Annotated in this window: 34 protein-coding genes (1 of these 34 cut by a window edge); 22 read left to right on the plus strand and 12 right to left on the minus strand. The window is 42.4% G+C overall.

Annotated elements, in window-relative coordinates; genetic code table 11:
- The 4 genes from D0T57_RS03910 to D0T57_RS03920 all read left to right on the plus strand — a co-directional run.
- Nucleotides 1-469 carry the final stretch of a glycoside hydrolase family 20 protein gene (locus tag D0T57_RS03910; protein WP_163271083.1) on the plus strand. It extends 1,814 nt beyond the left edge of the window, so the window shows 469 of its 2,283 coding nt (coding positions 1,815-2,283); its start codon lies off the left edge, out of view; the stop codon is at nt 467-469.
- 13 nt (nt 470-482) lie between these two features.
- Nucleotides 483-2,288 carry a glycoside hydrolase family 9 protein gene (locus D0T57_RS03915; RefSeq protein WP_255490481.1) on the plus strand — a complete coding sequence of 602 codons (1,806 nt, stop codon included), beginning with the start codon at nt 483-485 and terminating at the stop codon, nt 2,286-2,288.
- 65 nt (nt 2,289-2,353) lie between these two features.
- On the plus strand, nt 2,354-2,968 hold the full coding sequence (locus tag D0T57_RS15785; protein WP_368666899.1) for a polysaccharide deacetylase family protein: 615 nt from the start codon (nt 2,354-2,356) through the stop codon (nt 2,966-2,968).
- 462 nt (nt 2,969-3,430) lie between these two features.
- Nucleotides 3,431-4,618, plus strand: coding sequence for a DUF5009 domain-containing protein (locus D0T57_RS03920; RefSeq protein WP_163271085.1), 1,188 nt, complete (start codon nt 3,431-3,433; stop codon nt 4,616-4,618).
- Nucleotides 4,619-4,701: 83 nt separating this feature from the next.
- On the opposite strand, the gene D0T57_RS03925 is transcribed toward D0T57_RS03920, so the two are convergent.
- The 3 genes from D0T57_RS03925 to D0T57_RS03935 all read right to left on the minus strand — a co-directional run bounded on the left by D0T57_RS03925 (nt 4,702) and on the right by D0T57_RS03935 (nt 10,435).
- Entirely contained in the window at nt 4,702-5,886 is a 1,185-nt protein-coding gene (locus tag D0T57_RS03925) for an acyltransferase family protein (protein WP_163271087.1), read from the minus strand.
- Between the two features lie 431 nt (nt 5,887-6,317).
- On the minus strand, nt 6,318-6,488 hold the full coding sequence (locus D0T57_RS03930) for a hypothetical protein (RefSeq protein WP_163271089.1): 171 nt from the start codon (nt 6,486-6,488) through the stop codon (nt 6,318-6,320).
- Nucleotides 6,489-6,511: 23 nt separating this feature from the next.
- Nucleotides 6,512-10,435, minus strand: a complete 3,924-nt coding sequence (locus D0T57_RS03935) for a M6 family metalloprotease domain-containing protein (protein WP_163271091.1) — start codon at nt 10,433-10,435, stop codon at nt 6,512-6,514.
- A gap of 293 nt (nt 10,436-10,728) precedes the next feature.
- Here D0T57_RS03935 and D0T57_RS03940 point away from each other — a divergent pair, with 293 nt between their 5' ends.
- The 15 genes from D0T57_RS03940 (at nt 10,729) to D0T57_RS04010 (ending at nt 40,839) form a co-directional block, all read left to right on the plus strand.
- A complete protein-coding gene (locus D0T57_RS03940; RefSeq protein WP_163271093.1) occupies nt 10,729-12,825 on the plus strand; it encodes a TonB-dependent receptor in 2,097 nt (698 codons plus the stop codon).
- A 135-nt stretch (nt 12,826-12,960) separates the two neighbouring features.
- Nucleotides 12,961-14,205: an MFS transporter gene (locus tag D0T57_RS03945; RefSeq protein WP_163271095.1), complete on the plus strand. Its 1,245-nt coding sequence runs from the start codon at nt 12,961-12,963 to the stop codon at nt 14,203-14,205.
- Complete coding sequence (gene hemN, locus D0T57_RS03950; protein WP_163271096.1) at nt 14,183-15,550, plus strand: oxygen-independent coproporphyrinogen III oxidase; 1,368 nt, start codon at nt 14,183-14,185, stop codon at nt 15,548-15,550. The genes D0T57_RS03945 and hemN overlap by 23 nt, the downstream gene beginning before the upstream one ends.
- A gap of 144 nt (nt 15,551-15,694) precedes the next feature.
- The gene (gene metG, locus D0T57_RS03955) at nt 15,695-17,737 is read left to right on the plus strand and encodes a methionine--tRNA ligase (RefSeq protein WP_163271098.1); all 2,043 of its coding nucleotides are present in this window, start codon (nt 15,695-15,697) and stop codon (nt 17,735-17,737) included.
- 83 nt (nt 17,738-17,820) lie between these two features.
- Nucleotides 17,821-19,401, plus strand: a complete 1,581-nt coding sequence (locus tag D0T57_RS03960) for a glycosyltransferase family 39 protein (RefSeq protein WP_163271100.1) — start codon at nt 17,821-17,823, stop codon at nt 19,399-19,401.
- A gap of 191 nt (nt 19,402-19,592) precedes the next feature.
- Nucleotides 19,593-20,354 (plus strand): N-acetyltransferase, encoded by a 762-nt coding sequence (locus D0T57_RS03965; RefSeq protein ID WP_163271102.1) that lies wholly within the window; start codon nt 19,593-19,595, stop codon nt 20,352-20,354.
- A gap of 179 nt (nt 20,355-20,533) precedes the next feature.
- Complete coding sequence (locus tag D0T57_RS03970) at nt 20,534-22,747, plus strand: glycoside hydrolase family 97 protein (protein ID WP_163271104.1); 2,214 nt, start codon at nt 20,534-20,536, stop codon at nt 22,745-22,747.
- A gap of 1,054 nt (nt 22,748-23,801) precedes the next feature.
- Complete coding sequence (locus tag D0T57_RS03975) at nt 23,802-26,453, plus strand: tail fiber domain-containing protein (RefSeq protein WP_163271106.1); 2,652 nt, start codon at nt 23,802-23,804, stop codon at nt 26,451-26,453.
- 250 nt (nt 26,454-26,703) lie between these two features.
- A complete protein-coding gene (locus D0T57_RS03980; protein ID WP_163271108.1) occupies nt 26,704-30,684 on the plus strand; it encodes a hybrid sensor histidine kinase/response regulator transcription factor in 3,981 nt (1,326 codons plus the stop codon).
- Nucleotides 30,685-30,868: 184 nt separating this feature from the next.
- Nucleotides 30,869-32,221 carry an IPT/TIG domain-containing protein gene (locus D0T57_RS03985; protein ID WP_163271110.1) on the plus strand — a complete coding sequence of 451 codons (1,353 nt, stop codon included), beginning with the start codon at nt 30,869-30,871 and terminating at the stop codon, nt 32,219-32,221.
- 3 nt (nt 32,222-32,224) lie between these two features.
- The gene (locus D0T57_RS03990) at nt 32,225-33,211 is read left to right on the plus strand and encodes a glycoside hydrolase family 43 protein (protein ID WP_163271112.1); all 987 of its coding nucleotides are present in this window, start codon (nt 32,225-32,227) and stop codon (nt 33,209-33,211) included.
- A 25-nt stretch (nt 33,212-33,236) separates the two neighbouring features.
- Nucleotides 33,237-36,233 (plus strand): TonB-dependent receptor, encoded by a 2,997-nt coding sequence (locus D0T57_RS03995; RefSeq protein WP_163271114.1) that lies wholly within the window; start codon nt 33,237-33,239, stop codon nt 36,231-36,233.
- Between the two features lie 20 nt (nt 36,234-36,253).
- On the plus strand, nt 36,254-37,831 hold the full coding sequence (locus D0T57_RS04000) for a RagB/SusD family nutrient uptake outer membrane protein (RefSeq protein WP_163271116.1): 1,578 nt from the start codon (nt 36,254-36,256) through the stop codon (nt 37,829-37,831).
- 12 nt (nt 37,832-37,843) lie between these two features.
- A complete protein-coding gene (locus D0T57_RS04005; protein WP_221412280.1) occupies nt 37,844-38,803 on the plus strand; it encodes a glycoside hydrolase family 43 protein in 960 nt (319 codons plus the stop codon).
- A 29-nt stretch (nt 38,804-38,832) separates the two neighbouring features.
- The gene (locus D0T57_RS04010) at nt 38,833-40,839 is read left to right on the plus strand and encodes a hypothetical protein (protein WP_163271118.1); all 2,007 of its coding nucleotides are present in this window, start codon (nt 38,833-38,835) and stop codon (nt 40,837-40,839) included.
- A gap of 76 nt (nt 40,840-40,915) precedes the next feature.
- On the opposite strand, the gene D0T57_RS04015 is transcribed toward D0T57_RS04010, so the two are convergent.
- The 3 genes from D0T57_RS04015 to D0T57_RS04025 all read right to left on the minus strand — a co-directional run bounded on the left by D0T57_RS04015 (nt 40,916) and on the right by D0T57_RS04025 (nt 42,758).
- Nucleotides 40,916-41,353, minus strand: coding sequence for a DUF5606 domain-containing protein (locus tag D0T57_RS04015; protein WP_163271120.1), 438 nt, complete (start codon nt 41,351-41,353; stop codon nt 40,916-40,918).
- A gap of 137 nt (nt 41,354-41,490) precedes the next feature.
- On the minus strand, nt 41,491-42,339 hold the full coding sequence (locus D0T57_RS04020; RefSeq protein ID WP_255490483.1) for a bifunctional methionine sulfoxide reductase B/A protein: 849 nt from the start codon (nt 42,337-42,339) through the stop codon (nt 41,491-41,493).
- Nucleotides 42,340-42,413: 74 nt separating this feature from the next.
- Nucleotides 42,414-42,758 (minus strand): hypothetical protein, encoded by a 345-nt coding sequence (locus D0T57_RS04025; protein ID WP_163271124.1) that lies wholly within the window; start codon nt 42,756-42,758, stop codon nt 42,414-42,416.
- 106 nt (nt 42,759-42,864) lie between these two features.
- Between D0T57_RS04025 and rmuC the strand changes: the two genes are divergently transcribed.
- The 3 genes from rmuC (at nt 42,865) to D0T57_RS04040 (ending at nt 47,387) form a co-directional block, all read left to right on the plus strand.
- A complete protein-coding gene (gene rmuC, locus D0T57_RS04030; protein ID WP_163271126.1) occupies nt 42,865-44,124 on the plus strand; it encodes a DNA recombination protein RmuC in 1,260 nt (419 codons plus the stop codon).
- A gap of 361 nt (nt 44,125-44,485) precedes the next feature.
- Nucleotides 44,486-45,772 (plus strand): tyrosine-type recombinase/integrase, encoded by a 1,287-nt coding sequence (locus tag D0T57_RS04035; protein ID WP_163271128.1) that lies wholly within the window; start codon nt 44,486-44,488, stop codon nt 45,770-45,772.
- A gap of 325 nt (nt 45,773-46,097) precedes the next feature.
- Complete coding sequence (locus tag D0T57_RS04040; RefSeq protein ID WP_163271130.1) at nt 46,098-47,387, plus strand: phage integrase SAM-like domain-containing protein; 1,290 nt, start codon at nt 46,098-46,100, stop codon at nt 47,385-47,387.
- Between the two features lie 61 nt (nt 47,388-47,448).
- On the opposite strand, the gene D0T57_RS04045 is transcribed toward D0T57_RS04040, so the two are convergent.
- From D0T57_RS04045 to D0T57_RS04070, 6 genes are all read right to left on the minus strand, one after another.
- Nucleotides 47,449-48,468 (minus strand): hypothetical protein, encoded by a 1,020-nt coding sequence (locus tag D0T57_RS04045; protein ID WP_163271132.1) that lies wholly within the window; start codon nt 48,466-48,468, stop codon nt 47,449-47,451.
- Between the two features lie 84 nt (nt 48,469-48,552).
- Nucleotides 48,553-50,262, minus strand: coding sequence for a hypothetical protein (locus D0T57_RS04050; RefSeq protein WP_163271134.1), 1,710 nt, complete (start codon nt 50,260-50,262; stop codon nt 48,553-48,555).
- Nucleotides 50,263-50,271: 9 nt separating this feature from the next.
- Complete coding sequence (locus D0T57_RS04055; protein ID WP_163271136.1) at nt 50,272-51,543, minus strand: PKD domain-containing protein; 1,272 nt, start codon at nt 51,541-51,543, stop codon at nt 50,272-50,274.
- A 220-nt stretch (nt 51,544-51,763) separates the two neighbouring features.
- Entirely contained in the window at nt 51,764-52,078 is a 315-nt protein-coding gene (locus tag D0T57_RS04060; RefSeq protein ID WP_163271138.1) for an RNA-binding protein, read from the minus strand.
- Nucleotides 52,079-52,147: 69 nt separating this feature from the next.
- Nucleotides 52,148-52,432 (minus strand): hypothetical protein, encoded by a 285-nt coding sequence (locus D0T57_RS04065; RefSeq protein WP_163271140.1) that lies wholly within the window; start codon nt 52,430-52,432, stop codon nt 52,148-52,150.
- A gap of 54 nt (nt 52,433-52,486) precedes the next feature.
- Nucleotides 52,487-53,629: a hypothetical protein gene (locus D0T57_RS04070; RefSeq protein ID WP_163271142.1), complete on the minus strand. Its 1,143-nt coding sequence runs from the start codon at nt 53,627-53,629 to the stop codon at nt 52,487-52,489.
- Nucleotides 53,630-53,718 lie beyond the last annotated feature (89 nt).

Genomic DNA, 53,718 nt, shown 5'->3' on the forward strand with positions numbered 1-53,718 from the left:
TAAACTGATAGACAATAACCTGTATGTGCAGGATTATACGGTGAATAAAGCAACTTTCAAAAACGTAGAACTGTTGACCGAGGTGAGCCGTTACTTCCGGCCTCCGGCGGGAAAAGCTGTGCTGACAGATGGAAGGCGGGGCAACGATTGCCATGTATTCAGCTATACAACCACATGGCTTGGCTTTGGCGGTAAGATGGTTGCCGTAGTCGATTTGGGTGAAGAGCAGGAGATTAGTTCCGTTGTTGTGGGCACGCTGTTAGTCCCGAACTCAAAAGGGGCAAAATATACGATCTCCGTATCGAATGACGGAAAAGAATACACCGAAGCATTTTCGGAGCATAAGCCGTTCAATGCTTTGGACGATTTGCAGGCCGATGTGAAAAACACAAGAGCCAGATATGTAAAAGTGGAGATAACGGCAGACAATTATGCCCATGTACTTGTTGATGAAATTATAATAGAATAAAAATAAGATTACTATGAAGCAAAAAATTATTACACTTCTGTGTGCAGTAATTTCTACGGTGGCGGTCTTCGGGCAGTCGTCGTGGGTTAGGGTAAACCAATTAGGGTATATTCCCGATAGTAAAAAAGTCGCTGTTTTTATCTCATTAGATGATAAAGCCGGACTGAATTTCGATGTAAAAGATAGCAAGACGCAGAAGGTTGTATTCTCCGGCGAGGGTGTAGCTGCCAATGCCGAAAGATGGGGAATGAAGCAGGCTTACAGGCTCAACTTTTCTGCTCTCAGCAAAGAAGGCGTTTACTATATAGAATGCAATGGGGTTAAATCTCCTGACTTCGAGGTGAATACCAATGTGTATGACGGAACTGCCGATTATGTACTGAACTATATGCGTCAGCAGCGTTGTGGATTCAATCCCTACCTCAATACGGTATGCCACCAGCACGATGGATTCATTGTCGATCATCCCACTCTGGAAGGAAAGAAAATAGATGTGAGAGGGGGCTGGCACGATGCATCCGACTATTTGCAATACCTGACTACTTCGGCCAATGCTACTTTCCAAATGCTGTTTGCATGGCAGCAAACGCCTGACAAATCGGTATTCAAAGACGAATACGGAGCCGATGGCAAAAAAGGGGCGAATGGCATCCCTGACATTCTCGATGAGATAAAATGGGGACTTGAGTGGATGGTAAGGATGAATCCCGAAGCCGAATTGATGTTCAACCAGATAGCCGACGACCGCGACCATGCAGGATACCGCCTGCCTAGCCGCGACTATGTAGATTATGGCTGGGGAGCAGGACAAGGACGCCCTGTATTTCCTGTAACGGGTAAACCGCAGGGGTTGAGAAAGGATAATACGAACCGTTCGACCGGGGTTTCTTCCAGCGCAGCTAAATATGCTTCGGCATTTGCACTCGGCGCGGAAATATTCAAAGATATAGACCCGGATTTTTGTAAAGTGATGGTACAGAAAGGTTTGGAGGCTTATGAGTACGGAAAGAAATATCCGGGGAATAACCAGACAGCCTGCACTGTTTCGCCTTATTTCTACGAAGAAGACAACTGGGTGGATGATATGGAACTGGCTGCTGCCGTCAACTACAACCTGTCGCAAAGCAAAGGCTGGCTGAAAGATGCCGATTATTGGGGACAGTTGGAAGAGGTGACTCCGTGGATGGAACTGGGGCGCGCACGCCACTATCAGTTTTATCCTTTTGTCAATCTGGGGCACTTCTATCTGGCAAACGGTAAAGATGAAGTAATGAGCAAAAAATATCAGGGCTTTATGAAAATGGGGCTCGACTGTTTGTTCAACAGGGCGAAACAAAACGACGATCCGTTCCTCAATGGCGTTCCGTTCATTTGGTGCTCCAACAATCTGGTGACTGCTGCCATAACACACGCACAGTTATACTATCAGGCAAGTGGAGACGAAACTTATCTGGAAATGGAGGCGGCACTTCGCGACTGGCTGTTTGGTTGCAATCCGTGGGGCACTTCCATGATATCGGGATTGCCTGCCGATGGCGATTCACCGATGCACGTGCATTCGTCTTATTATACGCTGAGGGGCGAAAATACTCCGGGTGGGCTGGTCGACGGGCCTATCTACAAATCTATTTTCAGCAACCTGAGGGGTGTGGGTATTGGCGAAAACGACCCTTATGCTCCGTTCAATAACGGTGCGGCTGTGTACCATGACGATTCGGGCGATTATTCGTCGAACGAGCCTACGATGGACGGTACGGCTAGCCTGACATTTTATTTATCGACAATGGAGAAGCTCGGAAAGCTTCAAAAAAAAAAGTAGATGATGAACTGGATGCTTATGGGGCAACAGTAAGAAAAAATAAGAATAAGAAAGAGATTCGCCTGATATTTTCCGCCGACAAAGCATTCGAAGGTGCGCCTCATATCTTGAAAGTATTGAATAAACATAAGATAAAGGGCTCTTTCTTTGTCACAGGAAATACACTAAGGGATAAGCGGTTCGAGAAGATTCTCAGCGAAATAATAAAAAAGGGGCATTACCTTGGCGGGCATTCCGACAATCATCTGCAATATGCATCGTGGGAAAACCGCAAATCGCTGGTGTCGGCCGATAGCCTGTTATCGGATTTAAGGAAAAACCTCGATGAATTGAACCGATGGGGTATCGCAGATAAGAAAGCTATTTACTATTTGCCACCATACGAATATTACAATACTGAAAATGTGAAAGATATGCAACGGGGTGGGGTGGAAGTAATCAATTATACGCCGGGAATAAGGACTCCTGCCGATTATACTACTCCCGACATGAAGAACTACAAGAGTTCGCAGGAGTTGATAGACCAGCTTTACCGGTTCGAAAGCGAAAAAGGATTGGATGGGGCTATCATCCTCATTCATCCGGGAACGGTGGCAGAACGGACAGATAAGTTGTATAACAGGTTGGACGAAATAGTCATATACCTGAAAAATAAGGGGTATAAGTTCTGTAGTTTTTGAGAAGAGATTTATCTATATAGAGCCCCTTTGTCCCCTGGAGTGGGGAATAGGCATAGCCCCAAAAGAGGGAAAAGTAACAATGTAAAAATATGAAAAGGTGCATAGTACAAGACAAAAAATGATATTTCCTCGAAAGACTGTAGGGGCGTAATATCTTACGCCCGATACAACCGACGGGCGAATGATAATTCGCCCCTACAATGCTGATACTACAATAATTTTCATTTTTGTCATGTACTGTAAAAAGGTGTTACTTTTGTTACTTTTTCACTTTACTCCCCCGCTCTCGCTAAAGGAAGAGAGGGCTGCAAGCGCTGCAAAAGAGAGGAAAAAGTAACAATGAGAAATCGGGGTAATATGTGTTACTTTTGTTACTTTTTTTGTTCGTAATGTTTAATAAAAGCTTGTAACCCGTAACAGCCCGTAGGGCGTAATAACTTGTAACTTTAAATTAATTAAACCATGCAAAATTATATACCATTTACTCCCAAACGGGTGCAGGCGATAGATGTCTTTAGGGCATTGACGATGGTGATAATGATCTTTGTCAACGATCTGGGTTCGGTAGCCGGTGTGCCTCATTGGCTGGAACATGCTGCCATGACAGAAGATTTTCTGGGTTTCTCCGATTTGGTATTCCCTGCATTCCTTGTTGTTATGGGAATGTCGATACCATTGGCTATAGAAAGCAAGATACAGAAGGGCGAGTCGAAAGCCGGTATTCTGGAAAGTATCGCTTCGCGTACATTCGCCCTTATTGTAATGGGGCTGGTACTGCTGAATGCAGGGCGGGGCGTATCGGAAGACTTGATAATTAATAAACATGCTTTTACGATACTTTCGTTGGTTGGGTTCTTCCTGGTATGGAACCTGTATCCCAAAGCTAAAACACCGACTGCCTTGCAAACGCAAAAGATATTGAAAATAGCAGGCTATATACTGATCTTCACCTTAATATACATCTACAGAGATCCTAAAGGGAATACTTTCCAACAGGGATGGTGGGGTATTCTCGGGCTGATAGGATGGGCATACGGTATCTGTGCTGTGATATACCTGTATTGCAGGAAGTCGGTCAAAGCGTTGGGCGTTGCATATCTTTTCTTCCTGATACTCACGGCTCTAGGTTCGAGCAACTATCTTGGGCCTTTCAACAGGTTGATACCTGACAATGGTTGCCATCATGCTTTTGCTATGACGGGAGTTTTGACAACCTTGTTGCTGTTACACAATAAATTGAACCTTCGTGTCAATCAGCGTTTGATGATCCTTGCGGCAATCGGTCTTGTGATGGTTGCACTCGGATGGTTGTCGAATAATATCTGGATTATATCGAAGATACAGGCTACACCGCCGTGGTTGCTATACAGTTCGGGGCTGACTCTCCTGTTTTATGTATTTATCTATTGGTTGACCGACATAAAAGGTAAGTCTTCGTGGTTCAGTATTATCGGCCCTGCCGGAACAGCAACGCTTACCTGTTATCTTATTCCATACCTTTTATATACAATCATTTACATGACAGGGTTTAAGTTCCCCGATTTCTTATCGGTAAGCCCTGTCGGTCTGCTTAAGTGCTTGTTCATCTCCCTTATAACGGTAGGTATTACAGCCTTGATAGGCAGGGTAGGGGTTAAGCTGAAGATATAAAGAGTAAGAAAATAGAGGCATAATAAAAGCGTTAAACGGAATGGTTTAACGCTTTTGTTGGCTCATATACAGTTGGTTATTAGTTATATCTTGATGTATATTTTCTTCTTGTATAGGATGTATCCTACCAGCCAGCTAATGCTGACTACCAGTATAGCATAGATAAGAGAACCGAAGTAAGGGTCGAGGTATGGAGTGACAATGTTGTTGAGGAAGATGCCTTTGAGTGTTGATGTCCCTCCATCGTACGGAATCCGCAGAGTTCCCAACAGCCCGCCAAACAAGCCTCCGAATACATAGATAAACAAAGGATTGACCCCAAACGATTCGAAAAAGCGGCTCCATTTCTTATAGCCCTTTATATCTATAATCCAGATGAGGAGGGCAAGTAATAGCGAGGCTAACCCACAGGTAGCCAGTACGAATGTAGGAGTCCATATTTTCTTGTTGATAGGGCAACCGTAGCTGAAAAGGAATCCGGCAAAGGTCATGATTGCCCCGATGATGAACAGCTTTTCTATCCGCTGGTGGTTGTCTTTGGTTTCTACTATGAATTTGCCGCAGCAGAAGCCGATCAGCACATGGGCTATAGCAGGCAGGGTGCTTAGCAATCCTTCGGGATCGACAATCTGCCCTTTTCTATACAAGTGTGAGGTGCCGAGTATGGCTTTGTCTACGATATACACAATGCTGTTGGTATTGTCTTCGGCGGCAAATCCATCGCCAAAGACGAGGATAAGGTAGTAGCCGATGAGAGTGCCAATAATGATGTGCGGTATATATTTATGCTTTACGAGCATCCCTATAAGGGCTGTGGCGCAATAGGTTAAGGCTAGTCGTTGCATTACTCCCATTATGCGGATGTTCTCGAAGTTTGTAATGGCTTTCAAGAGGCGGCTTCCTATACTCAGGTTTTCTTCGCCCAGCGAGTAGTATGTTCCTATCGAGAGGAAGCACCACGCCATAGCGAGCCCTATGAGGAAGATAATGATTGTGCGCTTAATGATTTTGAAAAGCAATGTTTTAGAGAAAGCAAAGTTGAACTTCTTCATCGATACGTAGGTCGATATTCCCATGATGAACATGAAGAAAGGAAAGACCAGGTCGGTAGGGGTAAGTCCGTGCCAGTCGGCGTGTTTCAACGGTTCGTAGATCGTGCTCCAGCTTCCGGGGTTGTTGACAAGAATCATGCCTGCAATAGTGATGCCCCGTAGGATGTCTAAAGCCAAAATGCGCGAAGATTGCTTTGGCTGTATTAATGTGTCCATTAGATTGATAGGGTTAGAATATGATGGTTTAACAATGTAGTAAAGATACGAATAAAAGTTGTATCGGGGATAGGAAAAAGCTTAATATTATCTGTTAAGTAATTTTTGAAAATTTAGAGTCTGTTTAAATTTTATAGCAGAACTTTTTTATAGCTATTTTTAGATGGATTTTACGTGTTTTGCTCGCTGGTTTAGCGGGCTAAACCGAGAGCAAAATGTGGAAAATACGCTAAAAAGAGCATAAAAAAGTTGCTAAGAACTATACTAAAGAACCTATTCGCTAAAATTTAAACAGACTATTAGACAGGCTCTTACTTATAAATCAATAATAAACAAAGGTTGATAAATAAGGGCGAAACCTCCAAAAAGTAAGGTTTCGCCCGGCTATAAGAATTTACAGTATTTGATTTGCGATTACATTATTTTGTTATTTAATATTCGTCATCCTCAAACTCAAACGAGGTTTCATGAGGGCTTTTTGGAGGGGGACTTTGAGCAAATCCTCTCTCTACTATTACTTCGATGGTTTCTATTGCCGGAGCTATATAGGTTTTCGCAGTTTCTGCCATTGCTTGTTTGCTTGTTTTGTTTTCTTGTGTCATCACTCGTTAATTTTTATTGTTGTTTATTTTACTATTATTTTTCTGCTTACAGTACAGTTTTCGGTTTCTACCTTGACCACGTAGATGCCGGAGGCTACATTGTATATTGTATCTTCTGTTGTGTTGTACAGCAGTTTACCGGCAAGATTATAAACCAGTACCCGTTTCACAGGTGTGCGCGATTGTATATACAGTGTATTGTCGAGATCATATATCGAAACTTCATCGTTGGCATCCAGTACTTCCTTCTTTGCCTGGAATACGATGCTGAAGCGTGACGTATTATCTGTGATATCGGAAGAAAACTCATATGCTTCGCCGCTTGTAAGGCTGAACATTTCATTCTGAGTGTTGTCTTTCAGCATTATATCGAAACCGTCGAAATCTTCTACAGCTATTGCTGCAATACTGTATTCTCCACTGTGATTGGTAATAAAACCAAGCGGGATTTCTGTGCCTGTTTCTATGGCGCTAAGTCCGTTGAATATCAATTTCTCGTTTTCGGCTACCGTGTAGATTGATGCGCCCGAATTGAACATTTTACCGGAGTCGTAGCGGTCGAAACCATCTTTTGCGTTTTCGTCTGCAAAGATTACGGTACGGTCGGCTTTCTTACCATCTTTCAATTGTAAGCGGACGAGTGGCCTCTTGTCGCCGTTTTCGGTTGCCTTAAGCGTATTGCCGCTACCTGCCGTTGATTCGTCGACCATTGTGCTTTCGGTAAATCTTAATGTTCCCGAGTTGAGTGCACGTACCCAAAAAGCTTGCATTGCAGGGATATATCGTAAAGAGTAGCCCAGGTCGTCGGGATCGCTCAGTCCACTTTCGCTGTTGTATGTATAGAAATGATAGGCATCGGTTCGGGTACGATACCAGATTGTCGGTTCCAAAAATGCATTTGCTGCACTTATGGCGTTCCAGTCGATGTGCGACAAGTACGGATTACCCACAAGGTTGAAGCCGGCTTTGGCTACACCGGTACTGCGGGTAAGCGGTATTTCTACGTCTCCGGTGTTTGGTATGCCAGCGAAAGGGAATCTTGTATTGCCGGTACCTTCGGTATATAGGACATAGCCTTTGCCCGGAACGAGCGTATTTTCGCTGCCTGCAATATTTACCCAACCGTTGATTCTTGGGTCGGATGCGCTATATGGTGTCGTGCGTGTTTCGTCGCTGTACTCTACAAAGCCGGCGGCAGCCAATGTTGTGTTTGCTTTAGCTGCGGTTATAGGGCTGCTAATATACCAGGTGCGTCCTTTGGCAAGAGTCAGCGAAGGAGGTTCACTTACCTGTATTGTTTTTGTCGCTGTGTTTTCGCCTGATTGGTTTGCAATTTTAAGCTTGACAGTATAGATGCCTCCATCACTATACGTATGAGTAGGATGCTTCTCCGTAGAAGTATGGCCATCGCCGAAATCCCAAAAGTATGCAATGTTCGAAATTTCTGGCGAAGTATTGGTGAACGTTACCGGGATACCTGCATCCTGCGATGTTTCTACCGTAAATGATGGTTGGGGAATAATTAAAGTACAGGCAGTAGGGAAAAGAGCGAGTGTACAACTACTAGAAAAAAAGTTGGGATTAGATGCCGTATTAATTAGTGTTACATTATCTTCAATGGTAATCGTAGACGACCGTACTCCGAAAATATCCATTATATTAGGTGAATAATAAACCTCATATCCAATAAAAAACTCGGAAGGTACAATAATTGGCGTAGCAAAAGTGAGTGTATTATCGCCTGTTTTCAATTGGCTAAAGGCGAAATCTTCACTGTAAAGTACTTTATTTGGTAGCCCATTACTACCTTTATTCCATAGTTTCATTGTTATTTTTGCATAATTCGGATCATTCGAATTATTTTGCAATGCACATATTTTTATTTTAAATCCGGTTATTTTTTGAGCTTCTTCCAAATTATAATATGCTGCAAAGTTCTTATAATTAGAAGTATTGGTGCCGTAAGTATAGCTATTTTTACCTCCATGAAGATAAACTGAATTGGTTACGGCATATAGCTCACTTTCATCCCAGCATACAATGCCTTTGTAGTCGGTGAGGTCAACAGCTATTTCATTCGATTCGCCGGAAGGATTATTGTTGCTTACGGCCTTTACGGTATAATACCAAGTGGTTTTTGCGTTATCCAAATTGGTAACATCGAATGAAATTACATTACCTACATTTTTGTCCTGAAAGCCACCATTTGCATAGATTTTTGTATCTCCTTTTTTATAATATACGCTCAACAGATAGCTTTGGGTTTTGGCCGATGGGCTCCAGTTTGCTGTGAAATTCATTGGTCCAATATTATCAGCAGCGGAGGCTACAGGACTACCCTCTTTAGGAAAGATTACGTTGAATGTCATTGTCTCGCCACCAGCCGCGCTAAACTGGTTGATTATGATACCGTCCAGACCGGCAGAGTTATCAGACAGGAAGGCATTTGGCGAGGACCAATTGCTGAATGTAGTTAACCCTCCCTGTTTGAAAACGGCATTGGCAATAGTGCCGGAAGTAATGTTGTCTAAAGCACCCTCGCGATAGACATACATTTCGAATGGTTTCGCGCTTGTTCCAGTGGCAGATGTATTATAACCTCTCGGGTTTATTCGCGAAATGATAATACCCGCATTTGGTATCCTGGCATCGTAAACACCACCCAGTGGGCCACCTTTGCGTCTGTATTCCAATACAAAATATTCGCCTTGTGTAGAAGTCGGCGACATGATTTTATAAGCGATCTGGTCTCCTTCCCTGTTCCAGATATCGTGGAGTGTATAGGTTCCCGAGCTGGTGATCTCGGTGATATCGGAAATAAATCGCCCGTACTTATTGGTAATGTATGCCGATGAGCTTTGCGGAGGGGTAGCATTACTGCACATTACATCCCAACTACCTACTGGGTGCGTGATACCGCTAATTCCCGTACCACTTGTACTGTACATGTAAAGATCGGGAGCGCCTAGTGTGTGGTATGTTTCGTGTACAAGAGTACTTGATTGACAATGGTTTTCGAGAAGCAGATTGTATTCCCATACCATCTTACCATTAAGCTTTACATTGTGAGTATATAAAGCCCATTTGTGAGGCCATAACAATGTACTCCAGCCTCCGGGATCTCCTTGAATCACGAAGTTTATATTATCCACATTCCCATCGTTGTTGTAATCTAAAGTCGCTGCGGGAAATGCTGCTTCAATTTGCGACCGGCAATGTTCTATTGCATCCCTCAACAAAGTATGTTCAATAATACATCCTGCATCATCATTATTATCTATCATATAATACGAGCGTTTTTGTGGGGCTTGATACGATATGACGGTCGCACTTCCATTTTGAGCCGGAAAGAATGTGGAGTTTATTAGGAATTGCCCATTGGATATATCCCTGAAATAACTTTTAAGGGATTGGCCTGTAGCCGTACCATTGTATAAGGATTCTATATCGCTGTGAACTTTTATAAAATCCGGTTCGTCGGAAAATGTAATATAGATAACGATATTGTTCATTGTTCCTGCACGCAGAGTTGTCGACTTCGTCTGCGCATTTTTTAATCTGTCGCTTAAATCTTTTTTTTTGGGTACAGCATTAAACTTCTCGCGGAGCTGCACCCATTTTTCAGCGGAAATATTAATGTTGGGGTCAATACCGAAGTCTTGTGCATCTTTCGTGCGCCGCATACCGTTCGTTTGCACATAAACGATGTCGGTAGGTACAAGTTCGCCGTCTCTTAGTGTGGCATACACAACCCATCCTTCAGGATTGCGGAGCAATGTAAAACCATCGGCATCGTGTACACGATTGTGATACTCGTCGCCGGTAACAAAAAGGTTAAGGACTGTGCCGTCAGGCTGTGTCACTTTTACCGGATAATTCTCGATCCATGCTGCATGTACCGAAACCGATAGGCATAAAAAAATAAAAATAAGGCAAATGTTTCTCATTTGATACATAGTTTGTAAGTGTCTGATGCGTATAATAGTAGTCTTAGCTTTTTAGAGATATTGAATGTTATGCAAATATAGTAATTTTTGAAATAATTCTTAAATTTTAATAATATGGCGTCTTTTTTATAAAAAAGTATTCATTATCCCGTTCTGAAAGACGTTTTCCCGTATTTCAGATAGGCACACATCGCTTTTACGAAATATCACTACAAGTAGTGATTGACTTCCCCCGAAGCATTCTGTACTTTTGCACATCAACTTGAGTCAAAGACTATCATTAGAAACAAAGCATGATTTATAAAAGGATTCTTTTATTACTGTTTACCGTTTGCCTGTATTTTCCAACAATATCTGCTGAAGGAGGAAACCCCGTTTCCGATTCTGTGGTGTTGTCTTATACCGGAAAGGCAGTCGTGATAGAATCTTTTAAACAAAACAGCGACCTCTATTTGCAACCTGTTGCCGCCTCCTTGCTCACAGCACAAGAGGTAAAAGACTTCAACCTTGTAAATATAAAGGAGATAACCTCACTCACGCCCAATCTTTTTATTCCCGACTATGGCAGCAAGATGACTTCGCCCGTCTATATCCGCGGTATCGGTTCGCACCGCAATGCTCCATCGGTAGGCTTGTATGTAGATGGTGTGCCTTATTTCGACCGCTCGGCCTTCGATTTCAATATCAGCGACATAGACCGTGTAGAGGTGCTTCGTGGGCCTCAAGGGACTATCTATGGGCGCAATACGATGGGTGGTATAATCAATGTCTTTACCAAATCGCCGTTTAAATATGCAGGTACCAATGTCAGCCTCTCGGCAGGTAATTATAATAACTATTCGGGTGGCGTATCGCACTATGGCAATGTAGACAATAAGATAGGTTACGCACTTTCTGGCAACTATATGCATTCGGGTGGATACTTCCAAAATACGACTGTCGGCAAAAAAGCCGATCCTATAGATGCCGTGTCTATGCGCACACGCCTCAGTTGGCGCATCCGTCCGCGACTGTCGGCACACCTTATACTGGCATACGAATATTCCGACCAGAACGGTTATCCCTATCGTGTGCTGCATAAAGAAACAGGGGAGGTAGACCCCGTAAACTATAACGAGCCCAGCTTCTTCCGCCGCAATATGTCTACCAATGGGCTGAATATAGAATATGTAACCGATGCCTATAAACTTTCGTCGCAAAGCTCGTTCCAGTTTTTCAATGGTACACAGGGTTTGGATCAGGATTTTTCGCCAAAAGATTTGTATTTTGTAGATTTCTACCAGCGTCAGCAGATGTATTCGCAGGAGTTTAATGTAAAGTCGCTGAAGGAAGACAGCCGTTACCATTGGCAGTTCGGATTGTTTGGTTTCCACCAGAATTATTACCAGACCAACGATACCGACAACCGTACTACCGGCGGACATACCATACAAAGTGCGCACAATCCTACAACGGGCTTCGCCGCCTATCACCAGTCGACGGTCAACGACCTGTTTATCCGCAACCTATCGCTGATTTTGGGCGTGCGTTACGACCGCGAGCGTGCTAAACTGACAATGGACAGGATAAAGCCAGCAGAAACCGAACCAACGGTATATGGCAAGGCCTCCTTCTCTCAATTCACGCCGAAGGGCTCTTTACAGTACTCTTTCAGCAAAGATGGAATGGCATATTTCTCTGTTTCGCGCGGATATAAGACCGGAGGATTCAACAATACTGCCGAAACGGAAGAAGACCGCATATTCGATCCCGAACATAGCTGGAGCTACGAGGTGGGTGCTAAGTCGGGCTTTTGGGGCAAACTGCTGTTTGTGGATATGAGTTTGTTTTATATCAACTGGAACGACCAGCAGATTTCGCAAACCAAACCAAGCGGACAAGGCTTTGTTATAAAAAATGCAGGTAAATCGGTGAGCAAAGGCGTGGAACTGTCGGTAATGCTAAATCCTGTGAAAAATGTAAGCTTACAAGCTGCTTACGGCTACACAAGCGCCAAATATAAAGACCACAAGGATTATAATGCAAAGACGGAGGCAACCACCGTTTACGATGGCAACTACCTGCCTATGGTTCCCCGGCACACCCTTTCGGTAGCAGCTAATTATGTGTTGCATATCCCGTGGGTGTGGCTCGACAATATTACCTTCAATGCACAATATGCAGGAGCGGGTAAGCTGTATTGGACGGATAAGAACGATTATACACAGCCATATTATGGGCAATATAACGGTAAGATATCTTTTGCAAAGGATAATTTTTCAATCGGCCTGTGGGCAAAAAACATAACGGGAAAAGAATATATATCGTATTATTTTTCCACATCGGGCGGGCATTATGTACAAAAGGGCAAGCCGTTTACCTTCGGGGTGAACTTAAATGTTAAATTTTGAAATAAGTTGAAAGTTGAAAATGCGGACTAAAAAGAGATAGTGCGAAATATTCATTTTCAACTAAAAAATATGGATACACTTCGTCTTTTCTGATTTGAAATTCGAAAGAGAATAGTAAAAGAACTTGTAACTAAAATGAACGTAGACACACCAAAAGGATACAAATTATTCACTTTTTTCTGCCTCTACATAGCGCAGAAGATACCTATGAGCTTTTTCTCAACGGTGATCCCTGTCATTATGCGGCAGCAGAATTTCTCGCTTGAGACAATCGGATTGCTGCAACTGCTCAAACTGCCGTGGATACTCAAATTCCTGTGGTCGCCAGTAGTCGACCGTTCCACATACCGCCTCAACGATTTCAAGGCGTGGATTTTCTCATCCGAACTGATATATGCCTGCATTATCTTCAGCATTGCCTTTCTCGACCTCAGCGCTACACCTCAACTGATTATTGGCCTTGTGATAGTTTCGTTTATTGCCTCTGCCACACAGGATATAGCCACCGATGCCCTTGCGGTTATCTCTTTCAACAAGAAAGATAAAAGCCTGGTGAACAGCATGCAGTCGATGGGCGGCTTTGCCGGTACTATGATCGGTAGCGGCGCATTGCTCTTACTTTACAACAAGGTAGGGTGGGGCAACCTCTTGCCATATCTTGCCCTTTTTGTATTGATTGCGGTCATTCCCCTTATCTTTTTCCGTATGGGTGCGAAGGGCACGATAATAAAGCCGAAACAACAGGAACGCCCAACCAAAGACGATATACTCGGTTTCTTCAAGCAAAAAGGGATATGGAAACAGGTCGTGTTCCTCTTTCTCTACTACGCAGGGCTTATCGGGGTGCTTGCCATGCTCAAACCCATGCTGGTAGACTATGGATATAGCATGAAAGATATTGGTATCATGTCGGGCATTGTAGGTACATTCATCGGTTGCCTTGCATCCTTTGCCGGTGGGTTCGTTGTGCGCAAAATAGGACGGCATACTTCGCGTGTGCTGTTTGCCGTTTTCACTTTCGTTACTACCATATATTTCTGCCTGCTGATAAATGTCATCCCTGTAAATATAGCTACGCTGCACTTGGGTATCTCCCTTCTGTGGGGCAGTTATGGGCTGTCGGTCATTGTGGTATATACCACCGCAATGGACTGTGTACGCCCCGGCTACGAGGGAACCGACTTTACGATACAAACCGTTATTACCCACCTTAGCGGTATCATTATGGGAGTGAGTTCGGGAAAGATAGCAGCCATGATAACCTATAAAGGGCTTTTTGTGGTAGAAATGTTTATCGCACTGGCATCACTTTTGTTCATACTATTTGTGTTTAAACTAAAAGCACCAAAGGAAAAAGATGAAACAAGAATTACTGAATAAGTACAGCGTGCCTGTACCCCGCTACACGAGCTATCCGCCTGCCAATTTTTTCAACGAGGGCTTCGATGCCCTGTCGTATCAAGATGCCATAATTGCATCCAACGGGCAAGAGCCGGAACATATATCCATTTATATCCATATCCCATTCTGTTTCCAGATGTGTTATTATTGCGGTTGCAATGCGCAACTTTACCAAAAGCCTGCCGTAACCCAAAGCTATATAGATGCGCTGAAAAAGGAAATAAAAATGGTGCTTCCCCTGCTCGACCGTAGCCGTAAGATATCACAAATCCATTACGGAGGTGGCACGCCGACTTCGCAGCCCGTGCCGGTGTTGAAAGAGTTGAACGGGATGTTCCTCTCGGAGTTCGACTGTATCGAAAATCCCGAAATAGCCATCGAATGCCATCCGGGCTACATGAATGCCGCTTATTGGGACGAACTGACCGATGCAGGCTTCAACCGGATAAGCATAGGCATACAAGACTTTGATGAAGAGGTTCTCCGCACATCTAACCGTAAGCATTCGCGCCTGCCGATAGAAGAGATTATCAGCATGTTGCGCAGCAAGGGGATAGCTGTAAATATGGACTTTATATATGGTTTGCCCAAGCAGACTCCCGAATCGTTTGCCCGCACTATCGGCAAAGCCATTGCCCTGAAACCCGACCGTGTGGTTACATTCTCCTATGCCCATGTGCCGTGGGTAAACCCGTTGCAAATGAAGCTGGAAGAAGCAGGATTGCCTACTGTGGAGGTGAAAAGCGAGATATTCCGGTCGGCAAAACATTTGCTGACCAACGAAGGATATAAAGCTATCGGGCTCGACCACTTTGTGTTGCCCGGCGACGAACTATATAAGGCATCGCAGTCGAAAGCATTGCACCGCAACTTTCAGGGATATTGTACACGCCGTACTACAGGGCAGGTCTATGCTTTCGGTATAACAGGCATTAGCCAGTTGGCTACGGCTTACAGCCAGAATACGAAAGACCTTGAAACATATATCTCATTGATAGAAAAAGGTGAATTTCCTGTGACCAAAGGTTATACACTCAATAGGGAGGAGCAAATAACGCGCACCGTTATCTCCGAACTGATGTGTAATTATACAATTGATTGGAACGATATAGCGGACAATCTACATTTATCAGCCGATGAGGTTAAGTCTGCTATCAATTATAATAAAGAAGCTTTAGACGATTTTGCCAAAGACGGCATTATTGAATATGATGACAATCATATAGCCATCATGCCCGATGCCACACCTTTTGTGCGCAATGTGGCTGCCTCTTTCGATAGGTTGTATAAGGGGAATGAGAGCCGGTATTCGAAATCTATATAAGTAACTGTTCGGAAATATGCACGCACGGCGATCTTGTTTTGATAAAAAGATGTTATTCTTATATGCCACTCGTTTATAAATAGAATATTTTTATCTAAGTTTGCACATCCAAATCAAGTTGTAAAATAAACAATTTAGCACAATATGACTAAGAAATACAACAGAACCCTCGTCACTTCGGCATTGCCATACGCCAATGGCCCTGTACACATCGGGCACATGGCAGGAGTTTACATCCCCGCAGACATATACACACGCTATATGCGGCTCAAGGGCGAAGAAGTGATACACATCGGCGGTTCTGACGAACATGGCGTGCCTATCACCATCCGTGCAAAGAAGGAAGGAGTGACGCCGCAAGATATTGTAGATAAGTACCATACCATAATAAAGAAGTCGTTCGAAGACTTCGGCATCACATTCGACATCTATTCGCGTACAAGCTCGGAAACGCATAAGCAAACAGCTTCTGATTTCTTCCTGAAACTGTACAACAACGGCCAGTTTGAAGAAAAGACCAGCGAACAATATTACGACGAAGAAGCACAGATGTTCCTTGCCGACCGCTACATAATGGGCGAATGCCCACATTGCGGCAACCCCAATGCATATGGCGACCAGTGCGAATCGTGCGGTACATCGCTCAGCCCGACCGACCTGAAAAACCCGCGTTCGACTATCTCTGGCTCTACGCCCGTGATGCGCGAAACCAAACACTGGTACCTGCCATTGGATAAGCACGAAGGTTGGCTTCGCCAGTGGATACTGGAAGACCACAAGGAATGGAAATCGAACGTCTACGGGCAATGCAAATCGTGGCTCGAAATGGGATTACAGCCCCGCGCCGTAAGCCGCGACCTCGATTGGGGTGTACCTGTGCCGCTGGCCGATGCTAAAGGAAAGGTGCTTTACGTATGGTTCGATGCACCAATCGGTTATATCTCGAACACGAAAGAACTATTGCCCGATAGCTGGGAAAAGTGGTGGAAGGCAGAAGATACCAAGTTAGTACACTTCATCGGCAAAGACAATATAGTATTCCATTGCATCGTATTCCCTGCCATGCTCAAGGCAGAAGGCTCGTTTATCCTGCCCGAAAATGTGCCTGCAAACGAGTTTCTCAACCTCGAAGGCGACAAGATATCCACATCGCGCAACTGGGCAGTATGGCTGCACGAATACCTCGAAGATTTTCCGGGGCAGCAAGATAGCCTGCGCTATGTACTTACGGCCAATGCTCCCGAGACAAAGGACAATGACTTTACCTGGAAAGATTTTCAGGCAAGGCACAACAATGAGTTGGTGGCAATACTCGGCAACTTTGTGAACCGGGCTTTGGTGCTTACACAGAAGTATTTCGACAATAAAGTTCCTCAATATAATGATCTAACGATGCCTGAGGATATTATGCTAGCAGACATTAAGGTTATAAGCAATCGTATAAATAAACATCTTGAGGTATACCACTTTCGCGACGCTCTTAAAGCAGCTATGAGCTTAGCTCGAATTGGTAATAAATACCTAGCTGATACTGAACCTTGGAAAGTGGCAAAAACAGATATGAAGCGAGTAGAAACAATCCTATATATTGCATTGCAAATCACTGCCAATCTAGGAATTGCTCTTGAACCGTTCCTGCCGTTTGCTGCAAAAAAGATTCGCGAGTTTCTCAATATGGATAACATGTCGTGGAACCAATTGGGCAGTATGTATTTACTCCCTGCCGGACACCAGCTAAACGCATCCGAACTTCTCTTTGCAAAGATAGAAGACGAAACGATAGAAAAGCAAATACAAAAGCTGCTTGATACCAAGAAGGCCAACGAAGCCGAAGCGGAGATAAAAGTAGCCCCGCAAAAGGAGAATGTAGCTTTCGACGACTTTGCAAAGATGGATTTGCGTGTGGGCACCGTACTCGAATGTACCAAAGTGCCTAAGGCTGACAAGCTGCTGCAATTCCTTATAGACGATGGTATGGGCAAACGCACCATCGTATCGGGTATAGCTGCATGGTATAAAGCAGAAGAGTTGGTTGGCAAGCAGGTGTGCTTTATAGCAAACCTTGCACCACGAAAAATAAAGGGTATAGAATCACAAGGTATGATCTTGTCGGTAGAAAATGCCGATGGTAGCTTGTCGCTCATACAGCCGTCGAAAGAGGTGAATCCGGGAAGCCAGATAGGGTGAAAGCCCCCTTAATCCCCCATAGGGGGACTTTGGAGCGAAGCCGCGAAAGTAATTATAAATTATGAGCTATAAATTAATGAATTATGAATAAACACCCTCTTCATAAGTCCTCCTTGGGGGCTTCAGGGGGTTCATCCCCCCTATGGGGGGTGGGGGGGCTTCTCCTTATAGGAGTAGCTATATACTACATATTCAATATCTTCCTGATAGGTAACAATCTGAAATTCGATGAGTTCTACTCCATTGCGATGCTTGACTATTCTTATTCGGATATTTGCCGCATCACGGCGGAGGATGTGCACCCGCCGCTTTTCTACCTCCTGTTGAAAGTTTACTCGTCATTCTTTTCGTTTTCGCCCGAACATCTGTACTTCTACCGATTCCTTACGGTGGCATTCTATCTGGGTATGTTGGCGTTGTGCTTAATTCCCGTGCGCCGTTTGTTTGGCAAGAGGCTGGCACTCGTCAGTTTCCTTGTATTGGCATTCCTGCCCGTAGGATTCTATATGTATGCCTATGTGCGGATGTATTCGCTGGCAGCATTCCTACTTTTCGGCTCGGCAGTATATGCTGTAGATGCTTACCGTAACAACAGCCGTTGGGCATGGGCAAAGCTTATATTCTTTACTCTGGGCGCAATGTACACCCACTATTATGCGTTGATGGGTGCGTTCTTCATCATCCTTGCACTGCTTATCGCTATAATTGCAAGGTATATTAAGGATAAAGAACAGGCGAAACTTATCAGGGCTTTGCTGTGTGGAGCCATACTATGCATTTTGTACATACCTTGGCTTGTAAGCCTTTTCGGGCAATTGGGACAGGTAGGCGGGGGTTACTGGATTTCGACTATCACCCTGGCAGACATAGCCTATGGCGTGCAGTATTATTTTTCGCCGAAGAACATAGACGACTCTTATGCCGACTTCTTTTCGTCGTCGTGGTGTTTGGTACTCACCTTTGCCCTCACGGCATTGTGTTGCCTCGTGCCGCTTATCTATATGTTGCGTAAGAAGACGGAGAACACATATATAGCATTTATCGCCCTGATTATAGTAGGGTTATGCTTTCTCTTTGTATTGGTATATTCTTTTATTGCCACCCCTGTTTATTATGCACGGTACCTGAGTTGCTATATTGGCTTGTTTGCTCTGGGTATGTCGTTGTTACTTAATGAATTTATCGGGGAGAAGACTTTCTTGGCAAAGTCAGTACTGATATCTTTCTGCACACTGATGATTTCGCTATCGGCAATAGAATTATATATCAACCTGCGCAAAGGCACGCTGTTCCACAAAGAGGAGAAGGCAGACCCGTTCGATGAATTTATGGCAGATACCAACGGTATAGTCTACACCGAAGGGGTTTTGAGTCCCAACTTAGGCGTAATGTCGCTGTTGAAACCACAGTATAAGTACCTGATAGTGATAAAGGAAGAAAAACCACACAATGATCCGGCACTGTTCAACTATATAAGGGATGGCAAAATATCGTTCCGCCCATTTGTTCATTTGCAGCCTGTAAAAGAGCCTGTATCAAACGAGAGGTCGGTATATTTTACTACCCATCCCGAAAGTTTCAGTAAGTTTATAGGCGACGACTTTGTGATTACCGATCATCTGGAAGGAACGTACTATTATAAATTTGAGCGTAGAACCCGTTAGTTCGAGCCTCTTTAACCTCCCTTAGAGTCAGGGTCGTTTAGTTCTGGCGTTTGTTCGTCTCTTCTGTCATCCTGAGTGGAACGAAGGATCTCTTGCTAGTTCTGCTTTATAAGGCTTTTGAGCTAAGAGTTATAAATTACTAATACAATACCCTTTTTGTAAGTCTCGCTTGGGAATTAGGGACTCTGCCTATGGAAAACTTTATTAACCTTACAGCCCAAAACATTGGCAACGAACATATCTGTTGCGCTTTCTCCGACAAGAAATGTGCCGATAGCTATCAACTGAAAAAAGACTGGCTCAAACGCGAGTTCGAAAACGGCTATGTATTCCGCCGTATCGATGCCCGTGCCAAGGTCTTTATCGAATACGGCCCTGCCGAGCAAGCATGGGTTCCGGTTGCCGCACCCAATTACCTGATGATAAACTGCTTCTGGGTATCAGGGCAGTACAAAGGTAAGGGATATGCCAAGCAGTTGCTGCAATATGCCATAGACGATGCTGTTGCACAAGGGCGCGATGGATTGGTGACTGTAGTTGGAATAAAGAAATTTCACTTTATGATGGATGCCAAGTGGCTTATGAAGCAAGGTTTCGAGATAGTCGAAAAGCTACCTTCCGGCTTTTGCCTGTTGGCCAAGAAGCTGAAAGATAATGCTTCCATGCCTGCATTCAACGATTGTGTGACTTGCCAAACGTCCCATAGCGAAGACCTTGTTGTCTACTATTCCAACAGATGCCCATTTACAGAGTTCCATATTACCAACTCGCTAAAAGAAACAGTAGAAAAGCGCGGACTAACGCTCAAAACGGTGAAGCTGCAAACAATGGAGCAGGCACAAGCCGCACCTTCGCCGGCTACCATTTTCAGCCTGTTTTACAAGGGCAAATTCGTAACCACCGACCTTAGTGCCTGTATGGATAGCCGCTTCGATAAGGTGGTGAAAATTTAAGAAGCTGTAATAACGAGCATTGGAAATAGAGGAATCAGATACATAATTCTGATATACCGATAAAAAGTGCATAATCCTTGCAAACGATTGCACACTTTTTGGTGTTATAATACAATAGACTTTTTCTTGTTAAAAAAGGAAAAACATTCCTTTGTATTATAAAACTTTTATTCGGAATTATGAAAAGAGCAATTTATTCTCTACTGCTTATCGGCTTTTACCTGACAACAGGAATAACGAATGCCCAGGAATTGAAATCTCCTGATGGCAGCCTGAGCCTTGCATTCTCGCTACAATCGGGAGGAGTGCCTACCTATAGCCTTACCTACAAAGGTAAAGATGTAATTAAACCCAGCAAACTGGGTCTGGAGTTGAAAGACAACAGTGATGCGAACAACGATTTCAGCGACTTCACTGTAAAGCAAGCAAAGGAACAAACCGAAGACAAGGTATCCCTGCTGAATGGTTTTTCAGTTGCCGGCACTACTACTGCTGCCTTCGATGAAACATGGCAACCTGTATGGGGCGAAGCCAAAGATATACGCAACCACTACAACGAGATGGCTGTGACGCTTCACCAACAATCTACCGACAGGATGATGCTTATCCGCTTCCGCCTGTTCGACGACGGGTTGGGTTTCCGTTACGAGTTTCCCGAACAGAAGAACCTTGCTTATTTCGTAATCAAGGAAGAGCGTACACAATTTGCTATGGCAGGCGACCACAAAGCTTTTTGGTTGCCGGGCGACTACGATACACAGGAATATGATTATACAACATCTAAGTTGTCGGAGATAAGAGGACTGATGAGTAAGGCCATTACACCAAACTCGTCGCAAACACCTTTCTCTCCTACAGGTGTACAAACCGCCCTGATGATGAAAACCGACGATGGCTTGTATATCAACCTGCACGAAGCAGCTTTGGTCAACTACTCGTGTATGCACCTCAACCTCGATGACAAGAACATGATCTTCGAGTCGTGGCTTACTCCCGATGCACAAGGAATTAAAGGCTATATGCAGGCACCTTGCAGCACCCCTTGGCGCACGGTGATAGTGAGCGACGATGCACGCGATGTGTTGGCATCCAATATCACTCTCAACCTCAACGAGCCATGTAAGATAGAAGACGTTTCGTGGATCAAGCCCGTGAAATACGTAGGCGTATGGTGGGAGATGATAACCGGAAAAAGCTCATGGGCCTATACCGACGATGTGTATAGCGTACAACTGGGCGTTACTGATTATAAGAAACTGAAACCTAATGGCAAACATGCTGCTAATACGGCTCATGTAAAAGAATACATCGACTTTGCTGCCCTTCACGGTTTCGATGCAGTATTGGTAGAAGGATGGAACGAAGGATGGGAAGACTGGTTTGGCAACTCGAAAGACTATGTATTCGATTTTGTCACCCCATACCCCGACTTCGACGTGAAGGAGCTGCACGCTTATGCAAAAAGCAAGGGTGTGAAAATGATGATGCACCACGAAACCTCATCATCGGTACGCAACTACGAGCGCCATCTCGACACAGCATACCAGTTTATGGCCGACAATGGATACAACTCAGTTAAGAGTGGTTATGTAGGCAATATTATCCCCCGCGGCGAACATCATTACGGGCAATGGATGGTAAATCACTACCAATATGCATTCGAGAAGGCAGCTAAGTATAAGATAATGGTAAATGCCCACGAAGCTGTACGCCCAACAGGAGTTTGCCGTACATGGCCAAACCTGATAGGTAATGAGTCGGCTCGCGGCACAGAGTATCAGGCATTTGGCGGCAGCAAGCCCGACCATGTCACCATATTGCCGTTTACAAGGCTGATAGGAGGCCCTATGGACTACACTCCGGGTATCTTCCAGATGGATGTGAGCAAACATAATCCGAACAACAATTCGCACGTAAACAGTACGTTAGCTAATCAGCTGGCTCTGTATGTTACCATGTACAGCCCTTTGCAAATGGCTGCCGACCTGCCGGAGACATACAATCAGTATCTCGACGCATTTCAGTTTATAAAAGATGTAGCCATAGATTGGGACGACAGTAAAATACTAGAAGCCGAACCCGGCGACTATATCACCATTGCCCGCAAAGCTAAAGGTTCTGGCAACTGGTTTGTAGGTAGCGTTTGCGACGAAAGCGGGCGTACATCAAACATTACATTCGACTTCCTCGATGCAGGAAAAACATATATAGCCACCATATACAGCGATGCCAAAGATGCGCATTACAAGACTAATCCACAGGCATATACAATCCGCAAAGTGGTGGTTACCAGCAAGTCGAAACTATCGCAACTCTGCGCACCTGCGGGGGGATACGCAATTAGTGTGGTGGAAGCAGACAAGGCGCAGACAAAAGGTTTAAAGAAATTGTAAGGAAACAAAAGTGAGTATTTAGGTTAGTTATAAATTAAGTGTTTGGAAATTGAAAAGTAGTGTGAAAGAAGGTGTCCCAAAAGTAAAAAAGGACACCTTTTTTGTGTTTCTGTACATACAGTTTGTCATATCGAACTCTCATTGATTTTATAAAAAACTACAATAAATACTATTTTTTTTTCCTATATCCGCAGAAAGTTATACTTTTGCACTAAAGATAGCAGTTTTGCAATGACATTAAGCGAAAAAACAACAATAATACGTGCGTTTTTTACCCCTGATTATTTGGGGGTTAGCTTGTTTTTGCTAGAGAGAGAGAGAGAGAGAGAGAGAGAGAGAGAGAGAGAGACTTCTCGATAGGGAATTAAGTGATTCGGGGTTTTGTTCCCTGCAAAGCCAATCTTTAAAGTATCACGAACCCCTTAATATAAGAATTTTTTTTGTAAAAAGCAAGAGGTGTATATTTTTTCTGTTAAAAAGAATATCGTCTTTTTGTATATATAATATTTCACAAAAAATCCACTTGCCGATGCATGCAGTTTATCATGCACGGCAAGTGGATTTTTTGTTTATAAACAAAACTACATACCAATATTTTACATTTCTCATAATCAATATATTCCGGATGATAAGCCTGAAAATCAAGCATTGTATCATCACTGTTTGTTTATTAATAGCCGTTTGGGAAAATAGCTCTTAAGTTTCGCCTGATAAACAGGTTTTGAGTCCGGAATTATTTATGCCAATCAATAGTAGAAAAGTTTATCTATAGAGAGGCATATCTCCCCCCAGTCACTCCAAAAGGAGAGGAATAGAGCGAAGCTAAAATGGGAGAAAAGTAACTGGCAAAAACATAGGAAAAACTGTTACATGTGTTACTTTTTAACTATATGTTGCAAATAAAGGTTAAAGCAATGAGGGCTTCACGAATGAAAATGTTAACGAGAAAAGCAAAAAGTAACAATGAATCCGATCCTATTTATTTTTTAATTACTGATTCACATTATTAATAACAATATAAACAAACTAAGATAACCTACAACATTATAACATTTTGACTAAAGAAACCACCATAACACACAATGGTCAAGCGTTGACATTCAATCTGGCGGCTACCAACAGCAAGCTGGTAATAGCCGGTATTGGTACAAGTGCTGCCAGCAAACTGCAAATCACCGGTGGTCACGGTGTGGGCAGGGTGTTGAAATCGGATGCCAATGGTAATGCCTATTGGGGCACTGACGAAACAGGAAGTGGCGGTGGAGGTACACCGACTAGCATAGCCGCCGAAGAGGGGCTGTATGCTGATGATGCATCTGGATCGAACAGTTATACTATAGGCATCAATACTGCGGGTGTCAAAGACTATCACCTGCATCAGATGGGTGCTATCAATAATCAAGTATTAACATGGAACGGATCTATTTGGAAACCAACAACCGTAGCTGTGCAAGGTGCGCAAAATGGACTTACCCTGAATACTGCTAAAGTAGAATTGGGAGGAAATTTGACTAAAGCAACCACCATTACCCATAGTGGCAATACCCTAGCCTTCGATGCATCTGCCGCTAGCAGCAAATTACAGATAAAAACAGCAGATGCTACTCCCTTGGGTAAATACTTGCAAGCTGTGGACAACAATGGTACAGTAGCGTGGGCTACCATACCTCAAGGCACTGTCTATTCGGTAAACAACGGTTTGTCGCCCGACGCTAGCGATGCTACCAAATTCCAACTGGGAGGAAATTTGACTAAAGCGACCACCATTACCCAAGGTGCAAATAACTTCACCATCAACACAGGCACAGGTATATTCCAGATAGACAATAGTACCACAGGTGGCAAATTGCAGATAAAAGACGGGCAACAAGCCTTAGATAAAGTGCTGACCTCAGATGCCGACGGCAATGCCGCATGGCAGGAGAATCCCAATTGGAAGCTAAAAGGGAACAGCAGTACTACTGCCGGAACCAATTTCCTGGGAACAATAGACGATGTGGCACTAATGTTTAAAACCAATAGCAAGCAATCGGGTTATATCAGTAATTCATCAGGAACTTCTACCGGATTTGGCTATCAAACACTAAGTACAGCTTTGGGAACCCGCAGCATCGCTATTGGGCATCAGGCTTTGCCTACCGGAGGAACCGACAATGTAGCTATCGGCTACCAGGCACAAAATACAGCTACAGGAGCCAATAATGTAGCAATTGGTAGTTATACGCTGAAAACAAGCACCGGTGGTAATAATATTGCCATAGGCTATAATGCACTCAAAGCCAACACCACTGGTGTTTCCAATATAGCAATAGGAAATGGGGCCTTGGCTGCAAATACTATATCGAAAGACATTGTAGCCATAGGTAATGGAGCGTTAGCTGTCAGTTCGCATTCCGACCTGGATCACACTATTGCGATAGGCTCATTGGTCTTATCACAAAATACGACAGGAGGATACAATACTGCAGTGGGAGGCCTGGCGTTGCGAGATAATATTACAGGAGGCAGTAATTCGGCATTGGGATATGCCGCATTGGCATCTAATACAACAGGGGGGGCTAATGTGGCGATAGGCCTTAGGGCAATGGAAATGAATAACACCGGAAACCAAAATGTGGCTATGGGATTCGATGCATTGAGGTATTATGCCAGAAATGATGAGACTATTACGCGCCAAGCTAGCTATAATGTTGCTGTAGGTCACAAAGCACTAAGTGGACAAAAAGGGGAAATAAACTATGGTTACGAGAATGTGGCTGTAGGATATATGTCCATGACTCTAAATACTGTAGGAATCCGTAATACAGCTATTGGCTATCGGGCATTGGGATCGAACAAAACAGGTATAGATAATGTAGCCATTGGTAACCTAGCCATGCACAGCCATGATGCAGGTGAAGATAATGTAGCTGTTGGGTCTTTGGCTCTGAGGCATAACAAGTCTGGCCGATTCAATACTGCAATAGGAAAAGGCGCATCAGAATTTGGAACATTGGGTACGGGAAACACTACCGTTGGAAACACTGCGGGTAATGGTATCGAAGGAGATAACAATGTTATGATCGGCTTCAAGACTGTTGCTATGCTAGAACACTGGAATGGTGTTCCCGCAAAGGCAAACAATTTGATTGTAATTGGTACAGAAATTTTCCATCCTCATCCCGATGCTGCTTTTAAGATGGAATCAGGAAAAACTGTGAACAGCGTTCTGCGCATAGGAGATTGGATCATTGGCGACAAAACTGCTGTTGATGGTAGTGGAAATGTCCGTTTGGGGATAAATGGTTCATCTAAAAGCACATTTACATTTTATGTCAATGGTACAGCCGGAGGCGATAACACATGGAACACTGCATCGGATCGCCGCTTGAAGAAAAATATAAAAGATATGGGTTATGGTCTGTCGGAAATATTGAAGTTGAGGCCTGTCACTTACCTCTTGAAAAAAGACTCGACAAATAGCACTAAAGTAGGATTCATTGCTCAGGAGGTTAAACCCATCATACCCGAAGTAGTAAGTGGTGTGGAAGGCGATATGGAAAAAGGCGAAACATTAAGCATCGGTTATAGCGAATTAGTGCCTGTACTTACCAAAGCCATACAAGAGCAACAGGGAATTATCGAAAGCCAGCAACAAACCATCGACAAACAACAAAAAGCGATAGATGCTTTGCTGAAAAGAGTGGAGGCGTTGGAAAAGAAATAAAGGTAGACTGTATGAAAGAATAGAATTAAGATTCATATCTTCCCGAACGGAGTGAAGGATTCCTTTTTGAAAAAGGGATGTTTCACTCTGTTTTGCATAGATAGTGTAGAGCATGGCCTAACGGCATAGCAATGGTTTTTGTAGATGAAAACCAATTCGCCCCGTAAACTTAGATAGTCCCTATTTCATTATTCAATGGTAAATATGTATATTTGATTTGTGCAATAGAAAATCTAATATAAAAAGACCAATGAAGACTCTCATTGCCGTACTTATCATAGTTACCGGCTTCACAAATATCACATATGCAACAACATCCTACTATTTTCAAAAATTGAATATCAATAATGGGTTGTCTCAGAACTGCGTAAACACCATATTGCAAGACAGGCATGGTTTTATCTGGTTCGGCACACGCGACGGGCTTAACCGCTACGACGGTACCACTTTCAAGATATTCAGGAACGATTTTACGGAAGATTATGGATTGAAGAATAATTTTATCACATCCTTATTCGAAGACAAAAACGGGCATATATGGGTAGGCACAGATGTGGGAGCCTACATCTATTACCCCGAAGAAGAAAGGTTTGAAGAATTTGCCGCAGAAACAGAAGACGGGAAAAAAGTAGAAAAAACCGTAACCAAGATAGCCGCAGGCAAGCAGGGGGAGATATTGATAGCTGTAGCAGGTTCGGAGCTATTCCGGTATAATACAGATTCAGGCAAACTGCACTATTACAACCTGGCAGCGAAATATAACAGTATCCGCGAATTTGCAATGGACGAAAAAGGAAGGCTGTGGATTTCCTTTTATGGCGGGCTTTATTACACCGACGATTCGCTTGACAACCTGACCCCGTACAAGACTCCGGACGGCGAAATGCCATTTGCAGGAGATGCCATTTCCAAGATATACTTTGGCGACTACAACAAAGTATATCTTGGTTCCGAGATCAATGGCGTATTCGAGGCCAACCTTGTTACCGGAAGTGTACGAAGGCTTAGGCTTACCCCCAACGACGACCGGATATTTGTACGAAACCTCATCCAGTATTCCGAATCGCAATTGTGGATTGGTTCTGAGAATGGTTTATACATATATAACCTGAAAGACAATAGTTGCAAAAACTTAACCAGCGACTTTTTCGATCCCTACTCTATTTCAGACAATGCCATCTATTCCCTTCTCAAAGACCGGGACGGTGGAGTCTGGATCGGATCGTTCTTTGGCGGAGTCAATTATTATTCGAGCACGAACTCATACTTCACCAAATACTATCCTTCCGAACATGCCGGAGCGCTTCAGGGAAGAAGAGTCAGGGAAATCTGTGGAGGCCGGAATAACACCTTATGGATAGGGACAGAAGATGCCGGTTTATTCAGTTTCGATACCCAAACCCAAAAGTTCAAACATTTTGAACCCAGCCAGGGATTTTCAAACATTCATGGCTTGTGTATGGATGGCAACGACCTTTGGGTAGGCACTTTCTCGCAGGGAGTTAAAGTAATAAATACACTTACAGGAAAGATAAGGTCGCTTAGGGCCGAAGACCGCCCGGTTACCATCGACGATAATTATGTCTTCTCCATCTACAAAGCCTCTACCGGCTATATCTACCTGGGAACCGCCAACTTTTTAATAAGGTATGATAAACAAAACGATAGCTTCGAGCGCGTTCCCGAATTGAATGGCAACCTTATTTTTGATATTAAAGAAGACTCGAAAGGCAACTTGTGGATAGCGACCTATGCCAATGGGTTGTATTGCTACGATCCCAAATCAGCAAAGTGCAACCATTATATGCACTCTGCATCAGAAAACAGCCTACCTATAAATAAGGTACTCAGTGTTTTCGAAGACAGTAAGAAAAATATATGGATCACCACACAAGGGGGTGGATTCTGTAAATTTATCCCGGAGACAAATACCTTCCGGCATTTTAATAGCTCGCATGGATTGCCCAACGATGTAGTTTTTCAGATTCAAGAAGACGATGCAGGCTTCTTTTGGCTGACTACGAATAAAGGCTTGGTCAAGTTCCACCCCGATGCAGGAGTAGTAGATTTATATACAGTTGCCGACGAACTATTTAGCGGGCAGTTCAATTACAAATCGAGCTACAAGGACAAAGAAAGCAGCATTTATTTTGGCACTACCGAAGGGATGATCTCGTTCAACCCCCAACATGTGCGGAAGAAAGATACCGCTACACCTATATATATAACAGACTTCTTGCTTTTCAACAGGCCTGTAACAGTAGGCGACAAAGATGCCCCATTGAAGAAAAGCATAACCTTCTCGGACAAGATTTCGCTGAAGTACAACCAGAATACATTCTCATTCCGGCTGGCTACTTTAGATTATCAGTTTCCTCAAACCAAACAATTGGTCTACAGCCTGGAGGGAGTAGACCAAACCTGGCATCCGCTGGCAGAATCGTCTATCATAAATTACTCTAACCTGCCTTATGGAAAATATACCCTACGCGTGAGAGGAATGAACGGTACGGAATGGGACGGCAGCGAAAAGGTACTGGATATAGAATTAAAACCACCATACTATCTAACCAAGGCGGCATATTGTATATACCTGCTATTGCTGTGCCTGGCTATATATCAGATATATACCTATTTCGTAAGGCGCAACCAAAGGAAGCAACAGATGATGCTCGACAAATTTGAGCAGAAAAAGGAAAAGGAGTTATACGATTCCAAGATCAGCTTCTTTACGAATGTGACACACGAAATACGTACTCCGCTGACGCTGATAAAAGGGCCTTTGGAAAATATCCTGGGAAAAGATATTATCACCGACAAGGAGACAATAGAAGACCTGCGGATAATGAAACAAAATACAGATAGGTTGCACGATCTTACCAATCAATTGCTGGATTTCAGGCACACGGAAAAAGAAAACCTTATCCTCAACTACGTAAGGTGCGATGTGTCTGCCAAAATAGAAGAAATATTCAAGCGCTTCTCGCCATTGGCAAAGCAACGGGGATACGAATTTGCACTGGCCGTCGACCGCCCGGCTTTTTATGCTACCGTAGATGTAGAAGCCTTGACCAAGATAGTAAGTAACCTATTCAACAATGCCATTAAGTATGGCAGTTCGTTTATCAGGGTTTCGCTTATTACAACGGGACTGGAAAACCATAACAGCTTCGAATTGCGCGTAGAGAATGACGGAGAAGTTATTCCTACCGAAATGAGGAATGAGATTTTCAAACCTTTTGTCCGCTACACCACGTCGAACAACGAAACAGTATCGGGTACGGGCATAGGGCTTCCTCTGGCCAAATTCCTGGCCGAACAGCATAACGGCTCACTACAGGTAGACGGCAGGCAGGATATAAACTGCTTTGTGCTTCGGTTGCCTGTGGAGCAAGAAAACACTTTCGAGGTCAGTCTGGCAACGGTTAACGAAGCCGATGAAGAGATAGATTCCCTTGATAATGTACAGCATGGTACAGTCGAAAACCTGCCGACCATCCTTCTGGTAGAAGACGATCCGGGCATTCAGAGGTTCACACGCAAACAGCTATCCGAAAAATACAATGTTATTTCTGCCAACAACGGGATAGAAGCACTCAAAATACTGGATACTACGATGGTAACATTGGTGGTGAGCGATATCATGATGCCGCTCATGGATGGCTTCGAGCTATGCACCACTATGAAATGCGATATTAATTACACACACATTCCGGTGATATTGCTCACTGCCAAGACGATGACCCAATCGAAAATAGAAGGAGCAGAAGCCGGAGCAGACGCCTATATCGAAAAACCATTTTCGCCCAAACATCTTTTAGCAGTAATAGAGAACCTTATAAAGAGCCGCGCGCAACTTAAAGAGGCCTTTACCAGATACCCGTTGACGGCTCCCAACCCTGCCGCAATCTCTAAAGCCGACGAAGAGTTTATGGAACGTATGCGCGAAGCAATACTGCAAAACATATCCAATCCCGACTTAAAGATGGAGAATATCGCCGAAACACTGAATATGAGCAGGGCGAGTTTTTATCGTAAGATAAAAGGCTTGCTCGATCTTTCTCCGAATGAATACCTGAGAATAGAACGGCTCAAAGAAGCAGCAAGACTATTGCGCGAAGGGCAATACCAGGTCGGCGAGGTATGTTATATGGTCGGGTTCAATTCACTCTCTTATTTCTCCAAGTGTTTCCACAAACAGTTTGGAATACTACCCAAAGACTTTTCTTAAATACCGGTATTTTTTCTCATCGGGGTTATATCTGGCTTTCAAGGCCTCAAAGCTGATTGTTTGAGACTATTTTTGCTATTATTGAGACTATTTTTTTAATAGGGAGGAGGTTTCTGCCATACATTTGTGGCGATGGATAATCCATTATCAGGTATTAATCTAATTAAATCTAAAACCTTAAATTATGAATAGATTCTGTTCTCACAAGCTGCTGGCTCCCCTCCTTTCTATGGGGATTATTGCAGCTTCATTGTTATTATCCGGCTGCGACGAGAAATCGGAGCAGGAGTCGGAAATCCACGTAAACTTCCAGTCCTATACCCCCACTTCGGGTACAAAAGGGACTATGCTAACCCTCAAAGGCGAATATTCGGGAGTAAAACATAAAGACGTACAGGTGTGGGTCAACGATACCAAAACGGACGTTATAAACATTACTTCTTCTCAAATCAATGTCAGAGTGCCCAACGGGGCTGGCAGTGGGCCTGTAAAGGTGGTTGTAGGAAACGTTGAACACATCTATCCTATAGCCTTCGAATATCTGGTAGCTACTACTTATATGGTAACTACTTACGCGGGAACCGGGCAAGCCGGATATGTGGACGGAGCATTGGACGAAGCCCGGTTCGAACATCTTACCTGGTTGGCTTATGATAAGAAAGAAGATGTAGTCTATTCTTTGGAAACAGATGTTACACCTCAAAGAGTAAGGCGTATCAAAAATGGAAAAGTAGAGACCGTAGTCGATTTCAGCCAACAAGCAGTAAGGTTAAACAACCCAAGGACAATCGAGTTTTCACTAACAGGCGACACTATCTTCGTAGGCAACGATAATGCAAACAATCCGGGCGCAAATCCGCATGCTGTGGCAATCCTTACCCGCGACAACGACTTCAAAACCGTAAAACCCTATGTCACATATCCGGCTGCAACAACCGAACATGTCAATTTTGCAGGAATTAACCCTGTAGATGGAACACTGATTTATTACTGTTGGCCGGCAAAACTCTATAAGTGGGACAATGATGCCCAAAAGGCTATCTTATTGGCCGATATAAAGCCATTGATATTAGGACACAACGGAAGCTATGGCAATGTCCGCTTTTCTCACGACGGGCAAACTATATATCTGACTTTGCGCGACCCTTACCAGGGAATACTAAGCGCAGGCTACGACCTCGAAACAAAAACCCTTTCCCGCAGCTTCTCACGGTTTGCAGGCACAGGCAGTTGGGGATCGAACGACGGGCAAGGCACAGAAGCCGGTATGGATCAGCCTTCGCAGGCGGTGGTAGGTAGCGATGGCAACCTATATGTTGTCGAACGTTTCAATCATGTTGTCAGGCGAATAACACCTTCGGGGTCGGTTACCATGTTTGCCGGGTCGCCCGGTTCCGGACACAAAGACGGTGAGGTTATGAGTGCTAAGTTTTTCGAACCGCTTGGTATCACCATTGATAAGAATAACACGATGTTTGTCGGCGAGTTTAGCAACAACCGTATAAGGATGATTAAGGAAGAAGAAGTAGAAGATTAGGATATGATTTATAATATAAAAAACACACTTTATCTTCTGGCACTACTTAGCGTACTCTTGTTTATTGCAAGCTGCACCACCAAACCAAAAGAAGGGGATAACAAGAACGGCTCCGGCAAGAAAAACATTGTATCGCCCCATGTTGTATTGGCAGACCCGTTCATATTGCTGCACGATAGCGTTTATTATGCCTATGGCACAAGTAGCGACAATGGGTTAGAGGTATATTGTTCCGACAACCTGAAAGATTGGAAACGCCAACCACAGCTCATCCTCGACAAAAAAGATTCTTATGGGGAAAAATGGTTCTGGGCTCCCGAAGTATATTACAATAGCGGCAACAAGAAGTTTTACCTTTACTATTCGGCCGAAGAACATATTTGCGTAGCCACATCCGATTCGCCATTAGGGCCTTTTGCACAGGATGAGAAGAAACCAATGCTTGATGAAAAGGCGATAGACTCTTCACTGTTTATCGACGACGATGGCACTCCCTACTTATACTTTGTGCGCTTCACTGACGGCAATGTAATATGGGCGGCAGAGCTCGAAGCCGATTGGGTTACGATCAAAGAACAGACTCTCAAGCAATGTATTGTAGCCGATACGCCGTGGGAAACAGATTTAGGTAAAGTCGCCGAAGGCCCTTCGGTAGTAAAAAAAGACGGTCTTTACTATCTTATATACTCTGCCAACGATTACCACAGTCAAAATTACGGCGTCGGTTTTGCCACCTCAGCCTCTCCTTTGGGCGATTGGATAAAGAGTGATAAAAACCCAATCCTTGCGAAACCGGGCAACGGGCTGGTAGGAACAGGCCACGGCGCCATTTTCAGAGATAAAAAAGGAAAGGGAAAATACGTCTTTCATGCACATTTCAGCCGGGAAGAAGTACAGCCCAGACTGATGCATACCATAGACATAGAAATAGGCAAGGGTGAGGTCAAAGTAGATAAAGAGAGTATTGTCTCAGCAGTTGAAATAAATTAATATGAAATTTTAAAAATCTAATAATATGATTAAACAAGTTGTAATGTTTTTACTATTGTTTTGTTCCATCGCAATATACGGGCAAAACGATGTAAAAGGAAAAGTTATAGACGAAGAAAATGAGCCTCTTACAGGTGTAACAATTGGTATAAAAGGAACAACCAGGGGTACAATAACCGATCTGGACGGAAACTATTCCATATCTGTAGCCAAGGGAGAAACATTGGTATTTTCCTATGTGGGCATGATTCCACAAGAGATAGCATATACAGGGCAATCGACAATTGATATTGTGATGAATAATTCGAGCCTGATGCTTGAGGAGATGGTTGTAATTGGTTATCAAACCATCAAGAAAGCCGATCTTACCGGTGCCGTTTCGGTATTCAACACCGACGAGATGAAGAATAAGACCGTAACCGGCACGGTAGGAGACGCCCTGGGCACCCTTCCCGGACTGAACGTTCGCACAGCAGGTTCGCCGGGTAGCGAAGGAAAAGTGGTGATTCGCGGTACAGGTACTTTCGGAAACAGCGACCCGCTCTATATTGTCGATGGAATAGCATCGGGAGCCAACCGCGATTTCAACTTCAACGATATCGAGAGCATACAGGTTCTTAAAGACGCCTCGGCTGCCGCCATTTACGGGTCGAGGGCAGGTAATGGGGTAATCATTATCACTACCAAACAGGGAAAAGAAGGCAAAATGAAAGTAGATGTATCTACACGCACCACAATACAATGGCTTCCTCGTTACAACCTTACCGACCGCAACGAATGGATGATGCTCAACGATTATGCCTTCTACAATGGCAAAACCCAATCGGCAAGCCATTCCGATGGCAATACCGACTGGCAGGACGAGGTATTCAAGACGGGGATAGTAGGCGATCACAATATTTCGTTTTCGGGCGGAACCAAAGACAGCCGCTACTTCATATCAGGCAACTACCAGTCCAATTCGGGAACAACAATCGGAACCGAAAGCAATAGATTTACCTTCAGGGCCAATACCTCATCGTCGCGCAACTTTGGCGAGAATTTCCTTTTCACTGTCGGCGAAAATGTTGCCGTGAGCCATTTCAAAGTAGACGAATTGAATACCAATCCTATAATTGATGTCTACCGTATGCTGCCCACCACTCCTGTCTACGACTCTCGAAATCCCGGAGGATACGGCTATGGAGATGGCAACAGGGATGTTACTTTCGGAACAAACCCGCTTGCAAAAGAAGAACTGGAAAATACGACAAACAGCAACCTGAGAATACGCGGAAACCTGTTTGCCGAGTTAGAAGCATTCAAATCGTTGAAATACAGGTTCAATTTCGGATTCGATTTCAGCAACGATAAATACCGTTACCTGCGCAAAGTAGGATCGTGGAGTTACAACCAACCTCTCGACCCTTCATCTTTGACCAGACAGCAAGCTCAGTCGCGAGGTTTCGTATTCGACAACACATTGGAGTATAATAAGAAATTCGGGGGGCACGACATCTCTGCTGTATTAGGAACCAGCTATACCGACAACGATTATGAGCGCATCTGGGGTACTAAGACAAATGTATTGACAAACAGTGCCGCCGGTAGTTACTATGAGCAATTGGATGCGGTAGTCGACGATCCCAAAACCGGAGGATATAGTGATATGGAAAAACTGTTTTCGGTTTTCGGACGTGTCAACTATAATTACGACCAACGCTATTTGCTGAGCTTCACTATGCGACGCGACCAGTCATCCAAATTTGCACCCGAACACGATACCGGATATTTTCCCTCTGTTTCTGCCGGATGGAGAATCAGTCAGGAGAAATTCTTCAATGTATCTTTCATTGACGATCTGAAACTCAGAGGAAACTATGGTATGCTAGGAACTTCAAACATCGGATACTGGGATTGGGTAGAAATGATCAACAACTTCCCTCAGGCTGTTTTTGGTAGCGATGAGGTAGTTACCGGAATGACTCAGGTCGAACTTAAAAATTATAACCTGAAATGGGAAAAACTTACACAGATGAATCTTGGCTTCGATCTCGTAATGCTGAAAAACAGGTTTATGCTCTCAGTCGATTACTTCAACAAAAAGACAAAAGATGTATTAACCCCAATGACAATACTTCTCTCTACCGGGCATAGCGGAAATGCACCATATGTAAATGCCGCCACCTTGCGCAACAGAGGGTTCGAGTTTTCTGCTACATGGAATGACAAAATCGGCAAAGATTTTAAATATGGGGTTAATATCAATGGCTCTTATATGAAAAACAAGATAGAAAGCCTTGGTTATGGTCAAGATGGCTTTACCGAGTGGAATACCAAATCGTTGGTCGGAGGCTCTATTGGCGAATGGTACTTGGTAAAAACTGATGGTATTTTCCGCACGGCAGAAGAAGCCGCAGCGCATGTAACTGCCGATGGCAAACCGATTACAATAAACGGATACACTCCGCAGGCTGGCGATGTGAAATATATCGATTACAACGGCGACGGACAGATCACCGATGCCGACAGGCAATATTGCGGAACAGGTACACCGAAGTTCCAACTGGGAATGAACCTCAACTTCGAATACAAAGGATTCGACCTTCAGTTGCAATTTACAGGAGCATTCGGACATAAAGTATTCAATGGGCCACGTTCGTCTTACGACTACTTTTCCGACAACTCCAACTACCGTGCCGACTACGACCCGTGGACACCCGAAAATCCGAATGCGAAAGACCCGCGCCCTATCTACAGCGACTCGCGCAACGTTATCGGTTTTCAGGATCGCTGGCTCGAAAACGGAAATTATCTTCGCCTGAAACAAGCGGCATTAGGATATAACCTGCCAAAATCAATTTTAAAGAATACATTCCACAACATACGGGTATATGTAAATGCTCAAAATCTGCTGACATTCACCAGCTATACCGGACTCGACCCTGAGTTTTTGAATACCAATATCTGGATGAGAGGTTACGACGGCGGGGCGTTCCCTAACCCTAAAGGTATAACATTTGGTGCTCAGGTATCTTTTTAAATCCTTAAATCACTGTAATAATGAAAAAATATAACATATTATTAATTTGCTTGGTCGCCACTTTCTTTAGTGCCTGCGACGTAGAATTGGAAAACCCGAATAATATTCTGGTCAAAGATCATTGGAAAACCGAACAGGATGCTCAATACGGAGTGAACGCCATATACAATGAGTTTTATAAAACAGGATCATACACCCGTTGGTGGTGGTTTCGTACCGATGTCACTTCCGACGAAGCATTTAGCGCCAGCCCGTGGGCTGTACTGAAAGAATTTACCCAATTCCGCTATGGCGACTATGATTTCTTCGAAGGGAATAAAAATACATACCACAACTGTTATCAGGCTATTTACAGGGCAAACCAGGTATTGTACCATATAGTCGACATCCCGTTCGAAGACCCTTACGAAAAAGAAAAATTGATAGGACAAGCTTATTTCCTGCGCGGACTGTTTTATTACAACCTGGCTATGCTATGGGGCAGTACTGCTAAAAGTTTGGCCATTATACCGGAAAGCGAAATCTACACACCGGGAATGAAGCCTCAGGGATATACCGGAAAAGAAGTGTATGAACAAGCAATAAGTGATTTGGGACGTGCTCAGGAGCTATTACCCGAAGAATGGAACGGAAGCGACAAGGGGCGTGCCACAAAAGGGGCAGCTCTGGCTGTAAGAGCAAAATGTTATATGCAGCTTCACCAGTGGACAGAAGCAAAAAACGATCTGTTTTGGTTGATAGAAGGACGCGGCAAATCTTATTATGGACTGGTAGATGATTATTCCCACAACTTTTTGAGTTCTACCGAAAACAATAAAGAATCTGTATTCGAAATACAATATTCCGACAAGAATCCGTCTCCCGCCGGCGATGGCGACTTTGAAGTCAACCCTAATCTGGGCCTTCACCGCGCGCAATTCTTCGCACCTCCGGGAATAGGCTGGAACGATGCCGAAGTAAGGCCGTGGATTGTCGACGAATTTAAGAAAGAGAGAAACAAGGATGGAGGTTATGACATACGCCTGAAATATACAGCTTTCTACAGCGAAATGCACAACGACTTTAACGACAATACTAAAATATATAACCTGACAAGCAACAACGCAACCTGGGCGCAGGACAGCTGGAAAGGACGCGTATTCTTCCGCAAATACAGCAGCACCGACGAACGGAATACAGAAGATTATTACAACAAAATCAATGTACGGGTAATCCGTTTTGCCGACATATTGCTGATGTATGCCGAATGTATCGCCCAATCGGGCGGAAGCCTTTCCGAAGCGGTGGGGTATGTAAACCGTGTGAGGGCGAGGGCTAAAATGCCAGACCTGGCTGTAAACCATGCACAAGCGGCAAGCAATAAGGAGAGCTTCCTCAAACGCCTGCAAATGGAGCGCACATTGGAATTATCTACCGAAGGGCATCGTTGGGCAGACCTGAAGCGTTGGGGGATGCTTGATAGTAACGAAGGTGTTGAGGAACTGAAATCGCGCGATGCTGACTTCAATAATTTTGTTATCGGACAGCACGATTGTTTGCCTATACCTTCCAGCGAAGTGAACAACAATCCTAATATTGAACAAAATCCTGAATATTAAAATACGACAGATATGAAAATGATAAAATATATAACGAAACTGCTTGTTGCCTCTTTGCTCCTTTCACTATGTATTTCGTGCGACGACGACAAAAGCGATTTTGAATTTCATGCACCTATACCTCTGGGCGACCCGTTCATCCTCTTGCACGACGGTACTTACTATGCTTATGGTACTTCATCTCCCGACGGGATAGTGGTTTTTACATCCGACGATCTCAAACTGTGGAAACAGCAAACCGAACTGGCACTGCATAAAGATAATTCGTGGGGCAACCAATGGTTCTGGGCTCCCGAAGTATATTATATCGAAAGCGAAAAGAAATTCTATATGTATTACTCTGTAGAAGAACGTATAGCAGTAGCAACTTCCGATTCGCCGCTAGGCCCTTTCGTTCAGGAGGCAAAGGCTCCGTTGCTAAGTGAAGGTTCGATCGACGCATCGCTTTTCATAGATGATGACGGGCAGGCATATCTCTTTTACAACAAGTTTAATTGGGGAAATGTAATTTGGGTAGCTAAATTAAATGATGACCTGCAAACTCTCGATCTGAATACGCAAACAGAGTGTATCCGCGTATCGCAAGAATGGGAACGTGAAGCCGGACTTGTAAACGAAGGTGCATTTGTAATTAAACACAACGGTCTTTATTACCTGACCTATTCAGCCAACGATTACCGTAGCCACAACTATGGAATAGGATACGCTACAGCTACGTCGCCTATGGGGCCATGGACAAAGTATGAAGGAAACCCTATACTTCAGCAGCCTAGCGACCTGAAAGGTGTAGGACATAGCGCCATGTTCAGCGACAAGCAGGATAATCTACGGATTGTTTTCCATGCCCATTTCGACGCAACACAGGTGTTGCCACGATTTATGCATATAGCTAATGTATCGTTTACCAACGACAATCCCGCAATAATGACCATTTCGGAGAAGTACGAAACGCCAAGATTAACTTATAAATAAGTTCGATAAAATTTAAACAGTTACAAAGAATGAGAAGAATACTTTTTTTAGCAGCTTGCCTTGCCAGTGGTTTATTACCACTGGCAGCGCAGGAAACGGAATATCGTATCAGCCTGAAATCTCCCGGCAATCCGGCGCAAACCTATACGCTAACAGAAGCCGCCGATGGAACGTTAAAAGCTGCTGCTGATTTGCCGGTACAGGTTTTCCGGAAAAACCTTACGGAAGGGATAAACTCTGTAGAAGAAATAACATTAAAGGCTGGCAGTACGGTTTACTTCAGTTTCGAAGAAGTGGTCAAGTCTGAGTTTAATCATAGCGATTGCCAGTTCTATATGCCCGGATTCTGGTATCACCGCAACCTTCGCTCGCCCAAAGAAGCTCCTTCTTTCCATACCAGCGATAGCTGGCTGGTGCGCGAAGACCGTCTGAGTACACCGCTTACCGGAATATTCAACGAGAAAACGGGCGATTATTACACTGTAGTGCGCACAGGCAAACAGGATAAAGAATGCCTGACAACTCATAGTGCAGGCGAAGTGATACTAAGCGGCAAAACGTCTCTCGGCTTTACCGGGTTTCGCAATGTGGGTGGCAAGGCTGCGCTTGTATTTGGTTTTCCTTATAGTGAAGCCCCGAAGACATATATCCGCAAACTAACGTTGGCTCCCGCTATACAAACTTTCATAAAATTGGAAAAAGGCGAAAGCATCACTTTGACATGGAATGTAAGGAAAGGAAACGCTGCCGATTATTCGGGCTTCGTAGCCGATGTATGGAATTATTCTTTCGACAGCTTTAACCCGCAAAAGGTAGAAGCCCAATATTCGCCTGACGAGGCAAAAGCCATACTTGCCAATTTCTTCAAAGAAAGCTATGTGGATAAGTACGACCTGAAATACTATTCGGGAGTCCATATGCGCACAGACAATTGCGCTAGCACGGGTTCTATCGAAGTCGGATTTGTAGGGCGTGTATTGCTCAACGCTTTCAATGCTCTGGAATATGGTGAAGCAAACAACCGCGCAGATCTGGTAGCAAGTGCAAACGCCATTTTCGACAGCTATCTCGTACATGGGTTTACCTCTAACGGGTTCTTTCGGGAATTTATAGATGAAACCCATAAAGAAGAGCCTAACGTATATAGTATCCGCCGCCAGTCGGAAGGAGCTTTCGCAGTACTCAATTATCTGGAATATGAGCGCAGAAAAGGGCGTAAACATACCCAGTGGGAAGAAAGGATCAAGCAGTTGCTCGCCAATTTCTTGAAACTGCAAAATGCAGATGGAAGTTTTCCGCGTAAATTTGATAATAATTTCACAGTGATTGACGGCACAGGAGGTAGCACGCCTTCGGCAACGCTGCCATTGGTTATGGCTTCTACTTACTTCAAAAATAAAGAATATCTTGCCAGCGCCAAACAAACAGCCGGTTATCTGGAAAAGGAACTGATATCTAAGGCTGATTACTTTTCTTCTACGCTCGATGCGAATTGCGAAGATAAAGAAGCCTCATTATACGCTGCTACAGCCATGTATTACTTGTCTTTCGTAACAAAAGGGCAAGAACGTGAACATTATGTAGACCTTTGCAAGAAAAGTGCTTACTTTACGCTGTCGTGGTACTATATGTGGAATGTGCCTTTTGCCCAGGGACAAATGCTTGGCGATGTAGGCTTCGAATCGAGAGGATGGGGCAATGTTTCGGTAGAGAACAACCATATCGACGTATTTATTTTTGAGTTTGCCACTATTCTCGACTGGCTGGCAAAAGAGCGTAACGAACCGCGTTTTTCATCCTTCTCGGGAGTGATAAAAAGCTCGATGTTGCAACTGATGCCCGTTTCGAGACATATGTTCAATATTGGCAAAGTAGGATATTATCCCGAAGTAGTACAACATACCAACTGGGATTATGGCAAGAACGGCAAAGGTTTCTACAACGATATCTTCGCTCCAGGCTGGACAGTGGCTTCACTTTGGCAGATGTTATCTCCCGACCGGGTAGAAAATTATTTTAACCCCCAAAAAAGGTAGGGTTGTTAGGTTCTGGTTATAAACACAAAAAAGGTGTCCTTTCTTACTTTTGGGACACCTTCTTTGTGTTTATTGGTTATTCAGCCTTTTCTTCTGCGGCTTCCTCTGGTGCTTCTTCAGCTTTTTCTACTTTTTCGAAATCTACTCCGGCATCGGTGAGGATATTATACCAACTCATTATTTTTTTGATGTCGGTAGGGTAAACACGTTCCCTGTCGAAGTCGGGAAGTATTTCCTTAAAGTATTTTCTCAGTTCGTCAGGCTTCATACCCGCCGGGATGGCTACCTTTTCGCCATTCTCTTTATTCTTTATAGAAACAAGGATATCCCTTAGAGGAACATCATCGGCCTCGGTATAGATGGAGATATCGCCCAGCGACACCACTTTGTCGCGCGGATGGATAGGCATTTTCTTACTATCTACCAACGATTCTACTATCACCATATTCTTGCTATTGGATAGTAACTTAAACAGCCCCGGTTTTCCTGATACTGATAAGATAGACTTTAACATATTAATTCAATTTAAGTTTTGTCGTTTTTTTGTTTAGTTGAGCGACAAAAATAATGCTTAACAGTCAAATATCTGTAATTTAGTTTCATAAAAAAAGATATATTCTAATCAATCCCTTGATAAACAGGGGGATATTTTTAGAAAATCTTTTTGTAGACATGGCAGTAGGGGCTTGTGCCCTTATGCTCGTAATATTGTTGATGGTAATCTTCTGCTTTCCAGAATGTAGAGGCCGGTTTGAGCATCGTAGCTACCTTGTATCCCTTGTCTTCCAGTGTCTTGATATATTTTTCAGCTATATCCTTTTCTTCTTCATTGGAATAGAAAATGCATGACAAGTATTGAGGGCCTATATCGGGGCCTTGCCCATTTGTCTGGGTGAAATCGTGTGTTTCGAAAAACAGTTTCATCAAGTTCTCATAACTTGTTTTAGAAGTATCGTAATCTACCTCGGTAGTCTCCAGATGTCCTGTATTTTTGCGGCAAACCTGTTCGTAAGACGGATTGTCCACGTGGCCGCCCATAAAGCCTACAGCTGTATGTTTTACGCCATCTGCCTTCATAAAATAATATTCGGTTCCCCAGAAGCATCCTGAGGCAAAATAAGCTTTTCTTATCATAATTTCTTTTTCAGGAATAAATTTCAAAGATATAGAATTTACACAATGCCGTGTGTTCTTGTCGGTAAAACCTTCGTTGAGGAATACATGTCCCAGATGCGCGCCGCAATTGTTGCAGATAATCTCCGTACGCATGCCATCTGCGTCGGGTATGCGTTTTACAGCTCCTTTTATCTCGTCGTCGAACGAAGGCCATCCGCAATGCGATTCGAATTTATCCGACGACTTGTAGAGTGGGGCATCGCACCTGCGGCATACGTATATGCCTCCTTCTTTATTGTTCAGGTATTCACCTGTGAATGGGGCTTCTGTTGCTTTGCCTATAATGACCCGTTCTTCTTCGGGCGTCAATTTATTGTACTTCATGTCTTCTTTTTTGTTTTGGCTTTGGGCGCACGAAACGCCTGAAAATATGATGCATAATATATATATGAACCGTGTCATGTCTCCGCCTCCTTCCTATAATAATGTATAAAACTGTATAGTTTTCTTTTCTTCAGGTACGAAGGATCGTGCATATTGCGGTATGCTTCACGCTCGTACGATATGTTGAGGTATGCCTTATACTTGTCTCCATACTGTATCCATCTGATAAGCCATTCGGCAACATATGACAGATAAAAGGGTATGATGAGCATTTCCAGCATTTGCCGTGTGTGTATCAACTCATGGTCTTTCTCTACACTGGTTAGCCTCCCATACTCTTTGCGTGCAATAATCAAGCCAAAAAGGTTTATAGCACCAAATCCTTTAGGTGGAAAATGTTTACTGTATATTATTTTCATCTACAGGCAAATATATTAGGGCGACCGATTGTTTACAAGTTTTTTGAGGCAAATTTTGTTAACGCTGATATTTTAAATACCTTCGATGTTATAAAACAAATGAAATATGGAACTGGTTTACGCACTGATTATATTAGTTTTAGCCATAGTGGTTATCTTTTTTATGCAACGCGGAAATAGGCAGCGTGAGTTGGAACTGAAAAATGAGGCCTTGCACCTTGCAGCAGATAAGGAATCGCTTAGTGAGGAAAAAATAGAGTATATACGCCAGCAAGCCGAACTGAAGGCTGCTTTGCAGGCAAAAGAAGAACAGCTTAAAAATCAACAGGAGGAACTGCTGAGTGCCCGTACCCAGCTCAATAAAGATTTCCAGATTCTAGCGAACCAGATTCTTGAGGAAAAGACTATCCGCTTTACCGATGTCAACAAGGCAAATATGGAAGCAATCCTCAAACCGCTGAACGAAAAGCTGGTAGAGTTTAAAACCAAAGTGGAGGAAACTTACGATAAGGAGTCGAAACAGCGTTTCTCTCTCGAAGAAAGGATAAAAGACCTTGTTGCCCTCAACAACCAGATAAGCGAAGATGCCAATAACCTGACAAAAGCCTTGAAAGGAAATAATAAGGTGCAAGGCAACTGGGGCGAAATGATTCTGGAATCGATACTGGAGAAGTCGGGGCTGAAAAAGGGCGAAGAGTATTATACGCAAGAATTTATTGTAGACGAAAATGGCAATCGCATAAAGAATGAGCAGGAAAGCTATATGCAGCCCGATGTGGTGGTGGTCTATCCCGGCGGACGCAAGATTATTATAGATTCGAAAGTGTCGCTGAGTGCTTATGTGCGTTACGTAGAGGCTGCGACAGATGATGTGAAAATAGGTGCAGAAAAAGAACATATTGCATCAGTTAAACAGCATATTGACGAATTGAGCAAAAAATCGTATCAGGACTATGTGGAATCTCTCGATTTTGTGATGATGTTTGTGCCCAACGAGCCGGCGTATATTCTGGCTATGCAGCTCGATTCGGGGTTGTGGGACTATGCCTATCGCAAACGCATATTACTCATCAGCCCTACCAATCTGATAGCTTCGCTCAAAGTAGTGTCCGACCTGTGGAAACGGGAATATCAAAGCCGTAATGCGATAGAAATAGCCAAGCGGGGAGCAGCCCTTTACGATAAATTTGCGGGTTTTGTGGATACGTTGCAGGATGTTGGGAAGAATATCGAGCGTTCGCAAAAAGCATACGATAAAGCATTCTCGCAGTTGAAAGACGGTAATGGGAATCTTATCCGTCAGGCTCAAATGCTTAAAGAATTGGGAGTGAAGGCCCAAAAAGAACTTCCGGAAAGCGATATTTGACGAAATAATAAATGTAAATCGTACACTAAACGTAAAATAAAGTTAATTTTGAAAAAAATATTGGCAAACATGTTGTATAACATAAAAAATCACCTATCTTTGTACTGTGTTTTTCATGGTATTAGATTTAAGGTTAACAATGAAGATTGGTTGTCGGGATGACAACCTTTTCTTTTTTATTCTTTATAGTAATTGATTTTATAAGTTATTGATATTCATTCGAAAAAACGCTGGTTTATGTTACCGTTAAAACGGTGTCCTTTCCTTAAAATAGACCATAGTTGGTAAAATACCCCTCTCTAATGTGTAGTAAACATGTGTAGCGATTTTAATGCCTTTTTGGTTATAAAATCCAAGGAGTATGAATACCATTAACATCAAAGCAGAGAAACAAACAAAAGACAAAGGTAAGGTAAAACTTATTATGATCTTTCATAAGACAGGGTTCTGTCGGGCGAAAAAGGTATTGGAGATTACAGGGTGCTTTAAGGACTGGGATTCAAAAAAGCAGCAATTCAAGCCTAATTGTAGTGAAAATGAAGAGAAGAACAAACAGTTGGCTGAAATAAGAGGGAAATATATGAAAGTCGCTGAATTATGGGATCAGGAAGGACGCACATGGTCGCCTGCACAATGGTCCGGCTGTTTTGACATAGACAAGAAAAAGGATCATGACAAATTGCAGGTAAAATCAGTCTCCCAAGTTATTGATATGCTTATTGAACAATATGAAAGCAAGAAACGTATTAAAAACGGAGTTGAAGTGTCAAGCTATTCTAATGTAAGAGAGTATAAATTCTTAAAATCGTCCTTATGTGAGTTCACCAGAGAGAAATATAAGAAACAATTCCAATCTTTCCATTTCATCCATATAACTGAAGATTTCCTAAAATCATATTCAGACTTCCTGAAAGAAAGAGGTGCTAAAAACGGAAACAAAGGAGGTCTCGTCCATCGACTTAAAAAACTTCGGGCTGTTGTAAACTATGCAAATACTGTACTGAGAAATATAAATGCAGATGTAAGTATTTTCAAAAGCGTAGAATCGAACATGAAACAACCCAAGTTCATTCCTAAATCTATACCGCATAGTGTAATAATGCAGATAGAGGATATCGACAGGTCACAATTTTCTAAAGTTGAACAATTTCATTTGGATTTGTTTTTATTCAGCTTTTATGCCGGAGGTATGTGCAATATTGATATTGCTTATTTGAACTGGGACTCTATCAAATCTGATGAAACTATAGAATACGAAAGAATTAAAGTCTGCAAAGACGCTAAAGTTCCTTTTATTGATAAAGCAAAATCAATAATCAATAAGTATGAAACCAAAGGTTACGAAAATTATGTTTTTCCTATATTCACACATAAACATATTACAGAGAAACAAAAAAGAGAAAGAATGGATAGGTTGTGCTCTAAAGTAAATAAAACTCTTGAAAAGATACGTGTATTAATTGGATATGACGAAAAGATAACATGGAATTCAGCCCGTGGTTCTTTCATAACCAAAATGATCAATGACGGATACAACCCGGCTGTAGTTGCAGAACATGCAGGAAATAGCCCTCAGATAATTTTCAAACATTATTACAAGGTGATGGAACAATCGGAAACAAGACAACGGATGAATAATAATTTCTAGAAGACTAACTGTCTGGTATTACATAATAAGTAAGGCTGTGATTTATCCAAGAGATTAGTCACGGCCTTTTTATCGAAATTATAATATTCTTAAAGGTGTCACTTGCAAAATGAATGAAAGTTTTGGCGACATCCTTTCTTTTTATTTTTCATATTTTTCCATTTGATATATTTTTGATTTTCAGCACATTTGCACATTGTTCGTAAATTTTATAGAAATTATTTTCTCTTTTCTAAAACAACTGCAAACAAGGTTCCCTAATCTTTCATGTACAAAACTTGTACAGCACTTTGGGTGCCTAATGTAGTTATTTAATTAAAAGAGAATGAATTCAATTATCGTAAAAGGCGAACAACGGAAAAAGGATCAAAGCAAAGTTAAGCTAACCCTTATTTTTCACAAAACAGGATTTTGCCGGGCTAAAAAAGTTTTAGATATTACCGGGGATTTTAAAGATTGGGATGCTCAGAAGCAACAATTCAAATCAAATTCCAGTGAAAATGAAGAAAAAAACAAATTTCTGGCTGGCATAAAAAGTAAATACAAAAAGGTAGCTGAAGTCTGGGACCAGGAAGACCGGGTTTGGTCTCCGACACAGTGGGCTGTATGTTTCGATTTCGAAGAAAGGAAAGAACAGGACAAAATTGTGGTAAAATCAATATACCAGACCATTGATATCCTTATAGAATATTTCGAGAATAAGAAACGCTTCAAGAATGGAGTTGAAATATCTAGTTACTCTAATGTCAGGGAATATAAATTCTTGAAGTCGTCTTTATGTGAATTTACAAGACAAGTATACAATAAACAGTTCCAGTCTTTTCATTTTAACCACATAACAAAAGATTTCATTAATGATTATTCCACTTTTTTACAAAAGAGAGGAGAGAAAAACGGGAACAAAGGTAGTCTTATACAACGTCTGAAAAAATTGAAAGCTGTCGTAAACTATGCTTATGGCACATTAAAAAATCCGAATGCAGACGTTAGTGTATTCGAGTGTGTAGAATCAAAAATGAAACATGCCAAATTTATTCCGAAATCTATTCCACATAGTGTTATAAAAAAAATAGAAGGTTTGGATAGGATTCAATTTTCAAAAATAGAACGATTCCATTTAGACTTATTTTTATTCAGTTTTTACGCTGGAGGTATGTGTAATATTGATGTCGCCTATTTGAACTGGGGGGCAATTAAATCCGGAGATACTCTCGAATATGAAAGGATAAAAGTTTGTAAGGATGCAAGAGTTCCCCTTATCGACAAAGCAAAAGCAATATTAAGTAAATATGAAGGAACCGGATATAGCAATCTTGTGTTTCCTATATTTACCCACAAACACATAACAGAAAAACAAAAACGGGAAAGACTTGAAAGGCTTTGTACTAAAGTAAATCAAACATTGGAAAAAATTCGTATTCTAGTCTCTTATGAGGATAAAATCACATGGAATGCCGCTCGTGGTTCGTTCATAACAAAAATGATCAACGATGGCTATAATCCAGCTGTTGTCGCTGAACATGCAGGAAATAGTCCTCAAATAATATTCAAACATTATTACAAAGTGATGGAACAGTCTAAAACAAAGCAGAAAATGAATAACACTTTCAAGTAAACATTTTTATTGAAAACAATGTAATATGGGATATATGTGATGTATATCCCGTACTCTTTTTTCATACCATCCACGGATTATTATACGGATCATAATCACTCTGAAACGTAGCAAGCTGCCAGTCTGTAACAGGCTTTTTATCTTCAGCCAGCTTCCTTGGTATTTGTGGATTAAGTTTCAATTTCGAAGCATCGGAGAGCCATTTCATAGAATCCTCATAATCCCGAATGCGAACGATACTCACATTATTGGGTGCAATTAGCTTTGTAAGTTCATAGATGGCTAAGCGCACCATATGTTTTTTCAGATTGTAATTCCGGGGGTCATGTAATGATAAGTTGATTCCGATTTGAGGCATATCTGCATTAACATCTGTCTCCGGATAATATACTATACCATTATAAACTACATACTCATGTTCTGATAATTCATATTCATTATATTCCGAATTATAATCAGCGATAGCTCCCCAGTTATCAGATTCCATAGGGTTTATGTTATTATCAAAATTGTCCAATGAAAGCAAAGTATAGAAATCCCCTTCAAATTCAACAATATTCCATAACGAATAGTCTATTGGTTGCCATGTTGTAAAGTCTGCTTCCAACCAGCCATTTACCAACGGTATCCGTATATTACCGAATTTATACCCATTTTCATGCTGGCAGATATATAAAACGCCATTATACGAAACAATGTCATTTGGGTAATATGTTTTAAATTGCGAATAATTTGGAATAGTATCTGGGGTTAAATTAATATCCGAATGTTCGCCCCAGTAGTCTAAGCTTGCCGGAGCTTTAAATCCACTCAATGAACGAATTACTTCATATATTTTATCCTCATAATATACATGTACCCCGACCGGATAAGAGATTTGCCTGTTATAGTCAGCAATGTACTTCCCTTTGTTTAGTTCCCTCTCTATTTCATAATTTTCACTTAGATACTCAATAATACTCATTTCCGCCGATTCCTCCGCCTGAATAAAACGCTCTGTATTATTACGTGTCATCTGGACTAAAGCATCCTTTGTTATTATTCCCAGATAGTCGCTATTATTTAAAAATCTTCGGTACATATATTCTTTATCAAGAATAGTTTATCATATCCAATAAAGATTAACCGAATGCTAAGGTATTTGTAAAACTATCAACTAAACTTTTCAGAAACTATACGCATACGAAACCGTAGTAGTAGTCAAATCAGTTTTCCCTCTACTTGTAATATCCCTGTTCTGCCATACAAAACTGGCATTCAAACTGTGCTTCTTTAATATCCTGTAAGATGCATTAACCCTCAAGTTTAAGACCTTAGCCTGCACCTCTTCATCATTCAGGTTAACATTATAAGATGTCGAAAAACCCGTCATCAATGTTTTTTTCAATAAGTTTGCGCTTACCCCGAGCATTGGCCCCAACGTATAAGATTCTGTACCTCCTCCATAATTATAAGAAGCATTAAATGACGAATTGATATTAACACCCTGCGGAATAAAAGAAATTCCATATCCCAAAGCCGAATTGACAAAACGGGATACATTTCCGGGAATAGATATTCCTCCCTGTTTATCAGCGGCCGTTTGGTAACTTAAGTTCAGGCTGGCTCGTTGGTTTTGTTTCTCTGTCTTTTTGAAAGTGTACATTATCGAACCATCAAGATTCTGAGATAATTGGGTGAAATTCAGCGTATCCAGATTCTGATATGGAGAAGTTTCGTTTATATAATCGAACTGGGATTTGATGTTCCTGTGGCTCTGAAATGTAGAATAGTTAGCTGATAGTTGAAGATTCTCCGTAGGTGTATAATTAAGATTTATCGAACCTACATACCTGTTGGTAGATTCTTCCTTATCTTTATTCAGGTCATCCCGTTGAACTCCGAAACTGACAGCGATATTGGCTTTATCATCTTTCAGGAATGGGCGTGCAAAATTCAATGTAATATTTTCATAGTCATTATTGAAATAATATGCGCCAAGTGTTTGATAATCGGGGTCTATACGCTCGTATCCTATCCCAATCGTATTTTTCAGAAGTTGATAATTTATTCTTGCATTAAAAGCATTATAGGTATTGGTAGAGGTCCGTTTATTAAATATATTGTTTACCAATCCACCACTTTCTTTAGGGGCATTCTGATCCCGGGTCAGTATACTTATTGCATATTCAGCAATCAGCGTCAGGTTGCTTACCAAACTGATTCTTGTATTAAAAGCCAGCACTGAATTTTGCATCGGCATTACTCCCAAACTGTCGAAAGTAATCCTCATATCTTCGTCTTTACAGTCCTTTGCTCCAAAATATGTTACCCCAACAGCATATTTATCTGTGTCGTATTCTGCTTTTAACCCATACCCCATTCTTTTGTAATTAGGCATTATTTCCGGGTTTTCTACCGAATAATCGACCTTCTTTAATAAACGCCCTCCCATAGCGGCTATCCTGAATTTTCCCGGACTCAGTTCTACTCCGGCTCCGGTAAATTGATGACCATTTAGCGTATAAGGGGAAAATGTCATTGAGACATCCCCAATATGTGCCGTAGCCCATTTATATGTGGGATGGATACTGAAACGGTTTGGCAGTGACGGGTAAGACAAGTCTGCTCCCAGGTTCGTAAGGTTAATGCTGATAGGGATATTTACCTGCCCGTATATACTGGCATTCAGGCTACCATTCAGATAATAAGTCCAGTCTTGCCTTCCGGGTTGTGGAGTTCCTCCATACATAACAGTTCCGGCAGAAATACCACCATTAAAGGTGAAAGGCTTGTTCTTGGTTATATTACCGATATTATCCAAGTCAACCTGTTGGCTATAAATAGCTCCATATATGATATTTGCCAGTAGTAACAACAATATTTTATTTTTCATCCTTTTTTATTATGCCGGCTCTTTTTGTACTTTTATATCTGCTAGTATATACGAATCGCTACCTTGTGAAACAAAGGCTTTGATACGGATAACCCCTTTTATTCCATTCTCAGTTTCAAACAGTACGAATCGGGGGATAAACACATTGGTAAACCACGACGTTGTGTTGCTCGCGGCCTTTATGCCCAACGTTTTCAGCTTGGCATCGTTAACCATTTCATCAAATTCGGTATCGGTAAAGGTTAAAGCCGATTGATTCAAATCGTTGATAAAATAGGTTTGTGTTGGATTAGGAATCGAAGCGAATCCGGAGGATAGGGCATCAGCCGGCGAAAGGAAATAACAACGGCTGAAACTTGCATCCAGTCCAAAGAAAACAAGGTTGATATTTTGCCCGTTAGTTGAATTAATTTCACTTTGAGGTAATATTTTCCTCTCAGACAAGGAGTAGAAACAACCTATCGTTTCCTCTGCCTTCTTTATACCGAATTTTACATTATTCAATGTATAAAGATTTGTATTGGCCTTGAGGGTTATCTCCTTTCCAAGACTTTTGGTTTCTTTTTCATTGTTTCCTTCTAAGGTAATTGTATAGGTGCCCGGATATGTGAAGGTGATTTCTGTATTTTCAGCATTCTTATCAACGATAGTGCCTCCGGTCGATCGCCACAAGTAGGTTAATCCATTTTGTGTTTTATTAATAAGGCTGGCTGTAAATGGAACTTCATAGTCAAAATCATCAAAAGAGGGTTCTATCTCAAAATCGACTTCGATCTTAGGTAACAAATTAATAATTTGTGTAGTAGAAAAAATTTCCCTCCCATTATTCACAGTTAATGTGACTTTATGTTCTCCCGGAGAGTCGAATATAACATTCTCCGGAAATTGTTCATTGGATGATGCCGGTTCCCCTCCATCGAATATCCATTCGAAAGCCGATGCTCCGGTAGTGAGATTTGTAATTTTGATTTCTGCCGGAGCAAAATCATTGATTAAAATTTCCGTATTGAACTCAACATGAACTGTTGAGTCAACAGAAAAGGTAAATTCCTTAACGTCCCTTTCATTGTTGTTCCATGCTTCAAGAGTTATGGTATATGTTCCCGCTTTGTTGTAGATCACAGTGCCGGGATATTGTTCATTGGATGAATCCGGAGAGCCACCCTCAAAAGACCATTTGTAGAAATCAGCACCAGTCGTACTATTCTTTATACTGACCGAAACCGGTGCCGTATAATTGTCATTCTGAATAGTTGCCTGAAATTCTGAGTTAACAAGCACTTTCGTTTCTTCGTAGCATGAAGAGAAACAGATTGATAATAGTAAAAATAATTAATAATTTTCAATCTGATTTTTTAGTTAACTATAGTTCGATTATGGTAATCCATAGAATAATTGAGAAATTTCTAAAAATGTCAATTTTATGTAAAGCTATAATGTATAGTAATCTGGTTAAAAACGGTATCACAATATCTATCTGATTATAACTTTACATAAGGTATTACTCTCCATTATATATCCGCTCGACCGTACTCCACATATCGTCAGGTAGTTGCTCATCTGATATACGCTCACAGGCTTGTTTCAGATACTCCAGTTCCTGGGAGGAAAATTCTGTGTTTAATGGAATATCTTTTTCTACATTCCACTCGATACGCTTGGTTTCAGTATTTTCTTTTAATCCTAGTTCTTCTTTTTCGATGTCAGATATTTCAATCTTACGAAGGATCTCCTTTTTAATATTGAATTGTGAGAAATTCCCTTCTTTCGGTAGTAATGCCGGAATATACAGGCGGTCTTTAATTGTTAACTCCATACTTATTCTGTTTATAATTTTCTAAGAATAGAGTTTGTTTGCTCTGATAGTTTGACTGGTGATTATTTTTTATTGGGGATTTACGTCCTTTTTAATTTGCCGTATCAGGTTTTCATAGTCAGAGAATAATTTTGGAACCGGTGCATTTTCTATTATTGAGGCGGTTATGTTTCCGTTTTCAAATAGGATATGTCCCAGATACACATCTTCTGCATGCTCTTCTTTTTTTATACCAATTATGGTAATCATTACTTTTATTAAATTACTGTTCGAAATGCTGTATTCCAGATTATATACCGCATTTTCTGTTGTGCTGGTAGCGTTTTTAGTTGTTATTACATTCAGTATGTCCATTTTCTATATTTTAAAAGTTTGTTTAAGAATAGGAGTATCGCTGATAAAAAGTTATCACCATTTATTCCTGCCTATCACAGCAAAGGTGAAGTTTGTATCCACCTGGCTTCCATTATCAGCATTTACCACCCTGAGAACAAAATCATAGGGGTTTATATATTCTACCCTGACATATGAATTAGAGTGGCCATTAGAGCTATGGTCCCAGTAAGGAGAGGTAACAACAATATATTGTGTATGTCCAAGATTATGCTTGCAGACAAAATAACCTGTACCTGTCCTTTGAAAGGATGTTACGGTTAAACCATTCCCCCATTGCTGGTATAATGTGGAACTCCGTTTTACCAATGCAGAAAATAAAACACCCGGAGCATTCCACTTTTCTCCTGACCGTTGTCCAAACAGATGGGGGCCGAAAGATTCAATAGCACTGGTTGAGCCTGCGTTGGCAATAATTGTAATACCCTTGGCTCCTGAGGCATAAGTCTGGATGCTTATTGCTGTCCTGGCAGAGTCTGCTCTCATAGCCAATAATGTATAAGTACTTTCATTTATCGAAACATAAGACGCTCCACTCAGGGAATTGAAAATAAGGGCTGAATCGGCTGCCTTATTTGTAAGCTTATTTCCACTAATGCTAAATCCTCCGATTATTCCTGAAGTAGCATTAATTGTACCGGTAATGGTTACAGCCCCGGCAGCTGTCCAGCTTATATTACTGTTTGCGACATAGCCGGAGCCGTCATTTGCCAGTTTCCATTTTGTTCCGTTGGATATAGTTCCATCAGAACTGAGAATAACGCTGTTTTTGGATATCTGGTTGGAAGCGATTGACCAGCCTCCGATAGTACCGCCAACGGCAGTAATCCCGGAACGGTTTAGCGTTACCTTTACATTATTGGATGCATCACGGACTGATATACTGCCATCATAAGAGCTCCCTCCGACAATTAATATGGAATCAACCTTAATCTGGCCGGCTCCGACTGTACCGGTATATACTCCGGTTGATGTTATCTGTGTCAGACGGGTGCTGATATCTTCCGGGGCAGGGCTCCAGTCTGTCGGTTTGGTTCCCCGTTCAATCTTCAGGTTTCGGATATAGACCGTACCGGTTAAATAATCATGCCTTATATTAATTCCAAAAGACGCATTTGCTAACTGTGCCGCTGATACGGTAAATGAGTCACAGTACATGACAAAAATAGGATAAAAAGGGAAATAATTGACTGATAATAAGCCTGTTATTATTTTGAAAAGACCTTGATTTTTAGTATCTTAGAAAG

Source organism: Dysgonomonas sp. 511 (genome assembly GCF_010501105.1).
GTDB lineage: Bacteria > Bacteroidota > Bacteroidia > Bacteroidales > Dysgonomonadaceae > Dysgonomonas.

What these genes read in the sequence shown, in the direction of transcription:
- D0T57_RS03915 (WP_255490481.1), top strand. Translation starts at nt 483, where the DNA reads ATGAAGCAAAAAATTATTACACTTCTGTGTGCAGTAATTTCTACGGTG.
- D0T57_RS03920 (WP_163271085.1), top strand. Translation starts at nt 3,431, where the DNA reads ATGCAAAATTATATACCATTTACTCCCAAACGGGTGCAGGCGATAGAT.
- D0T57_RS03925 (WP_163271087.1), bottom strand. Translation starts at nt 5,886, where the DNA reads ATGGACACATTAATACAGCCAAAGCAATCTTCGCGCATTTTGGCTTTA.
- D0T57_RS03930 (WP_163271089.1), bottom strand. Translation starts at nt 6,488, where the DNA reads ATGACACAAGAAAACAAAACAAGCAAACAAGCAATGGCAGAAACTGCG.
- D0T57_RS03935 (WP_163271091.1), bottom strand. Translation starts at nt 10,435, where the DNA reads ATGAGAAACATTTGCCTTATTTTTATTTTTTTATGCCTATCGGTTTCG.
- D0T57_RS03940 (WP_163271093.1), top strand. Translation starts at nt 10,729, where the DNA reads ATGATTTATAAAAGGATTCTTTTATTACTGTTTACCGTTTGCCTGTAT.
- D0T57_RS03945 (WP_163271095.1), top strand. Translation starts at nt 12,961, where the DNA reads ATGAACGTAGACACACCAAAAGGATACAAATTATTCACTTTTTTCTGC.
- hemN (WP_163271096.1), top strand. Translation starts at nt 14,183, where the DNA reads ATGAAACAAGAATTACTGAATAAGTACAGCGTGCCTGTACCCCGCTAC.
- metG (WP_163271098.1), top strand. Translation starts at nt 15,695, where the DNA reads ATGACTAAGAAATACAACAGAACCCTCGTCACTTCGGCATTGCCATAC.
- D0T57_RS03960 (WP_163271100.1), top strand. Translation starts at nt 17,821, where the DNA reads ATGAATAAACACCCTCTTCATAAGTCCTCCTTGGGGGCTTCAGGGGGT.
- D0T57_RS03965 (WP_163271102.1), top strand. Translation starts at nt 19,593, where the DNA reads ATGGAAAACTTTATTAACCTTACAGCCCAAAACATTGGCAACGAACAT.
- D0T57_RS03970 (WP_163271104.1), top strand. Translation starts at nt 20,534, where the DNA reads ATGAAAAGAGCAATTTATTCTCTACTGCTTATCGGCTTTTACCTGACA.
- D0T57_RS03980 (WP_163271108.1), top strand. Translation starts at nt 26,704, where the DNA reads ATGAAGACTCTCATTGCCGTACTTATCATAGTTACCGGCTTCACAAAT.
- D0T57_RS03985 (WP_163271110.1), top strand. Translation starts at nt 30,869, where the DNA reads ATGAATAGATTCTGTTCTCACAAGCTGCTGGCTCCCCTCCTTTCTATG.
- D0T57_RS03990 (WP_163271112.1), top strand. Translation starts at nt 32,225, where the DNA reads ATGATTTATAATATAAAAAACACACTTTATCTTCTGGCACTACTTAGC.
- D0T57_RS03995 (WP_163271114.1), top strand. Translation starts at nt 33,237, where the DNA reads ATGATTAAACAAGTTGTAATGTTTTTACTATTGTTTTGTTCCATCGCA.
- D0T57_RS04000 (WP_163271116.1), top strand. Translation starts at nt 36,254, where the DNA reads ATGAAAAAATATAACATATTATTAATTTGCTTGGTCGCCACTTTCTTT.
- D0T57_RS04005 (WP_221412280.1), top strand. Translation starts at nt 37,844, where the DNA reads ATGAAAATGATAAAATATATAACGAAACTGCTTGTTGCCTCTTTGCTC.
- D0T57_RS04010 (WP_163271118.1), top strand. Translation starts at nt 38,833, where the DNA reads ATGAGAAGAATACTTTTTTTAGCAGCTTGCCTTGCCAGTGGTTTATTA.
- D0T57_RS04015 (WP_163271120.1), bottom strand. Translation starts at nt 41,353, where the DNA reads ATGTTAAAGTCTATCTTATCAGTATCAGGAAAACCGGGGCTGTTTAAG.
- D0T57_RS04020 (WP_255490483.1), bottom strand. Translation starts at nt 42,339, where the DNA reads ATGAAGTACAATAAATTGACGCCCGAAGAAGAACGGGTCATTATAGGC.
- D0T57_RS04025 (WP_163271124.1), bottom strand. Translation starts at nt 42,758, where the DNA reads ATGAAAATAATATACAGTAAACATTTTCCACCTAAAGGATTTGGTGCT.
- rmuC (WP_163271126.1), top strand. Translation starts at nt 42,865, where the DNA reads ATGGAACTGGTTTACGCACTGATTATATTAGTTTTAGCCATAGTGGTT.
- D0T57_RS04035 (WP_163271128.1), top strand. Translation starts at nt 44,486, where the DNA reads ATGAATACCATTAACATCAAAGCAGAGAAACAAACAAAAGACAAAGGT.
- D0T57_RS04040 (WP_163271130.1), top strand. Translation starts at nt 46,098, where the DNA reads ATGAATTCAATTATCGTAAAAGGCGAACAACGGAAAAAGGATCAAAGC.
- D0T57_RS04045 (WP_163271132.1), bottom strand. Translation starts at nt 48,468, where the DNA reads ATGTACCGAAGATTTTTAAATAATAGCGACTATCTGGGAATAATAACA.
- D0T57_RS04050 (WP_163271134.1), bottom strand. Translation starts at nt 50,262, where the DNA reads ATGAAAAATAAAATATTGTTGTTACTACTGGCAAATATCATATATGGA.
- D0T57_RS04060 (WP_163271138.1), bottom strand. Translation starts at nt 52,078, where the DNA reads ATGGAGTTAACAATTAAAGACCGCCTGTATATTCCGGCATTACTACCG.
- D0T57_RS04065 (WP_163271140.1), bottom strand. Translation starts at nt 52,432, where the DNA reads ATGGACATACTGAATGTAATAACAACTAAAAACGCTACCAGCACAACA.
- D0T57_RS04070 (WP_163271142.1), bottom strand. Translation starts at nt 53,629, where the DNA reads ATGTACTGTGACTCATTTACCGTATCAGCGGCACAGTTAGCAAATGCG.